Consider the following 57671-nt stretch of genomic DNA (forward strand, 5'->3'; position numbering starts at 1 on the left):
GGATGTGAGATCATACACACCCCGTCTTCCTGACGCCGGTCAGGGCCCACATACCGCATATGTTTCAATATGGACCCTGAAGCAAGTTCAGGGCGACGAAGGTGGTGCACACTTCGATATGAGGTCATACACATCCCGCCTTCCTGACGCAGGTCAGGATCCACAATACCGCACATGTTTCAATATGGACCCTGAAACCAGTTCAGGGCGACGAAGGTGGGGGAAAGGCGACGAAGGTGGGGGAAAGGCGACGAAGGTGGGGGAAAGGCGACGAAGGTAGGGTAAGGGCGACGAAGGTTTAATTTAAGATGAAGGATAGGGGCACAGAGCGTTTTTTATGGCTTAGTGTTGAAGTAACAGTAGCAACTAAAAATATCGTTGTAAGTTGGGCTTACTATGCTGACTCAGGCGTTTTAGATATCGCTTTCTCAGGTTTATCCTTGTTATTTTGAATTTGGGCTGCGTGTTGCTGTGAATACATAAAAAACCATATGTGCCTTCTTCGCTGTGTCATTTTTTTCATAGTGCAAACCCTTTGCATGACTTATTTCACTTTCCCCGAAGGGGGTTCTATTTGGTACTTCACAGTGTACCGTGCGCCTATTTAATAGCACATATGCAATAAGGTGTCACAGTTTTGCTTATGAAATATTTTCTGGTGTTATGCCTATTTATTGACTAGGTTTCCGGTTTGTTTAAAAGCGTGTTAGCGGGCAATGCGACTTCGACCAATGTACCTTGGTTTAGTTCACTGAAGCATTTTATGGTGCCGTTGAAATGTTGATGAATAATGTTGTACGCAATGCTTAAACCTAATCCAACTGCGCCATCTTGTATGGACGTGGTATAAAAAGGGTCGAAAATTTTGTCAATGAGCTCAGGGGCGATACCTTGCCCATTATCTTGACAGCGAATAATGAGACGTTGCTCAATAAGATGGTAACTCAAGCGAACTTCTTTAGAGGCTTGTTCGGTAAATGCATGCTGTAACGCGTTATGTATTAATATTAGTAACACTTGGTTAAGTGAATTTGAACTGGCGAAAATATGGAGGGAGTCTTGAGAATCTAAGTACAAACTGATGTTTTTGGTTTGGGCTTGTGTTGCGGCTACTGCGATAACTTGTTTGCATAGTGTATGTAAGTCAATTTTACCGATTTGTGTATCACTGCTATTGGCTGCAACTTGTTTAAATTGTTGAATTAATTCGGCGGTTCTGTGCAGATTTGGGGTCATTAAGTCATGGGCTTGTTGGTAGCGCTCAATAAATACTTCTAAAGTTTGGCGTTTAAGTTGGTTGTTGGTGAAATCGAGCTCTAGTTTTTTGAAGTCTTCATCTAATGTTGAAAGCGCTGTCATGGCAATGCCTAATGGGGTATTTACTTGATGAGCAACTCCCGCGACCAGATGTCCAAGACTGGCCATTTTCTCTTGCATAACCAGCTTTTCTTGGGTGGTTTTTAACTGCTCTACACTGAATTTTAGTTGATCATGTACCTCAATTAAATTTTGATGTGACTTGGCATTAGCAAGTGCAATCGCGGCATATGATGCGAGTGTTTCGAGTATGGTAATATCATTTTTAGAGTAGCTGTTTTCTCTAAAACTTTGCATACCAATTACACCAATGACTTGTTTTTGAATGCTCATTGGGACATAAATCATAGAGACCGCTTGTGCGCCGGTTTTGCCATTGCTGAGCGTGTGAATAGCTGAGTCTGGGTTTGGGTGATACAACTCAAATTGCTGGTCATAATTATTGATTAAAATACTTTGGTTATTAATGGCGCAATGCACCGCAAGCTGGCCAAGGTTATTCAAAGAGCGCTTGTATGTTTCAAACCGTATACCTTGCTCTGTTGCAAACTCAAAGACCAAATGTTCTCTGTCTTGATCAATTAAGCCAATACCAAAGGTGTCAGCACACGCTATTCCGGCCATGTGCTCATAAATATCATGAAACACTTCATCTAACGTTAAATGACTGGTGAATTGCCGACCTATTTTGTTAATTGCAGCGAGCTCTTGGGTACGCTGACCAACTAATACTTCCAAATATTTTGCCCGAGCTTTAACAATATCAATGCGCCATTTAAACAACCCACTGATAATTAAGGTAACACTCATGGCAATCAGTAACTTAAACCACTGGGTTTGCCAAAATGCCGGCATAACATTGATAGGCAGCTTTAGGGGTTTAACTTGTCCAGCAACGTTATTGTATTGTGCACGTACTTCTAATTGGTAATGTCCAGGGGTTAAATTTGTGTAACTGATCCATCGACTATTTTCATCTAAAGGCAGCCAGTGCTCGTCTAAACCAATAAGCCGATATTCGTAGGTAATGTGTTTCGCGTACACTAGATCAATAGCAGCGATTTGGGCACTGAATGTGCGCCCATTAGGGTCTAACGTCGGCACTGTATTGGTGGGTACGGCATAAGTCTTTCCTCCTTGTCGCCATTTACGTATCACAATCTCGCTGTTATGGGTTGGGGCATTGTAGCCGTCAGGTTCAACGATGAGCACGCCTCGGGTACCGCCAAACAACATTGCACTGCTGGTTTTTTGCGCATAAGATCCGAGCCAAGTTGTACCAATACTGGCCCCTTCGTCTGCGCCATATTGATGTAACTGACTTTTATCAAACTCTAAAATTGTGGCGCCGCTCCATAAGCGACCATTACTGTCTATTAATGCATTGCCACCAGGCTTATAAGAGCCTAGCCCCATCGCGTTTTGTTTATCAAAAAATTGAGGCGTATCTGCATTAGCATTGGGAATTTCATCAAACCCGGTTGATGTGACCACGTATAACCCATCTGCTTTATTGGTGATCAGCCCCAGTACGTAATTGTTACTAATATCACTGTTATGGGCGCTATATTGTTCAAATAACGTGGCATTAGGTCTTAATCTAAACAATCCTAAATGGCACGCAACCCAGAGGTTTCCAAACTTATCTTCGTATAGGTTGGTAATACTATCGAGTAAAGGTTGGTTATCAGGTTTATTAATAAAATCGCAGCGGGAGAATGCATCATTTATGATACATGCCCCTCTGTTCGTGCCAACTGCAACTCGACCATCGCTCAACCCCAATAATCGAAAAATGGAGACAGACTGTAACCCTGCTATTTTTTGTGCAACGGCCTTTTGGTTGGGAATATCAAGTCGCATAATACCCTGTGCATGTGTGCCAGCCCACACTGTGCCTGAGTCGTCTTGCGTTAAAGCGATAACGCTGGTGAGTTGTTCGCCGCTCACAGTTTTAGAAATATGGGCAATTTTACCTTTATAAGGGTTAAATATGTCGACCCCCCCATTTTTACTGCCAAACACCCAATGGCCGTTATTGAGTATGGTTACGGCGCGGATATTTCCATTGCTTAATCCGGTGTTGGTCATTAATGAGTGGCGAATGTGTGCGAAATGTCCGGTGCTGTTTAGGTCTAAGCGTTGCAGCCCCCCGCCCCAACTGCCGATCCACAATGAATTATCAGGACCTTTAATTATTTTGCCTAAATCGTTAAAGGTGAGGCTAGATATGTTTGATGGGTCGTGCACGAACTGGCGTAAGAAAGTCTGTGATTGAACGTCAAACAACCAAATACCTTCACCGTAATTTGACGCCCAAATATATCCATCATCTGATAATACGGCATTTCTAAAATAAGACTTCTGCGCCGTGCTAGGCATGTTCTTTGGCGCTGATACATGGTTTTTACCATCCCAAATCCACAGTCCTCTGTGGGTGCTAATCCAGTAGCTACCGTGTTGGTCGGCAATAATGTCTCTTACATTTAAATGTGATACGGCAGCAATAGTTTGTACTGAATCATTTTTTATTTCTACCACACCATAGGTGCCTGCGATCCAAATAACATTGGGACTGGGCTCAAAAATACGATAGGTAATGCCGGTTATATTATGAGGTAAGGCATATAATTGACTCACTTTACCTGTTTTATCTAGTTTATTAACACCTTTGTCGTGCCCTACCCATATAGACTGCTGTGAGTCAACGAATACACTGCGTAAAGAGTTACTGGCCAATTTTGCAGGAACAGTTGTGGTGTTATAGCGGGTTACTTTGGCATTTTTAGGGTTTAGACTGGCCAGTCCGTTACTGCGAGTGGCAAGCCAAATAAGGCCTGACGCTTGCTCTGCGATACTAAATATATAGGAGCCCGGTAAGCTGTTGATATCGTCTTTTTTATGCTTATATCTATTGAAGTGATAGCCATCATATTCGACTAGGCCGCTTTGAGTCGTCAACCACAATACGCCATTATTGCTGACCAACCCTGAGGTAACAACCCCATTAATGATTTGCTCTTCATCATCAATGTTTTGAAAAGCGGGCTGGCTAAATGGGAAGTTAACGAGTGGGCTGGCATTGGCGTAGCCAAATGCGCCAATGAGCAGAGTAAACTTGACCATTGCTGATAAAATACTATTTCCATAGCGGTTTTTCATCCATGCAACAGAGCAAATACGCACTGGTTTTCTTTTCATAGTTGTTACCCTGTTCGGGATGATCAAAGTATACGCTATCAGTATTAAATCCTAATTATTGCAGCATTAAAAACGATATGAGACAAATGAGGGAGAATTATGAATACCCACTTCTATTTCGTTTTTTAATGATGATGGGTGGTATTACGTGTGTACATTATACCCATTTTTCGAATTACCTTATTAAAAGTAGGTACAACCGAGCACATATCAATAACGACTAAAGTGTAAGCCCCCACCATGTTATAACAAGATCTAATAGTGTATAAGTATGGCACTTACGGCGTGACCTGCGCAGGTTTATATGCATTAAATCTATGGAAAATCAGTGTGGCGTACAACAAGTAACAATAATAAGCACAGTGCTGGTGACAAAAAGCACCAACACTGTGCTTATATTTAGAAGGTTTGGTTGCATTCATATGTCTCAATTATAAATTGAGCGTGTGGTCAATGTTTACATGAGCAATAAAAGCAGGGTCATGACTGACGAGTAATATGGCACCTTGATAGTGTCTGAGTGCGCTGGCGAGTTGGTGTTTTGCGTCAGCATCTAAGTGATTATCCGGCTCGTCGAGTAATAATATAGGTTGATTGGGTTGATGACTCACAATGAGCATAGCTAATTTCATTTTTTGCCCTCCACTTATATGCATTGTAATGCTGTAAACATGGTCTTTTTTGAAGCCAATACCTGCCAGTAAGGTACGTGCTTCACTTATACTAAGAGTTGGGCAAAGCGAAGTTAAATTGTCTAATACGCTGTGATTGAGCTTGAGCAACTGATAGTTTTGATCTAAACAAACGGTCGTTGAGTTGAGCTGCAATGTGCCCGACGTAGCTGGTATTTTTTGTTGTAACACATTCAATAAGGTTGATTTTCCTGCGCCATTGTTGGCACTAATATGCCATTTCTCACCCTCACGTACGACAAGATCAACGGTGGATTGTGTGCCATAGGGGAGTTGTAGTTGTAGCGCTCTTATTAAGATTTTTCTTTTTCGGGTTACGTGCGATTGTAATGCAAAATGGGTAGGTACAGTGTTGGTCTGTTTAGCAAGGAGTAGATTGGCTTTGTGTGTTAGTTTAGCATGTTGTTGCATAGCCGTGATTTTTTGGCGCTTTGTATTGGCTGAGGCGTGGTCTTTTTTGGCATCCAATAATACTTTTGCTTGGCTGCCTTGCTTACGTAAGGCATTACCTTGTGCTGCGCGTTGTTGGGCTTTTTCATGATTTGTTTGTGTAGCCAATTGTAACTTACGTTGTTCGCGTTTTATGTGATTAATTTGCTGATTTAAAGCCTGCTCAAGGCGCCCTTTGTGCTCTAAAAAATCGTGATAATTGCCTGAAAATGCTGTTAAACCATGAGGAGTAAGTTCATAAATTTCCGTCATTTCCTGCAGGAGTAGTGGGTCATGACTAACAATTAATATTGCGCCATTAAATGATAGCAATTGCTCAATCAGCCACCGTTTCCCTTGGAGATCTAAATGGTTGGAAGGTTCATCGAGGATGAGGGCTTGATGGTTGGCGTTAAACAACTGCCATAATTTTAATCGTGCAAGTTGACCACCACTTAGGCTACGGCAGTGCTGCCAGTAATCAGTACTAATATTAAGCGCATTAAGTTGTGTTTTGAGCTGCGCAGCCAATAACCAGTTATCACCAACAGTGGCAAAGTCTTTAGGGTCGCAACTCCCCATGGAGATAGCATCTAAGGCATGTAAACTCGCTGAAAGCCCTAAAAATTCGGCAATGGTCAATGTTGACGTGGGCGATTTTTCTTCGTGATGCTGGGTAAAATAGCCAATATTTGTATGGCAAACCACGTCACCTTGAGTTGGGGGGATCTCACCTCGAATTACTTTAATTAATAGGGATTTACCTATGCCATTACGGCCAACAAGGGCTGCACGCGATGCCGTTAAGTTCCAAGATAAATTGTGAAAAAGGGCGTCTCCACCTGAGAGCTGCAAACTGAGATTATGAATTTTAAAAATGGGCACAATGAGCCTCCTGATAAAAACAGGCGCAGTGAGGTAGCCAATATGCGAGATGTTGCGACACTGTCGCGAACTTATTTAATAGGTATAGAGCTACGCCCACTAACCCTGTAGATCCAAAAAAAGAATGAGAATTCGGATAACAGGACTTAGTTGTTCATGACGGCGTACACTCCACAATAGAAATAGGCATCCAGTGTAATGGATTTATCAATATAAATTCAAGCGCTTACTGATGTTTAATAGCTGACTCTATAGACATTTGGTCAGCTCAGCAAAGAGTCACTTGTAATAGAGCATCAAAATTACGAGCGTTCAGTTATTATAAAAAAAGGTGACGTTTTCGTTATTCATGATAGTGACAAGCAATTGCATTGGTGAGGCCGTTGGCTGTGGTAGCCAGAGTACTCTGGCTACGCTTAGCGCTAAGGTTACATTAAGCTAGCAACCGGCCATTTCTGGCGAGGTGTAATCCCAACATTTCCATGCACCAGTACATAACCGTGTATCGTCGCATTGTCGCATTGTATCGCAAAACGCTGAATTTGGGCCACCTCCAGCTATTTTTGGTGTTTGCGCATGACCTAAGCCTTTACCTTCTTGGTATAAACATTTTAAGTGAGTCTTAGTCAGTTTTAGTTTCATAAGTATTTCCTTCTATTCTGATGTTAAATTACTACCCAACATAAATTGCATACAATATATTGTCAATGTGTTTTCAATTCATTTACAGTGCACCGCTGTCGGCTTGCGTCATATTATTATGCGTTTCATTGCTGTGATGTTAAGAAGCTTGGCCAAGCTATTACGCGTTATGGAAAAGTGGCGCTCGATGATTGGCTGTTAAGGTTTTTAACTAACCTCAGGTTTGGGTAAGGGTTTTGGAATAGAAAATTTTTGCAAACAAACTTACGTACAATCCAATGATGATATTTAGTGCAATATCAAGGCGCTTTTATGCAGTAATAGCGGGTTATTACAAATGAAAGCAACGCCGAGCGTGAGAAAAATAGCTTTATTGGGCAAATTCGTTTATCCAGAACTGAGGTTAACTAACGAGTTGCATGTTTACACAACACAGTGGATAAACAATAAGCGTTGGGATTACATCGCTTCGTAATTTATTTATGACACTGAATACACGCTAGTGGTGATAGGTACAAATAGGGAGGTATCGTAGATATAACAAAATGTGATTTCTCGTGTTAAGTTATTAATACGTGAACGGCAAAGGTATTACACTGTGTGGCAACAGCAGCTTGCATTACTCTATAAATCTCAATATCGTAAAATTATTGCGGTGCTCGTCAAGCTCTTTGGTATTCATAATATTCAGCTTGCTGAAGATGTAGCTCAAGATGCTTTTAATAAGGCATTATTGAAATGGCCAAATGAAATGCCTGATAACCCCTGTGCTTGGTTGCTCACTGTAGCTAAGAATCAAGCCTATGATGTACTACGAAAACAACAAACCCACGACCAATATAGCATGCAAACCATAGCTTGGCAGGCCAGTAACACTCCCCTAGCACGTTCATTGGATGATGCCTTTACTGAATCACAAATTCAAGATGATCAACTCCGTCTCATTTTTTGTGTATGTCAGTGTGATATCAATATTGAGAATCGCATTGGGTTTGCTCTAAATGTGTTATGTGGACTATCAAGCGCAGCGATCGCAAGAGCATTGTTACTTAAAGAAGAAACAGTAAAAAAAAGACTTTACCGCACAAAAAAACGCTTAGCACAAAGTCAGTTTGAACTGCCAGAAAACCATAAACTTAATGCGTCATTAGAGGCCGTTCACACCATTTTATATCTATTGTTTAATGAAGGGTATTTAAGCTCGAGTGAACGAGAGCCATTTAATGCAATGCTCTGTGCTGATGCCATTGGCATGACTAAACTATTGTTACTTAATGATGATACCTTTAATGGCGAGACCTTAGCGCTATTGGCATTGATGCAGTTTCACTTTGCACGTTTTAACGCTAGAAAAGATAGCCAAGGAAAAGTTGTCTCACTTGATTTACAGCAACGTTCGTTGTGGTGCAAAAGTCTTATCTGTGAAGGGCAACAGTTATTAGTTTTGTCTTTAGCATATCAACCAAAAATGCTTGGGCGGTTTTTAATTGAAGCACAAATAGCGCAATTACATTGTATGACAGCTGATTTTAAACACACCCCATGGAGTATGATTATTCGTTTGTATTCTATGCTGTATCAAGTAACGGGATCTGCACATGCATTACTGAATAAAGCGATAGCACTTGGTTATGCAGGGCAATGTGGTGAAGCGATTGGGTCATTGGAAAACCTGACTAACAACAGTGAGTTTCAACAAAGCCATGCGCTTGATGCTACTTTAGCACACCTATATGCGCTAAAAGGCGATAGAAATATGGCGTTAATTCATGCTGAGTTGGCAAAAAAAAGAGGTGGGACTATATTGGAGCATCAAATTATCCGGCAACAGTTGCAACGCTTGTTGAATGATTTACATTGATTTAAATATATATGTGCAGTTTAATTAAATTTCATTAGTAAATTAGCAATAAATTGGTTGTGGTTTTTGTTTTTTAGAATTTAATGTGTTTTTTATTTTATTTACAGAATGTGAATTATGATGTTCTTGTTTTTTATTTGTACCACTAAAGTCTAGCTATTAAGTATTAATATATTTATATACTTTGTAATTGAGTCAGGAAGGCTCAGATTGATATTATTAAATTATAAGGTAATAAAATGAAAAATACACTGGTAGCAATTGCAGCGTTAATGTCTTTCAATACGCTTTCTGCGGATTTAACCTTTCAAAACACAAATGAAATGAGCTATGCAGAAATTAACGATGTAAGAAATAAACTTTCTGATTCTGAATTATTAAAATTTGATGATGCTGTCAACATGCAAATGAGAATGGCTGTAGTATATAATGATATGAACTACAGATCTCAATATCGAGTTATTGTTGAAGATACGCCAGATTTCCGAGTTATTGGTTTTAATGACAATACCACGGCAATTAAAGTTTATAATGCGATTGGTGTGACTGTTTATCAAAAAGCGAATTATGGTGGTCAATATAGAACGATCATAGGTGATTTAGCCGACTTTAGATTAATTGGTTTTAATGATGATACGAGTTCTATGAAGTTCTTTTAACGGGCATAGCCAATAATGAAGTCGACCTTGTTTGAGGCACTTCATTATTGGGTGAGGTTTGCTTATTGGTTTAAGTCACCAGAAATACGGCCTTTGATATTATCGATACTCACGCTACCAGATCCTGCATCTGAAATATGTAAACTGCCAGCATGGTTTACTTCTATGTCTCCCGAGCCGTCTTCAATCGTGACTTTACCCGCAATTTTTGCCACTGAAATACTGCCACTGTCATCTTCTATTTCAACATTCTTTTGTGCACGGTACACGTTTAAATCACCACTACCATCATTGATGGAAATATTACCTTGCGCGTTTTTGATATTGAGGCTGCCTGAGCCATCTTTAATGTATATTTCACCCACTGTGTCGTGAACTTTCATATCACCTGAGCCATCCACGATATGAATATCGCCTTGTGCGTGACTAATATCGAGGCTCCCAGAGCCATCCTTAATATCAATTGCATAGCCACCATTGATATTAATATCACCTGATCCGTCATCAATATTAATATTGTGACCGCCGTTGATACTGATTCCACCGGAATTATCTTCAATGTTGATATGGCTTGTTATTCCCTGAATATGGATGTCGCCAGAGCCATCATCAATATCCAACGCCATAGTCTCTGGTACATAGACGACTAAATCAATACGGGGGCTTTGGTTACCGACGACCCAGATATTACCACTGCGAGAACTGGTTTCCGCAATTAACTTGGCTGTGCTGCCAGAAGTGTCTAATGTAAAAGTGTACCCTGACCCGTCGTAAGTATAAATATCGGCATCAACTTTGATTTCAGACAGGTTTGGCGTGCCTATTACTTTTAAAGAGCCAGCACCAAGGTTGGCATCAAGAGATGTCAGTCCTGCAGTGCTTACTGCCAATTGTTGTATTTCATGCTTGTCTGCTTTTGCCGCGGCACCGCCAACGTGAACAATACAGCCACTTAAGACTAAAGCTGCACATATTGGAGTAAGAATCTTGATCATCATTTTGTTCCTTTGAAGGAGTTTGCTTTTATGTTGAAGAAGCAATCATAATGCCAATAGTTAACTTATTGATAATTAATGTTTTGTGGTTTTTTTATAACGTCCGATGTGGACATCGGACGTCCGTTTAACCAAAAAATCGCCTTTTTGACGAATTAATATTTAGCTGTTGTCGGTACACATGATTTGTCGAATTTCGACTTCAACACCAGGATAATCAAATATTGGGCATGATTTAGCCAATGTGGTTGCATCATTTATATTGTTTGCTCGAATAATTGAGTACCCTGAAACCAATTCTTTGAATTCAGCTGCAGCAATATCAGTTTCAACTTTATCATTTGAAAGTCGCTTACCTGAATAATCAAGTGGTGAACCGCCACTGACGAGTTGTTGAGTCGCTTCTAATTGCGCCATCCATTGCCCCCATTTTTCCATACTTTTGGCCATGTCTTGCTCTGTTGTATTTGCCATCCAATCTGGATCGCCGCCTTTATAAATCAACATAAATTCATTCATGATATATCCTCGTTTTATTAAATGAAGTGTAAGTGTTCTATAAGTAGACGTTGTGAGTGTGTTATCGAGGACAATGCACAGACATAAATTTATTTTTTTATAGGCACTCAGTATTATGTTTTGACAGTAAAGCGTCCCAGTGGTGTTTGAGCACAGTGGTAGGCCTGTTTTTACGCTTTATAGTTTGTGTTTCGGTTTTTTATTGAGTTGAACTATCACAACCTTCATATACTCGTTGATTGCCTTTATGCTATTTGACCAATTTTTTATCAGCCTTAATAAGAGCCTGGCTAATTTTCCGGCTCTGTAAATGGGGGCGACTGATGGACGGTAAGTCTTGTTTTAAATGAGGATTGAGGTGAATTGTTATCAAGGTACTTTTTCTCTTGAGTTTCATAGTGCTGGCGCTTCATACTTGATTCATATTGTTTTGATATATTTATAACTAAGCTACATATAAGGGGGTTTCGTGATTAAGTCGATATTTTTAAGCGCTATTTTTGGTGTTTGCATGATCAGTGGGCCACTTGCAGCTAATGAGTTGTATGATGTAAAAAAAGCCATTCCCTCAGTGCATTTTGATATTCGGTACTTCGGCAGTAATAACTTTGTTGGTACTCAGATTGATGGATATTCCGCCCCTAATTGTTTGTTATCTATTCCTGCTATCGCAGCGTTAAAAGTAGCGCAAACATCGGCTAAACAATTTGGCTTGAGCTTAAAAGTGTTTGATTGTTACCGACCCCAGCGTGCAGTAGATCATTTCGTAAAGTGGGCAAAAGATTTAACCGATAATAAAAATAAAGCGATTTTTTATCCTCAGGTAGAGAAAGCGCAACTTTTTGAGTTGGGGTATATTGCGGCAAAGTCGGGTCACTCTCGTGGCAGCACATTAGATATCACGCTGGTTGATAGCCGCTCAGGCGCTGAACTTGACATGGGAACCGGTTGGGATTTTTTTTCTACGTTATCATGGCCTTCTTCTATGGAAGTCACCACACAGCAAAGAGCAAACCGCATGTTGCTAGCGAACATTATGGCTAATTCAGGTTTTAAGGGCTTAAAAGAAGAGTGGTGGCACTTTACATTGAAAAATGAGCCTTTTAAAAATCGTTATTTTGATGATGAAATAGCCGATAACTAAGCGATAATGTATCGTATTATTGCGTGATTGTTATTGGCGGTAATTTGACGCTAAGACAGAAAATATCGATTATTTGAGTTTTTTGATGTGCATTTGATGAAAAGTAGCGCGTGTAGGCAATTAAATTGCAATGCCAAACTTAAAGTGACATCTGGTGATTTTCGATATTTTAGCGTGCATCTAGATGTGTTTTCATTGAAGTGGATGGTCTCTTTTTGTTGTTAAATTTGCATTTATTTTATGATTTATGTAAAGAAATTACATCTAACCCTTTCAATATCTAATACTAAATCATGTTTTAAAACAAAGTGGTATAAACAGTGAGTCATCACTTCTTTGAAAGTTAATCTATATACTTTAATTTCATAACCTTAAATAATAGGGCCGTTTTTATGAGGCTTTTATTGTACGCTGTAATCCTATGTAATTGATATACTATACCGCCTATATATAATCTTCCCAGCACAATCATTACTATTTCTTGAATTATTGTCAGTATTCCTTTGTTATGTAATTTTAGCGTTAATGCTTGGTATGTAAAATGCTAAATAAATATTTTCACATAATTTTTTATTCTACGTCATTCCTCCGATATTTAATTATAAATTGGAGAAGTGATGTTGGTTTCAAAGGATTATTCTTCCGCGGATATTCGCGCGTTTCGAGGACACAGTGATTTCTGGGTTTTATGGAGTGAACACGAAGAACGACTTGTACGGTGTTGTTATAAATGGTTGCACAATGATATAGATAAAATAGAAGATGCGGTGGCGCAAGCGTGTGAAAAAGCATATAAAGCTTATACAGCACGTGAGGACGATATTGAGAACGCTTTTGCGTGGTTGTGTCGTATTGTGCACAACACGTGCATGGACGTACACAGAGCGAATACCAAACAACAAGAGCTCGTAAATCAAGTTTCAGAGCTTCCACAGGAGTTTTTTTTTGCTGATAGCTATTCTAAAACATTAGAATCAGAACTTATTCAATCCAATATTTACCATCGACTTATGCAACAAATCTCCTATTTACCTGCTGAATTACGTCAGGTTGTCGAGTATAAATTTATGCATGATTTAGAGTATCCAGAAATTGCAAGTAAAATGAAGTTAAGTCAGGAGAATGTACGTAAACGGGTGCAGCTGGCACGGAAGAAACTGTCAGGTCTTAGGGAGGAGTATCGCGCTGGATAATATTAACTAACCTCAGCTCTGGATAAGCGAATTTGCCCAATAAAGCTATTTTTCTCACTCTCGGCGTTGCTTTCATTTGTAATAGCCCGCTATTACTGCATAAAAGCGCCTTGATATTAAACAAAATATCATCATTGGAATGTACGTAAGTTTGTTTTAAAAATATTTTCTATTCCAAAACCCTTATCCAAACCTGAGGTTAACTATTCGTTTTTCGCAAGATGTTACCGGTATTTTGCGCGAAGGTTTATTATCGAATAATTTTATTTTTAACCACATCGAAAAATTAATTTCCTGATTTTTAAGTTTATAAAAAATATACTTACTCTCCTAATAATCAATATTTATTTCACAACACTGCAGGTTCTCCGTTAGTTTCATAACAGAAGTTGATTCTGGTAAAAAACTCAGCAAATAGCGTGTATTTGTTGTACTAACAAAATTGTTTCATATTACTTCATAACGGGAGTGATGTGGCGGAGCTTACCTGGACCTTTGATATGACGACAGAAAGACAATGGTATGTGGTGTATACCAAACCAAATACAGAGAAAAAATTTGCAGAGCAGGTTGAGCGCTTACAAAGTGACTGCGAAGTATTTCTGCCTTTAATAACCCAAACGCGTAAATGGAGTGACCGAAATAAAACTATCAGCACAGTATTATTTAAATCATATGTATTCGTGTATTTAGATGGTAACGAATTTCAGCATATTAAGAGAATGGCGGGCTTTGTAAATTATGTCAGATTTAATAATCGGCCAGCAACAATTGCTTATGAACAAATTACCTTAATTAAACGTTCACTAAATACTGGATACGATATTTCAGTATTAGCGAACCGCTTAATTAAAGGCGCACGAGTAGAGATCATTGCAGGAAGCCTGCAAGGCTATGAAGGAACATTGATGGAGCTAAATAGCAAGCATGTTGTGGCGGTTGAAGTACATGGTCTTGAGCAAAGCATGCTCGTGAGTGTGCCCATCGAACTAATAAAAATTGTAGGAGAAGCGCACTATGGCTGAACTATCTCAACATGGGCTCTATGCATTAAAAGCACAGCTGATCTGTCACGAAGGCTTAGTGTGTAAACCTTACAAATGTACTGCTGGTAAGCTTACCATCGGTGTCGGGCGTAATTTGCAAGAGCGGGGAATTACTGAGCAAGAAGCGGAATACTTACTCGATAACGATATTACTATGGTACTTGGACAAGTAAGTAAGCAGCTTCCAGTGTTTAATCAACTGTCAGAAGTACGCAAGTTAGTGCTGTTAAATATGGCATTTAATTTAGGTATACAAGGCTTAAAGCGGTTTAAAAAAATGCTCGCAGCGTTATGTGTCGAAGAGTTTAATCTGGCAGCTCAAGAAATGTTGGATTCTAAGTGGGCTGAGCAGGTTGGGTATCGTGCCAAAGAGCTGGCCGATATGATGGCAAAAGGATAATGTGCTATGGCATCAATACAGGAAGAGCACAACGCTATCGTTGCCGCTGAGCGACACTTGGCGCAATGTTTTTATGCATTTGGACTCGCTTTAAAAGAGGCGAATGAAGATCTAGACCCAGCTGCAACACAACTTCATAATGCCACGACTACGCTTGCCAAAACTACGCGTTTTTTAGGAGTAAAAGCGTGGTTTGATTTAACTGACTCTGAAGTTACGTTACTCGCTTTGGTGTATATTCAAACTCTGGATCCCGACTGTGTAGCGCCATTTATAGGTCTGAGTTGGTTTGAGCAAGGGCCAACTTTAAGCCTCGACAAGTTGTTAACACTAAATGATAAGCGACTGAGTAAACGTACATTATTGGCAGAAAATATTGGTTCATCTCGCTTATTTACATTAGGCTTATTGAATCAATCGAGTCACTATATGAGTTTATCTTGTGCAGTTCAGATATCGCCATTGTTACAGCAATATTTACAAAGCGGCTGTGTATCGAGCTCGGATGGCGCATTATTTAGTGCAATAAAAAAGTATGACATTGACCCTGTTTTTAGCTGCAGTTTTGCCAAAGAACAACATAAAATAATCGCAAAGTATACGCTTTTGAACCATGACAATGCCGAACAAGCACTCTGGTATGGTATGCAATTAGCCGCTCATTCAACACTTTCAGTGAGTCAGTTCATTGGCGAAGCAGAAGAAGGAAAGCAGTACGATAGTCAAATACTGCAGGTGGAATTGGCTGAGTTACTGCTTAAGAATAAAGGCCAATCGGTTGTAATATATTGGCCTAATTGGGTGAACTATTTACACATAGCCTATCAAAATTTGCGAGCCATTATACAGCACTTGCCGCAGGTATATATTGTCACTATGGCTGAACCGCAACAGAGAAAACATGACATTGAGCATGTTGATGAGCGTGTAATTGTGATGCCAACTCAAGAAAAAGTCGCAAGCAGCTGGTTGGCATTGGCTCCAGCATCTCAGGCTAGGCTCGAAGCACGTGCTTGGCAATTGGCAACGCATTATCCCATCGCGCTTGAACGTATGAACACACTATCACAACATGCTATTCAATTAATGCATACGCCAGAAGATTATTGGAGCACATTACAAGCACAATGTTTACAAACACAGAGTGTAGGGTGTGATGAATTAGCAAAGCTCAGTCAGTCGCGTTTTACTTTGCAAGATATGGTACTTGCCAATAGCGTGGCACAACCATTAAAAGAGCTCGTGGCACGGGTGCGTTATCAAGCTGAATTAAAAGCGCGATTGCCTCGACTAAATAGTGGCTGTAAAGCGCTTTTTTGGGGCAAGCCCGGTACTGGAAAGTCGATGGCGGCAGAAGCAATAGCGGGAGAGTTACAGCTGCCTTTATATCTGGTTAACCTCGCAAATATTGCCAGTAAATGGATTGGTGAAACAGAAAAGCACTTAGCCAAGCTATTCGATTCAGCAGAGCGCCATAATGCGGTGTTGATGTTTGATGAGGCTGATGCCATTTTCGCCAAACGCAGTGAGGTAGAGTCAAGCCATGATAAAAATGCCAATATGGGAGTGAGTTATTTACTCCAGCGTATGGAGCATTACAGTGGTTTACTGTTACTGAGTACCAACTTTAAAGCAAATTTGGATGAGGCGTTTTTACGCCGATTTCATAATGTGGTTGAGTTTACTTTTCCCACCGAAACAGAGCGAATGACCTTGTGGCTGCATAGTTTAGGCGGTAATGCGGACGACGATTTACTCGGCGTGATAACGCCTCTAGCCCATCAGTTTGAGCTCAGCGCTGCACAGATAATAAATATTACCGAAACAGCACTATTACAAAGTTTAATGGCGGGTAGAGCATTGATAGTTCGCTCAGATATTGCCTGTGCGTTAAAGCGAGAACTGGCAAAACATCACGCCGGGTTTATGGCCCAAAAAGACATTTTAAAGTGGTTACAAGGAGGGCATCATGGACCCGACGCTATTGTATAAATTACAGCAAGCATTGCACGCGTTTATTACCGAACGAATATTGGCGATAGATCCGACTCAACAAGCGCTTTCGCAATCAGAACAAGGGGTTCAACTGAGCTTTAAAGCCCCTGATAAAGCATTTTTTGATAAAGTAGTCAGTGATATTCCTATGGTGAATTGTTATTTGATTGGCGTAAGTGAAGATGTTGCTCGTCGGCAAAGTGAAATTCCGAGAATGGAAGTGAATGATACGCAGTCAGGCAGTGTTTATTATAAAGAACCTAAATTTGTGACACTTACCTATATGCTGACCATCTGGAGTAAAGATGAAGAAAAAAGTGCTGAAATAGAGCACTTAATTTTAAGTTATTTACTCTGTGGTTTAGGACGTTACGACTTTTTACCTGCAGAAATATTAAACGCGCATGATATTCAACTAAACCCCTATGGCATACGCGCCCAGTTATTTGGTAATGAGCAAAGTGACAAGGTCAGTGGTCAGGTTTGGCAGGCATTGGGTTCATCACCGAAACCAACATTACTATTTTCACTGTCATTACCTATTCCGGTATTTGAACCTGTTGAGTTACCAATTGTACGTGAAATAAATAATGTATTAGATAAAAAATAACAGTTACGCGCATTTCACAGTTAACTTCTCGAACAAGACCAAACTTTTTACTTATCCGTATTAGGCAATCTAACTAATGCCCAGCAGCTCGTGTCTGAGCGAAAAAACCAAAGGGACCAACATGAAACATTCAGCACTGAATACTGAACTCAGAGACTACTTTTCACGCGGAGATATACCGACACAGGAACAGTTTTATCAGCTCATTGATGCAGCAACAGATAATCAAGCGACGTTTAGCTTATTAGCACATTTATTTGGTATGACCGTTGATTGTGTGGTGACTGAGCAGCTAACGACGTTGGACGGCAATTTATATGAAGAACCAAAGCTAAAAAATTATAATTTGGCAACGGGTGAAACTGTGTTGATTTACTTGCAAGATGACCCAGCTGTAAACGGGGTTTACACGGTATTGATTGCTGACGATGTGGCAACGCTAACATTGCAACAGCAAAGTGCTGATTTTACGCATGGATTATTATTAAAAGCAAATCGTTCACAAGGAAGCAGTGCGAGTTTTTATGAATATAGATTCAATATAGTTGATGCTATCGATGAGTGGGTATTGTTAAAAAGCTTAGATATACCTGAATATATGACTACACACTTGTTGAATGCTCGTTTACCCGCTCACGTTGATTTAACCCAAAACGGCGCAAACTCAAAAGTCACAGCTACGTTATTCGAAGGTAAATTTGACGGTGATGGGAGTGCCATTAGTGCGCTAAATGCAACCGAGATCACATCAGGAAAGGTAAAGCCGGAACGGTTCAATTTTGCAAGCATAGAGGATATTCATAAGGGAATAGATGCCAAAGTACTGAGCTCTGAGAGCGGTCGTTGGCTTAATCATAAGTTAGAAGCATTGGCCTGCCCACAGTTGCTGAATATTCAGGTACGTTGTGCAGAAACCACTGAGTCTATTGATGTGTTGCAACCGCCCACAGACATCGACCAGATCATATTAAATCATAGTGATTATGTCTTGCTTACGGCGCAAAATACGCCGAGCCAAAATGGCGTATGGCAACTCGATACACAAATGAGTCCGGCGCAACTCATTCGGGTAAATACCGCAGAGCTATCCTCTCTTTCGACGGGGAGCGCGATTGCTGTAAAGCAAGGAAGTCAGCATCAAGGTCAGGTATTTGTAGTGGCAGCACAATACAGTTACGGTCAAGCCGCTGAGTATTATTGGCAGCCCTCTTCGGCAATCGCAATGGCAGGTATAGGTTTAAAAAATCAAAATAACCAAATTAGCGTAGACTTTGCATCAGTACAAGATGTACAAAGTGCGACGGCTGAAAAAGTGGTAGATGCAAGTGTATTAGCGACGCAGCTTGCCGCGACCTCAACGGGGCTTACTAATGACTATACAGAACAAGTCAACACGCAAAAGTTCAGAATCGACAGTATTTTGTTAGCCAGTGATGCTGAAAAAGACTCTTTTGCCGAAATTGTTACTTTAATTAATTCGGTAGACACAGAGTCAGATACAGCATTTGCTAATTACGCGCAAACGAATGATGCACGCAGTACGTCGCTGGAAAATAATTTAGCAACAGAGTCGCAATCACGAATTACACAAAACAGCGTATTAGAGACGACAATTCAGAATGAATCTCAAGTCCGCCAAGAGCAAAATACAGTGCTCACTGAGGCGCTACAAAATGAAGTGGCAACACGAATATCTCAAGGGAGCGAACGTTATACCAAAGTAGAGTCGGATACTCGATATATTCAAAAAACCGGCGATACACTCAGTGGTCACTTTAATATAGAGACTGCCAATTTAGTCGGAAATCTAAATGTTGATGGGGCCATTGTTGCAACTCACGATGTGACTGCTTTTTCAGACCAAAGATTGAAAAGTAACGTTATGCATATTGAAAATGCACTTGAACGCATTACACAGTTGCAAGGTGTGACCTTTACTCGCACGGATTTATCTGAAGAACGTCGATTTTCAGGACTGATAGCGCAACAAGTAGCCAATGTCTTACCGGAAGTTGTGCATCAAGAAGGTGAGTACCTCAGTGTAGCCTATGGAAATATGGTGGGGTTATTGGTTGAGGGGATCAAAGCGCTCAATAAAAAAGTCGCTCATTTAGAAACCCAGTTTGAAAAAAATGATTGTTAATATGTGCTGCTACAGTGAGGAAAGAGTATGTCATTGCAAAATATAGGGGCTATTTCATTAGCAGATATCGGGCAAGAATATAGCACGCAGCCGCCATATACGCTAAGCGTGTACAGCGAACATATTAATAAAATACCAGGGCAAAGTATTGCTGTTAGTGAGTTTTATGGCGCATCTGCAAATACCATTTTTTTGCTTGATAAAGTATTTGATGTGTATAGCAATCGAGCGGCCACGATACCTATTGCCAATATTCTAGCAGGTAGTTTTGATGAGTATAGTGATGGTCAAGAGGCCATAAGGCTCGTGAATGTGTTAAATGCCCAATATGGCAGTGTGCGCATAGATGGTGTGAATGTGGTATTCACTTCAAGCAGTGGTGTTAACAGTGCAGCTCGGTTTGACTTTGTGGTAGAGAACAGCATAGGAGTTAGGAAGACCCATTTTGTAAGTATGCGTGTGTTGGCTATTCCACCGCTCATATGCAACCCTGATACCTTTAGCTTGCAGCAAGGGGGAACGTTATATGTGAGCGCGTCTCAACTGATTGTAAACGATGAAGACAGCTCTAATTCAGGCATTACTTTGGTGTCGGTTAGCGGCCCTATTGGTGGGAGTGTTAACCTCGTGGGGGATAATATCACCTTTATTTCCACAGGCTTGGCAGAGCAGCCAGCACAATTTACTTATCATATAAAAAATGGCTTAGATGAGACGCAAATAGGGACTGTGTTTATAAACGTTACCCCCTTACCAGAGCTAGAAGCGTTTGTTTATCGCACTCAAGCTGAAGTATCTACTGCAATTGCCAGTTATAGCCCACCAACAATGGAAGATGTATTCAATAGTTGGGCACGATTTGCTGGAGCAACCTACTTTTCAGATGCAAGTACAGCAACTGGGGAGGCCGCCGATTGGCAATTTTTACGAAGTCCAGATAGGGTGTCTATGCCGACCAATACTAGCAGTGGTTGTGGTTTTATATCACCGGATAAATTGGATAATTTCTCTTTTGAAGCAACGCTTACTTCACCAGCGGCAGACGATGATACTATCGGACTGATTGTTGCCTTTGTGCGTGAAGGCAGTGTGAATAAGTTTTTGGCGTTAGTCAGAACAAAAGGTGGTATGGGGCCTAAACAGGGCTATGGACTGATTTATAGTGAAAATGGACCTTTTCAGCCTACATGGGTAATAAATGATATAAATATTGATGGCGTAGCAGGTAATTTTGATGGTGCGAAAACCCGAGTAAAAATACAGCGCCAAGGTGATGTCATTACATGCTATACCACCAACTGGAATGACGTTGATAATTACCAGGCAGGTTCAAAAATAACCCTTGATTTAAATAGTGACAATCGCCTCAATATTTTTAAAGGGCCGCAGCAATATGGTTACTATACCCATTCACAAGCAGGCTCTACTTATCTAGACATTGATTTTAATGGTGGCTTAGATGCCAGTAAAATATACGATGCGCAAAACAATCAGTGCTGGGAATACACGGGTGGCAGTTGGCAATTGGTACAAGGTACAATACAAAGCCATTTGGGGTATATTCGCAAGGTATTTAACCCTGAAACATCAGAACGCTTTTTGATATCGAGTACTGTCATTACTCATTTGGGCTACTTAGTGGACGAAGCACAATGGATGAAAGAAAAGCTCATTGATCAGCGGCAGTACGTGCTTACTAGGCAAAGTACTGGGCAAAATGGTGCTGTAAGTGGCGTACGCGTACTGGCTATATATGCGCTGGATCAAGAACAAAGTAATCTATTGCTCACTAAACCAGAGCTGCTAACAATATCAGAGCATGTGCATCATGATAGCGCTTCAGGGTTCAATAATGTTGCTGTCAAAAACTGGTTTGAATCGCAGAGTATAGACTTAGTTGGTACTCAATTTATTGGTGGAACGGTGGTGCTCGAAGGCGGAATAGTTGGGCGTATCACGGACATTGGTAACGATAATGGCACCAGCGCTTATATATCTTATGACACTGTTACCTATCAATTATTTGATTTAACAAGCTCGTAATAACGTTTTAATTATTCTTGTGTTTATACCCATGGTATTTAAATAATAGTCAGTCATGCGACAAGCACAGGGTGAAGTGATGGCGGAAAAAACTTCACGATATCGTACTTCCTTACGTCATATTTTATCCAGTTAAAGCGTCAACGCGTATTTTTGAATACTCAATACTTTTATGAAATCGGTTTTACACACTGTCACTTATCTGCATAGCAGTACATCTTTATGTTTATGAGCCAAGCCAACATGGCATGCCATGAACATAATCAACAGTGCATTATCATTTATACAGACGATGCACTCCCCATATTAGGAGGCCATTTATGGCGAATACATTATCACTATCAGCACGATTAGCATCTTTACAGGGCAATGTTCCTGGACGAGAAGATAAAATTATAGATAATACCGAACGCGCAAATTCACTTTATCGGTATTTGGGAATTATTCAGCAGGTTGAGACTGTTGAAGAAGTTGAGACGCCACTGTTAGCCTATGCAAACCCACTGGTTGAGGTTGGTCAATATGTATTACTAGTAGGTCAATCAGTGGGATTAAACAATGGCATTTATAAACTTGAAGTAAGCGGTGATTTAGCCAAAGTTGAGCGTCCTTATGATGTAGGCAACATGGTTGATGACTTAAATCATAATAACGACGAGCAAACGGTATTATGGCGATTAACCAGTAAGGATGATGTATTAGGACAAGTTTGGAGCAAAGAAATTTACCACGATACACCCCCTGTGGCTGTGTAGCGCATATAGAGCAGCTCAATATAATTATGAGCTATTGATGAGTGTGCAGAGGCGTAATAATTCGTCTCTGTACATACTTTTATATACCTTCTATGTGCCATCAGTGATGGAGTAGGGTAATAAGAAGTGTGCATACACTGGAGCGATTATGCCTTTAGACTATTTCAATCTTAACGATATGTTTGCAAGCGTCATCAGAAAAGCGCAGCACTTAGAGCGATATATAGGTGTTAAACAGGAAGTGGATGTTATTCATAACGAGAACATTGATATTAGCCAAATCGCTTCGCCAAAACATTGGCAAACTGTGCATTTATTAACTCGGCAAACTGATGCGGCCCAAAATGGCGTGTATCTCATTCGTGAGACAGGGCAATGGCAGGCGCTATGTGGCGATTTAGAAGTTGGCAATTTGGTGACCAGTAAACACCCTGATGAATTTGGGCAATACACTTATTATGAGCTGGTGGCAAAACAAGGCGAAGTATACACCTGGCAGCCGTTTACATTGACCGACCTTAAATCGAGCTGATGATGTGAATTACCCTATATTATGCAATTTTTGCCTTTGCAGTCCAGCTTATTTCGACGGAGCAATGCCTCGTCATGTTACATATTTAGTTAGAGTAATACAGTATGATCGATACCGTGAGAACCAAACTTAAACGCTTCTTTTCAGCGGGTGCCAAACCGACCGGGGCGCAATTTGCTGAGCTGATTGATCATTGTATGATTGGAGAAGATGATGGTATTCGAATCGATGAACAGGGCAATGCTGAACTAACCGACAACCTAACAGTGCGAGGAGACTTAAGAGTCGATGGTACGGTTTGGCTTGCCAATAGCGCAAATAATACCGCACAGAGCGCAGCAAGTCACAGCAATAGCAATGCACATAGCCTGCCTGTAGGGGCCATTATATTATGGTTTGGTGAAGGCCTTCCTGATGGGTATGCGCTTTGCGATGGCTTGCAAGGTCGGCCCACAATGTTATACGAAAATTCAGTTATAAATAATGTGCTTATGGATAATATACGTATGAATCGTGTACAGGTGGACAAGCGGAGCAGCGCTATGGAAAAATCAGCCAAAACAACGGCACTCACTGATGTGAAGTATATTATCAAAATTCGTTAAAGCAGTATTTTTCATTACTTACGCTTATTGTGTAAGTGATTTTCTCATTTCTATCAAGGAACCTTTATGTATCAATCACGTAATCATGAACAGCACGAGCAGGACGTATTTCCCATACAGCGCCAAAGCATGAGCCGAGAAGCGCGTTTAAAAGACAACGTAGGTAGCATGATGGGCGTTGATTTAAGTCATGTTGCAGTGCACACCAATTCATCAAAGCCAGCGCAACTTAACGCTCACGCGTATGCACAAGGCAGCGAAGTACACATACATGATCTAGGAATGCAGCAAGCGGGTATGTGATAAGCACACCAAACAACGGGTTTAACGCAAACAGAGAGGAAACACTATGTACGCACCACAGCAAGAAAAGGTTGAAGAGAAAGAAGAGATGGTTCAGATGAAGACTGCATTCAACAATGAGGTTGCCAGCCCAATTCAGCGTCAAGCAATGAACGAAAGCGTCAATGGTATCTCTAATCGTTGGTCTGCCGCTTGTGAGCAAGCCACGGGGTACAACCCCCAAAGCCTTGGTTACAGCATGAATATTACATCCCCGAATGACTCTTACCTCACCAGTATTGGGGCTCGTTCTGCAATTCAAGGCAGCAGCATTACAATTGGTCACACCGCGGATATTCCTCATGAACTGGGGCACATCCCAGACCGAGTAGAGGGCAAAGTCAAAGCCGATACGGTGATCGCAGGGCAAGCGGTGTGCACAGACCAAACATTGGAAGCCCGCGCCGATTCCTACGGAGACGCCATTAAATCCGCCTATGATCGATTAGGGTAATGGATGGTTAGCTAGATGACTGGCGGATATTCAAACGCGTCTCTTCAACCCTTTCGTCACTCGTTCGCAATACCCCCTTGGCTTCTTGGGCATCCCAGTTCGAAAACAATAGAGATAATCATATCTGTGACGACGAAAGGCTTCGGCAATATTCGTTCACCCCTAGATGAGATCGATGATTGGTAAAGGAACATGGGTGGTGGCTCATTAACAGTCAATAGAGCGGTTAATGAGCCGCTCATGATAATGAGATAGTAGGAATAAACACCACTGTTTGGGAAGGCGATTGTTATAGGCAACTGATGAAAGCCTATAACAACCACTAAAACAAATTTAAAAGGTATGAGATATGTATGCACAAAAAGAGAAGCCGAAGGAGAATAAAAGTCGGTCGGTTGCTAATTTTGCTGTTCAGAAGAGAGATTATGGGGATCAAGGAGTTGGGTTTGTTGATAATCGGTCAAAGACTATTGTCCAAAGAGTAAGCGAAAATATCAGAAGCCCAGCAGGATTAATACCGATACAACTGACTCCAAAAGAAGATTTGAAGGGTTATTTACAGTCAAAGGGGGTTGAGGAGACAAAAGCAGATGAATTAACTAATAATTCAGATAGTGTTGATGATCTATTGTGGATAAAAGATTGGGGAAATAATCATGCTGTTGAAAGACATATGTCATCTCTAACAGCTAATGATTTAGACAACCGAAGGGAGGTAGATAAAGGTGGAACTGGAAAAGATGTATCTAATAATGCCGCCCCTTTAAATCACGAAGGAGTCTCATCAAAATTTGTGAGTGATAAATTATTTAGGGAGACTTTGGAGAAATCTATTAGTGATTTGAATACAGCTGCCGCTTCGCAATACGATTTAATTCTGACACAAGTATCTACAGCTAGAGGAGATACAACAAATATAAACATGGCATTACCAGCGGACAGAGATAAAATTGATGCTTCATATAATGCTTTAAAAGACTTGGATCTATTGGGTACCCGTCCAGAAAAAAATAGACTCTGGAAAAAAGGTAATGTGCATAAAGGAAATAAAACTATAGCTATACATCCATATGAGTCTTATAAAATAAATCAAACTTACGCTGATGCTATAGGAAAAGGTCGCAAGACTAATGAGGACCCTATAATTGACGTAGACTTAAAAGGTACTGAATCGTGGATTAATGAATCAGTAGGGTTGCGAAAGATTGTCCTTGACTGGGGAAATGGCAACAATACAGAAAAGTTAAAAGAGAAGGATGTTGGGAAATATACGAAAATGGAAAAGAATAACTTGGTTTTGAAGTCACATTACCCTACGACCACCGAAACAGCCTCAGTTGAACATAAAATGGGATGAAATTGTTTAAGCTGAAAATTATCACTGTTAACGATTACTTCCGTTTTTAGGCTTTCAAAAATTAAACCCATAACAAAACCTAAAAGCCATTAAAACATCTTTTAGCCCAATCATTATAGAGAATGAAGAAACCCTATAACAATTGGCAAAGTCAAAATATAAAGGTTTGAGATATGTATGAACAACTAGATAAGCCAAAAGAAAATAAAAGTAGGGCGGTTGCCAATTCTGTTGCTCAGAAAAAAGTAATGTGAAGCATGGATTTGGTTTTGTAAACAAAATGTGTCCTTCTACATTTTTATGCGAGGCTACGTTTTACGAGAAGAAAGGTAGTAATTGGGAAGTGGCTCCAAAGCAGCATGAGACGATTCCTTTAAACTTAACTACTTAAAGAATAAAAAGCAGACCTGACCCTCAGGTTCTCCAAAATATAGAAGATTTTCTACTATGTATTTACAGCTAGATAAATTAAAAGACAGTGAGCGCATTACCGATGCTTCTTCAACTATAAATGCGCGACGAAAGTTGCTTGGTTCGTCAGGCGCATCGTCCTCAGCTTCTTCGACAGTACAGAGGAAAATATTTATTAGTAACTCAGGTGCCACTGTGCAAAATCTGTTTTCACTGGCACGCTCAAGACCGGATGCAGAAGTAGTTACACAAACGATACAAAGCGCTATGGATGACAGTGAAGAGTTTATTTTTCAATCTGAATTAGATGCGATACATGCAGCAGAAAGATCGCCCAATCATAAAAATTGGAAAAATGGCCCTGCAAAAACTTTGCTCGAAGACGCTAACCCTAATAGAGATAAATTTGAACTTAGGCTTCCAGAAAAGGTCAAGAACCCCAGTGACAGCACAATTAAAATATACCGTGTTCAAGATGAAGATAGCAAAAGAGTGACATACGAACATAATAATATCACGCTAGGTGATGCCCCGCTTAATATTAGCTTTGGAGAACCTGACCATGCTTTAGAGTACGGCAAAATTGATCAATCCGTGATCACGTTTGATGTAAAAGCCGAAGAGTTTTACGCACTACAAGCTCTAATGAAGTCTCAAAATACAAGTGGCGCTAAAATTACATTTAATGATGTATCGAAACCAGGAAGTAAAATGGAAATTAAATCTGCTGAGTACATTGCCCGACTTCAAAATGCAGTTATTCGTGACAGCGCAAGGATATATAGCAAAGCTGTTTTCAGTGATATGGTTAAAGATAAGGTGGTTGACCAGCGGCGGGTCTTAGCGCTTAAGGAGCAATTTATTAGCGCAGCCTATGATAAAAAAATACTCAACCCACAACTGGATAAATTATTAGACAACCTAGAGCAACAAGAGATTACAACGGAGGTTGTAAAGCAAATGTGGGAGTTTAGAAATAAAGACCTAGACAAGAAGTTAAGGGGCGTAGCGATAAAGAAGTAACCAATATGTTCAAAACTATGCGTAGCGTGGTCACTGAAACTAAATTTGTACAACTGCCTATCAACAATTACCCTAAGATTGGGTTAAGGATAGGCAGATGACAAATGAAAAAAAGAGCTTGAAGCTTTCGCAAAAGAAGCAGTCAAAGGAATTAAAACGCCTGAAGATCTAAACGAGTTCAGCCAAATGTTGAAAAAGGTCACCGTTGAAACAGCGCTTAACGCTGAAATGGATGAGCACCTCGGCTACGCCAAACACCACCCATCTAAATCTACGAATAGCCTTAATGGCATGATCTATTCGAGACACCCATTGGTGTTGCGACCTAAAACAAAGGCTGTGTAAATAAACAGTGCCAACTCTGTTTAGGAAAAGGATTTCCAAATGCCACGCCTAAGGAGTCAACAAGTCAGCTTAGCTGACAAACCTTACTACCACTGCTTATTTGAATTAAAGAGTCTAGTTGTGTTCGTCGCGCTTTTTTGTGCGGTGAAGATACTGTTACAGGAAAAAACTTTGAACATCGTCGAGGATGGATTGAAAACCGCCTTTTGTTTCTTGCTCAAGCGTTCGCTCTTGATGTGTGCGCTTATGCTGTGATGAGTAATCACATTCATGTGGTGTTGCATGTTAACGAGCAAGCGGCGAAAAACTGGACTACAAGGGAGGTGATTGAGCGTTGGCATAAGCTTCACAAAGGGACTGTGCTTACCCAGAGGTACATGCGGGGTGAAGACATGCCTAAAACAGTGTTAGATGTCGTTGAATTAATTGCTGAAACGTATCGTCATAGGCTTTCAGATATCAGTTGGTTTATGCGGGAATTGAATGAACCCATAGCCCGACAAGCGAACTTTGAAGATGGCTGTACTGGCAGATTCTGGGAAGGACGTTTCAAATCCCAAGCTCTTCTTGATGAGGCCGCTTTGATCGCTTGTATGGCCTATGTCGATTTAAACCCGTTACGAGCAAAAATTGCAGCAACGCCTGAATCCTCTGAGTTTACCAGCGTTAAAAAGCGCATAGAATCTGCCAAACAATCAGATCAACCAAAAGAACTCATACCATTTATTGGCAATGAACGCGAAAACCAACCGGTCGGTGTTGCGTTTAAGCTTAAAGGCTACTTAGGCCTTGTAGACCTAACAGGTCGGGTAGTCAGGGAAGATAAGAGAGGGTCGATTGATCTTTCGTTGTCACCGATTCTACAACGCGTCGGTATTTCTCATGAAAATTGGATTGCAATCTCAACTCAATTTGAAAAGAACTCTCATGCAGTCGTTGGTGCAGAGCAAAGCTTGAGGGGGTACATGGAGTCGAGCCCTAAAGCCAAGCCAAATAGACGATGTACTAAACTTCTCGCGTAGCTAAACTAGAACATAATAAACATTTACTCGTACGGCGTTTACTCTATGAGTTTTTCTCATGCCTAAAAGCCAAACAACGCCTTTCTATAGCTGTGTAAATACATCAAAACGATTCGTTTTCCAATAATCGCGATTAAACCAACTACTGATCTCAAGACAGCCGCCTATGAACTATAGGTTTAGATTTAATGGATGTCCTGATTCACCATAACAATGAGAAAGTCAGAAAAGAGCAAGATAAAAAATACTTTGAAAACTTCCAATAGGTAATGGGAATCGGGCAAAACGAAGGTGTCGTTTTTAAAACCCTCCCTCGAAAAGGAGCAAAAAAATAGCTTTGAAAAAAGTAAATAAAAAGCAATCCTAAATGATCAACGGATGGAACTGCCGTCCAATAAGCCCATAAGGATTGCTCCTGCATTACCTAATAAGTTACCTCCATGTAGCGATAGGCAATGAAGAAAGCCTACAACATTCACTAATGAAAAATAAAAGGATTGAGATATGTATGCACAAGTAGAGAAAACGCCAGAGAATAAAAGCAGGATTGTTGCTAATTCGGTTATTCAGAAGAGGAGTTATGTGAAGCAAGAATTCGGTTTTGTTGATTATCGACCAAAAACACCTGCTCAAAGAATGATTATAGGAGAAGGGAAGAACTATAATGCTAATACAAGTACTATTCAACGAGTGCATATTGGAAGAGAGCCGACCAACCCCAATGATTACAGAAATGTGACCCGTAGAACCGGTTCAACTACTGCCCATTATGGCGGAGGCCCTTTTAATATTCATGGCGGTGTTTATGCTAGCAACTTGGCCAATAATCCGAATGTAGTACCGACAGCGCTACCTGCCGGAGTTGCCGGTGGAATATCGGACCATTCGAACCAACAATTATTAGACAGGAATAATGCGAGTAATTATGTTCCAGAAATTGACCATATCGTTCCAAGAGCACAGTGGGGTTCGAACTCGTATAGCAATGCACGTGTTATAAGTCAAAGTGAAAATAACAGTCCCGCTGTTGATGGTAACAGGCCAAATGCCAATCAAATTAGCGTTATTGCTCATGAAAGAATCACCATAGAAAATGGAAACCCTATGGAAACCAGAGAAATTGGACAACGTGGTACCCTTGACCAAGTTGACATGGGTATGATTGGTACTTTTGGCGGACTTGGGGCAGCGATTAATGCAAATAGCGGCGCTACACAAAATGGTATAACCATTACCGAAGGATAAATTATTACCTATTCGCAATCTATTCGAGATACCCATTGGTGTTGCGACCTAAAACAAAGGGCTGTATAAGTAAACAGTGTTAACTCTGCTTAGGAAAAGGATTTCCAGATGCCACGCCCAAGGAGTCAACAAGTCAGCTTAGCTGACACACCTTACTATCACTGCATTTCTCGTTGTGTTCGTCGCGCTTTTTTGAACATCTTTGGGGTCAAACATCTTTGGGGTCACATCTTGCTTTTTGCCTTTTTAGTCCTTTCTCATCACATCAACTATACTCAATACTCCAACCATCTATGTTCATGGAAGAACAATGGCAAGACCACTACGATTGGAGTTTGCAGGGGCGTTATATCACGTAACGTCGCGCGGTAATGAGAGAAAGCCGATTTATCTTGAACCGGCGGATTTTGACTTATTTCTAGCGCAGCTAGAGCGAGTATGTGAACGGTTTAATTGGTACATTCACGCTTATTGTTTAATGACCAACCACTATCATTTACTTGTTGAAACACTGGAAGCCAACATAAGTGCAGGTATGCGGCAGCTCAATGGAGTTTATACCCAGTCTTTTAATCGCGCTCATTGCCGAGTAGGGCATTTATTCCAAGGTAGATTTAAGTCTATATTGGTGGATAAAGATGAATACCTACTCGAATTAAATCGTTACATTGTACTTAATCCTATCAGAGCGAATATGGTTGAAACACTGGAGCAATGGCCTTGGAGTAGCTGGCATTGCGTGATGGGTTTAAGTGATGCGCCCAACTGGCTCGATGTTGATAGCCTTTTAAGACATTTTTCGACCAACCGCCAGTTGGCTCGTTCACGCTTTGCTGAGTTTGTTGTAAATGGAACAGGGATAAATCTGTGGCAAAACATTACTAACCAAGTGTTTTTAGGTAGTGATGCTTTTGTTCAGCGTTTTTTATCAAACGAAGAGATGCTGAAGGCTGATTTATCAGAAGTTCCTAAAAAGCAAGTTCGGGCGAAAGCATTAACCTTACGACAATATGAGCAAACCAGCCGAAATCGCAATGAAGCAATACAACAAGCCTACTCATCAGGGCACTATAGCCAAAAAGAGTTAGGAGAGTTCTTTAACCTTCATTATTCTCGGATCAGTCGAATAATAGCAAAAGGCAAGACCTGACCCCAAAGTTTCTGACCCCAAAGTTTCCACGATGTAGGTTAGCAATGGCTAATTTACACCTTCCCTTGTTTATTACCTGCTATTTGTGAATTACGCGTAAATCTATCCAAAACTTTTTGAAGTAAACCTACACCCCCGACCTTTCAAATCCTTAAAAATGAGGTGACTTATGTATAAGCACAAACCAATATTGAAACCAGAGCCAATGGCTGAAATACCGACAAAGCGAGAGTCATATATAAACACAGCGCCAGTACAGCGAGCTCTTATGAAAGGCAAAGAGTCGGTAAGTTATGGTGAATTTATCGCAAATTTAAATATAGTGCGCAGAGCTGGTGGTATTAACCCGCACAACTTAGCGATTGATAATATGTTTGCTCAATATGTATATCAATTTTTTAATGTTATAAAAGGGCGAGAAAACATCGCTATAGGCACTGCGTTGCGAGGGTACTGGCGGGCAATGACAGAGGGGCATGACTATCTGCAAAGTAGTGCCGTGTCACAAGCCGCACTTGAGTTGGCTTACACTGGCAGTGAAAACCAACAGCGTTTGAGTGAAATATTGTCGGGGTCAAGTGGCGCCCTCACACTCATTTTTCGTGGGACTAACTCGAATCAAGCGAAGAAAATACTCGCTAATCAAACATTAGGGGGGGAGGTCAGTGCTGGCCAAGATTTGCCAAGTCCGGGTGAAGCCGCCGCAAAAGCACAAACCGGACTTAATATAAAAGAAACGGAGGAAGGCCGTATTGAGGAGTGGTCCACTAAGTTTGGTGGTTTAACTGGGTTTGCGACAGATGGTGTCATGCTTGTAGCCCTAGTAAATCGTGACTCAATTGCGACAAGTGAGTTATCAATAGGTGAGCAAGGCGCAACTGGTTACGCCAAGCAACCATTAGTCAGTGTTGCGATATATGAGATTGGGCGAAAATCAAAAACACCCGATAATGTGAAGTTTTTTGATACAGTGAAAAAATCTTTCAATTTAGCGCATGGTGGACAAGATAAGACTCAAGCTAAACCTAAACCACATGTAGCTAAACCAGTAGCTAATTTTGATCCGTCGGATAAATTTTTTGATTAATGCGAGTAACGCTATCAGTAAGAGGGCGTACAGCGGCAATGTATTTTGTTTCGGAGAAAGACACACTGTATTTTAGAGCTCTTTTGCTTTGGGTTCAGTGAGTTGCATTACTTTGTAAGTTGGGCAAAAACACAGAAAGAACACGTGATTTCCAAACAAATTACATGCTGTTTTTTAGGGGGCGGCGAAACAAGCGGTTTGTTCCTACTGACCTTTGGGCGAATAGGATAAATCCAAAGTAAGAAAAGGGTTGAGATATGCATATGCAAAGAGAAAAGCCACAAGAGAATCAATGTAGTGAGGCTACGGATTCTATTGTGCAGAAAAAGTGTCATGTGAAGCAAGCACGTAGATTTGTTAATCGTTGGTCTAACTCAATTACACAAAGGAGGCTGCACGAAGCAAAGGAAAATAACCGCCCGATGCAGATGATGGGTAATAATGATTCCAACACGATTGTACAGAGAATGGGGTACGAGCAAAAAGACGGATCAACGATATACTCAGAATTAAAAGAGGACGATAGCGTGATTAGTTTTGAAGGGGCAATTCGCGATAGTGAACAACAAGAAACAGCGATTAGTGCCCGTTTGGCTTTTAATGAAATGACAATACCCTTGGCGAATGTTCAAGCGGGACTGGGGTTTTTGGATAGAAAATTCAAAAGTACAACCGCATTGAATATACAAACATTGGATGCAACGCCAAGAGGCAGAAAAATTGGTCAGATATTAACATTTCACTTGGCTGAGCGAGCAAAAAATAAGGGTGTTCCGTATGTAATTGCAGGTGGCGTTAGTGACGCAAGAACACCTTTTTATACCCCGCTTGGATTTAAAGATATGCTTAACGCACCGCCATGGGTCGATTTGGTACAGGAAAAGGCTGAATTGGAAAATGAATTACGAAAGGAATTGTCAAAAAAGCAAAGTGAACCCCTATTAAAGCGGCATCAAGAAATATCTAAATTGATGGAGTCTAATAGAATCTACATCGCTGCAAATGATTTATCATCGAACTCAAAATCAAAAATGGATGTTGTTTGGAATACATCATTGTTTTGATTAGTAATATGGCTAAACTTTAAAGAAAGGGATTCAAGATATACGTCAATAAGCGTTAAACGAGTCTGTATATTCGATAATTCACAGTTAGGTGAGATCTTAACGGATTGAGTACGAGTACACTTTTTATCATATGATGAGTTGTAGACGTAGGCGGAAAAGGTCCGTTCATAAGCTGTCGGCTAGCCAGCTTTTTTAATCACGCTGCGTGAAACACACTCTCGGTTTGATTACGTTGTTCCAGCCTATAGTGTGATGTCTTGTTACCATTTTTTGTTGATTGAAGCGCCGAAGGCGAGTTTAGGTATGGTTTATACAGCCGCACATATCCTTGTGTGCCAATAAGTGGGTTGAAGTATGCAATTTGGCGCAGCGCATAAACGTCAAAGCATTTCGTTATTTAAGGAAAAATCAAGGGGCTAAAAGTAGCCCCTTCAGTTTGAATTAAAGTGAATAAATGTGTATTTCTCGGTTTTGTTGCTGCTCGGTAATTTCCCACACCTCGACTGCGCGAGTGGTACCGCCAGTGCTTTTACAAGTAAGTTCATTTACGAGCACGTTGACAACGGCGTCGTACTTGGCCTCACCGTTGACTGTGATCACATCACTGTAAAAACCGGTGTTATGGCGCTCTGTAAGCAATGTTGGGATTATACCTCTAAAAGATTTGGTGTGGCAGAAGCCATCGGGTTCGCCATTATCAATATTAAGCTGGGCTTGATAGACAACGCTGTCATAATAACCAGGACGAAAGCCATCTGAATCAATCCAGTCTGCAACCGTCAGTTGGCTTGTGAAGCTAATTTTTGGTGCCGGTGCTAATTTGTGTCTGAGCGTTTGGCTATTACCTTGTTCGTCCGTGCAATTGGCTTGTACATATTTTACTTGGTCTTCATGTCCTCGAGGGATTTTTCCCGATAGGGTTTTGTTGGTTACTGACAACGTTACGATCAATGTGTCGGTATTTTGGTCATACACGGCTGCGCTTTGACAAGGCGTGGGGTTGGTATAATGTGGCGTGTATACACTTAAATCATACGTAGAGCTTGATTGCGTTACCATTGCCGAAATGGGGGCGTTGTTATAATAAGTGACGCGGCCCGCGCTACCGTCAGTATCATAAATGAGTTGCGATGCAGCAGCATGATCGTTTGTAATTGTCAGTGCAACGCCTGTTGCAATGATGAGCATTAATTTTTTCATAAGTATTCCTTTTTATAAATGAAGCGTGAATTAAATGTAAGTTAAGTGTTCACTTATACAATACGGGGTAATTTAATTTATGAATAATGAATTTTTTGCGAATTGTCTTTTTATAACATAATGATTTTATCTATATTATGATGTTTATCACAGCGCTGTTTTTGTAAAAATAAACTGTGATGGTGTTAAAGAATATTTATCTAATTAATATTTAAATTTCACAACGCAGTATAGTTCACGTCCTTGTTATTGAGTCAATAATGACTTTTAAATAATAATTAAGGAATTAACTATGTCAGATAATAATTGTGGTTGTGCACCAACAGAATCATCAACTATTTTTAACCCTGAATTTTCAAATCTTAAAATGAAAGTTGTTGAATATACTGCTGCAGCGGGTGATACCTGCTTCGATAGTTCATCGGTAGTTACGTTAGCGGCCGGTACCTGTATTAATGCAGATGATGTGCAACTGACAAAAGCGAAGTTAAGTGAGGTGGTTGCACCTGAGTATTTAGATGTGGTTAATGCACTATTAGCTGGCGTTGATTTTGCGGCGACGCCAAATACCTATACCGTTGACATTGCAGGGTCGATGAGCCAAGTCGACCTTAAGCTTTTGATTAAGGTTAACGCTTTGACTAACCTACAAGTTGTGACACCATAACCTATAAATATGTTTGGTAAATTGACGCGGTTAGAGGTTACCTAACCGCTTTTTATATTGCTCTAAACAGCTGCGGATCACCTTAAACAATCGATTAAATTTATCGGGAAGATGGATTTATGGTTCGGTACTTTGAATTTTCTCAATACGTTCATCAAAACTAGGATGTGTGCTTAACCAACTAGACTCATCTTGGTTTTCTGTTGCGAGTTTTTGAAACACGGCGCTCATAGCATGATGATCACCATATTGGGCTATTAAATGCTCAGATGCATATTTATCTGCTTCCAATTCAGCCTGTTTGGAGTAACTTTGCGTTATACCAATAATGGTACCTTGCAGTAACAAATCTGAAAGTGCGGTAACATCTCCCAATATGACACCTAAGGCAACAAATACGAGGGAAGAACTGACAATAGATTCCATCACATGATTGTGTTCAATATGACCAATTTCGTGTAATAAAATCGCACTTAACTCTTGTTGATCAGCTGCCAACGTGACCATTGCATCGGTAATAATAATGGTGCCGTTTGCCAGCGCCATTGCATTGGCTTGATCTTCCCAATTGCGAAACTCAAGTGTATACACATGTTGGGCCTCGCGTTTATTGTCGATTAATTGTGAAAAGAGTGTGCTGATCTCTTGCTGTTTAAGCTCACTCAATTGGGTTTTTGAAAGTTCAGTATCATCGAGGGTAGTCAGGGTATGCTTATCGACGGCTTGATAAACGGGCTGAGGAATGGCGACCGCAATCTTTTGGGCCAAATAGGGAATCGCTTGGGTATAAAGCTGATAACTTGCAAACAAAACAACAAGCAGGGCGCTCATTGCGATCCATAGCCACTGCTTTTGTTTTTCTTTTCGTATCCTATGTTCTAGGTTGGAGTTCATTGATAACGTTTTCCATCACTTTAATATTGTGCTTTCTGATAATTGTTTGGCTACGAAAAAGCTGAGGTAATTCGATGATGATGACAAATAAAATAATAAAAAAGCCAATGCTCGATAGGGTCGCCAAGCCGATGAGCATAAGGGCCAAATTCATTATCCCTTTTAATGTTTTACCTAGATAGAAATGATGTAGCCCAGCCGCGAAAAAATAATTTAAGACGGCATAAGTATCGGGGTCTTTGACGAGCGTTTGTTCTAATTGATAGTAGCGTTTTCGGGCCTCTTGCGGTAACAATGAAACGGCTTGACGCAATGCTTCCTCTTGGTCTCTTAAACTCGAATCATCCATTTTACTCTCCTAAGGTAGAGGGTCAGATTTAACATCAACACAGTCTGGATCGTTACAACGTCGAACGCGATTTATTCCAAGCCGGAGGCCTTTTCGTAAGCCATATTTCTCAATTGCTTGATAAGTATAGGCAGAACATGACGGTGTGAAGTTACAAGATAAATTAAAGTGTGCTTTGGCGCCGCCATTGGCCTGATAAGCGGCAATGGCACGCAGCACAAAGCGTTTAAGCACGTTTTCGGCCCAGCGTCAGAATAACAGCTTCACGGCTCCAAAATAGCAAAAAGCGTTTATTTTCTATGACTTGAAATACAAGCTGCCAGCCGTCTTGTGCTTCGCGATTAAGCGTGGCTTCTAGCTTCTTTAATGGTAAACCACTTGAGCCTAATAATAACGTACCACAGCCACCTTCAACGACATGGATCACTTTATATTCATCATATTGAGTCATAATACTTCCTTGATTTTATTAATTATACAGACGTATTTTATCGTTACAGAAATAAGGAAACAACCATTTTGTTTTTTCGCGATGGGAACTATTACCTCGTCGCTCTGAACGTGCTTTAGGGTCTATGCTGAGCGTGGTGTTCGAAAGCGAACTTTGGGGTAAAGTCTACATGGATCCTGACCTGCGTCAGGAAGACTGGGTAGTCGCTAATACCATATCTGCGTCATTAATATCTGATCGGCATGATTAATATCTCGTCGCCCAGAACGTGTTTCAGGGTCCATGCTTGGTTAATGTGCACGGTTAAGCGCTTTGGAAATAAAGCAGATGTGGATCCTGACCTGCGTCAGGAAGACTGGGGAGTTGCAAGTATCTTATCAGTGTCATCAAAATGTTGTGTCATTACTTCCTTGTCACCATGAGCGTGTTTCAGGGTCCATGTTTGGCCAACGTAGAGGTAGAGACAAAGCCCTTATGTATCCAAAGCTGCGTTAGGAAGACAGGGAGTCGTTAATACCTCATGCCCGTAATCAATATCTTGTGAGAGTCACTAATATCTGACCGGCATGATTAACACCTCGTTGCCCTGAACGTGTTTCAGGGTCCATGCCTATTCAGCGTGCATGGTTAAGCGCTTTAAGAGCGAAAAAGTAATCACATGTGAACGTTGATTTATCACAATGCGTAAATAGGCGCGTCTTAGTCATATTGAGTAATTCAGTGTGAGTAAATATCTATGCCTCTTGTATGTGTTGATGGAGCGGCTATAAAAATCACGGTTAATGGTGCACAACAATTAGTGAAAACCACGGATAACATCCCATCGGCGACAAAAAATAAACTATCGCAAGGAAAAAAGCCGGTATTAACAGAAGACGACGTCAAGCAGTGGCTGCAAAAGTTTCAATCAAATTATGATAATGCGGCATTTAAAGGCGGTATTGCGATGGGAAAAGTGATCTCAGGAAAACCAAATTTAACCGTTAAGGGAAAGTCAAAAACTGCATTGGTGACTAAAGATACCAAAATAATGGCGATGTTACAGGTATCTAAGCCTGCACAAGACCCACAGGGTGTGCCAGATCCGGTACCCGTGATCAATATCTCTATTGAGTTTACTGATGCCGCACAAACCAAGCTGACAATTGCATAGTCAAGTTTTCGCTAACGTATTTGTTACTTGACTTAAGCAGAGTCGCCTTGAGCATGCTTCAGAGTCTATGCTTAGCGTGGTATTCGAAAACAAACTTAGGGGCAAAGTCTACATGGATCCTGACCTGCGTCAGGAAGACAAGGGAGTCGTTAATGTTTTGTGGGAGTCGCTAATACCATATCGGCGTCATCAATACCTTGTCTGTGTAATGAATATTTGATCGGCATGATTAATACCTCGTCGCCCTGAACGTGTTTCAGGGTCCATGCTTGGTTAATGTGCACGGTTAAGCGCTTTGGAGATAAAGCAGGTGTGGATCCTGACCTGCGTCAGGAAGACAGGAGAGTCGCTAATGTTTTGTGGGAGTCGCTAATGTTTTGTGGGAGTCGCTAATACCATATCTGCGTCATTAATATCCTGTGAGTGTCATCAATATCTTATCGGCGTCATCAATATCTTGTCTGTGCAATGAATGTTTGATCGGCATGATTAATACCTCGTCGCCTTGAACGTGTTTCAGGGTCGATGCTTGGTCAATGTGCATGGTTAAGCGCTTTCGAGGTAAAGCAGATGTGGAACCTGACCTGCGTCAGGAAGACAGGGGAGTCGCTAATGTTTTGTGGGAGTCGCTAATACCATATCTGCGTCATTAATATCTTGTCTGTGTCATGAATAGTTGATCGGCATGATTAATACCTCGTCGCCCTGAACGTGTTTCAGGGTCCATGCTTGGTTAATGTGAACGGTTAAGCGCTTTCGAGGTACAGCTGATGTGGATCCTGACCTGCGTCAGGACGACAGGAGAGTCGCTAATATCTTATCGGCATCATCAATATCTTATTGGCGTCATCAATATCTTGTCTGTGCAATGAATATTTGATCGGCATGATTAATACCTCGTCGCCCTGAACGTGTTTCAGGGTCCATGCTTGGTCAATGTGCACGGTTAAGCGCTTTCGAGGTAAAGCAGATGTGGATCCTGACCTGCGTCAGGAAGACAGGGGAGTCGTTAATGTTTTGTGGGAGTCGCTAATATCATATCTGCGTCATCAATATCCTGTGAGTGTCATTAATATCTTCTCGGCGTCATCAATACTTTTTCTATGTAAGGCGCTCCTTGTGAGCGACCTAACAGACTTCAACAATTTTAACAGCTGATTTTATCGTAAAGAGGAAGCAATATGGGATTTTTATCAACTCTATTCTCTACCAATACACAAGCCCCCATGGTTGCTATTGGCACATTATTAGATGAGCTTTTTACCAGTGATGAGGAAGCACTTAATTTGGCAATACTAAAGCAACGGGTCGCTCAGCAGCCTAATTTAGTACAAAGCACTGTTAATCAGGTGCAAGCCTCTCACCGCAGTTTGTTTGTTGCAGGGGCGCGGCCATTTTTAATGTGGGTGTGTGGCCTCGGGTTTTTATTTGCATTTGTGATAAACCCCATTTTGCAATGGATTTGGCCCGGTATAGGCACTCCGAATTTGCCTCTAGATGCCATGCTAGAGCTCACGCTCGCCATGCTAGGTTTAGCGGGGCTGCGTACTGTAGAGAAGTTAAAAGGCGTGGCGAAATAAGTGTGAAATGTTGCCAATTGCCGTGTCACGTTTGTAGTCGCAATTAATTTAAAATTTAAATTCACAGCCATCGGTTGATGGCGTCTTCATTGTACAAAAAGATAAATACGTACACATCAGTTGGGACTGATGTGGCGGAGCCGTGGCAAAGGCTCACTGTCTTTTGGGGAACAAGTTTGGCCCACAGGTTAAGTTCCCAACCACGGCGCTTGTGGGTATGCCTTTAAAATAATCGAACTTGTTCCCCATCCCTTAAATTCTTGCCGACTCGGCGCTTAAGAATATGTTTATTCAACGAAAGGAAACATTATGTCTCAATACAAAACCCCTGACGTCTACGTTAGAGAAAAGTCGATTTTGCCTCCTTCAGTGGCGGAAGTCGCTACGGCAATCCCCGCGTTTATTGGCTATTCAACAAAGATAGAAGATATCAATGGTGAATCAATTGTACAAAAGCCAATTCGCATTAAAAGTATGATTGAATTTGAAGCTAATTTTGGGGGTGCATACCAAGAAAGCTTCATGTTGAAATCAAAAAATGACACAAATACGGCATTTAAGGTGATTTCATTGGATGCGGGTGGCGCTGAAGTCAATGGTGCCCCAGCGGCTCAGTATTTCTTGTATCAAGCTGTTAGCCACTTCTTTGCTAATGGTGGCGGTGCATGTTATGTCGTTGCAGTTGGTGAAGCAGGTAACGGGCTAAGTAAAGCAGACTTTGAAACTGCGGTCGCTGGTTTAAACAAAGTGGATGAGGTCACGCTAATTTCGACACCTGAATCAATTGGTTTGGGCGCTGTTGACCACTATTCTGTACAGAATAAGTCACTTGCTCATGCAGAATCGCGTATGGATCGATTTGCCCTCGTTGATGTGCAAATGCAGATGGTAAAAACAGCCACGGGTGATTTCGATATTGCCACAGATTCAACAATGCTTCGTTCATCAATAACAGCTGGTTTACAATATGGGGCATCGTATTACCCATATCTGCAAACAACGGTTGCTCGCAGTTATAACGAGTCAAACGTAAATGTTTATATTGATGACGGTACCGGTACCGACACGTTTAATATAGTGAGCATGGCAGATTTAGGCGATGATGCAGCCGTTGACTATAATGCACAAACGTATAATTTAGTAAAAGCTGAATTAGGTAAAAATTACCTTGTATTACCCCCATCTCCAGCGGTTGCAGGGGCTATTGCGAAGACCGATAAAGACCGTGGTGTCTGGAAAGCACCGGCAAACGTTGCGCTTTCGCAAGTGCTTGCACCTAAAGTCGCCATTGACAACGACGACCAAAAAAATCTGAACGTTGATGCTACTTCCGGCAAATCAATTAACGCTATTCGCAGCTTTGTGGGTAAAGGCACTTTGGTTTGGGGCGCTCGTACGCTTGCAGGTAATGACAATGAATGGCGTTATGTATCTGTCCGTCGTTTGTTTAATACTGTCGAAGAGTCGATTCAAAAAGCCACGCACTTTGCGGTATTTGAGCCAAATACACCGTTTACCTGGCTAAAGCTTAAAACCATGATTGAAAGCTACCTCGAAAATCTGTGGCGAGCAGGCGCATTTTTTGGTGAAACTCCAGAGCAAGCATTCTTTGTCAATGTGGGTCTGGGCCAAACGATGACTGAAGATGATATTAACAATGGCATTATGAATATTGAAATCGGTCTAGCTGCGGTGCGACCAGCAGAGTTTATCGTCTTGACTTTCTCACATAAAAGCATAGAAGGCTAAGCCCTCTAACTCAATGATTGGGTGAGGTTATGCATTCAATCAATACACCCACTCAATCAATCTCATTTCTTATGGGCAGATGCTGCTCACACAATACAAATTTTGGAGTTTATATATGGCTACAGCAAGAACGGATATTGAAGCGGAGTATCCTATTCCAGTTTACCGCTTTGTGGTAAGTTTTGGCGAAGAGAGTATCCCGTTTTCAGAAGTTTCTGGGCTAGATATTGGTGTTGAAACAATTACTTATAAAGATGGTCATGGTAAAAAACACATGCCTGGCCAACCGACAGATGTGAATATCACCCTTAAGCGCGGCTTAGTACGTCAAAAAAGTCAATTTTACGATTGGATTTCGTCGATTAGCCTAAATTTGGTGGATAAAAAAGACATTACCATTTCATTGACGAATGAAGATCGCTCCCAACCGTTAGTAACGTGGAAAGTGATTAATGCCTTCCCTAAAAAGCTTACAGCGCCAAGCATTAATGGCGGCTCAAATGAAGCCAGTGTTGAGTCACTAGAAATGATGGCTGACGATATTAAAATCGAATTCCATTAATCATTACATTCTCCTTGTGTCAGGCACTTCGGTGCCTTTTTAGGACATATTATGATCCAAGATCTAGGCATTCCTTTAGTAGGGTATCGATTTGCAGCAGTGATCATGACTGCCGGCATTCCTAACCCTATAGATATATTCTTTAAAGAAATTAGTGGACTAAAGTCAGCTCGAGGCGTGGAGCGTAGCGGAAATCGCGTATCTATCGCCAATACAAAGCAAGCACGGACTTTGGTCCTTAAGCGTGGGGTATTGAAAGTACCAAGCACGGTACAAGAAGGTAATTTAGTGAATTTGAATTACTGGGATATGTACATGATGCGTAACGATATTCTAATTACATTATTGAACGACAATAATTTGCCGCTCAAAGCATGGTTTGTACAACGGGCGTTTTTAGAAAGTTGGGAGTGGGACAGTCTGGACGCAACTCGGAATGATGTTCTGATTGAGTCTATGAGTTTTAGTTATAGCGACTTAAAGTCAGTATCGATCCCAATTCCCTAATGATGTGTGAATGCAAAGGAGAGAGCGTGGACATTAAATGTGATCAAATTCAAGTTAAAGCAAAGTTAAAGACACAAGAACCGACTTCGAGTTCAGCTTCTGCCGATGTGGATAATGGCGAAATTAATGAGGCATTAACACCGGATGAAAATTGTGAATGTGCCCCTGAGAATGAAACACTCAATGAAGATGATTTAGCCAGATGGTCAAGCAGTGTTGCTGTGGACCTTAAACGCTATGTTGATCTTAAATTTGCAGAATTTGTAAGACAAAAGAGGCCATAGATAATATGAAAAATAATGGCATAACCGCGGATGGTTTACCGCTTTGTAAAATTACCTTCTATACAAAAGTTGAACGCGGAGCAGGTAATAAAATTGCTGAATTGACGCTCCCTTACGATTCTAATTCTTTGCAAAGTTCGTACAAAAATAATGTAACCAGTTCAAGCGTTGTGGGGGCCGAAAGTGGTGCCAGTCAATATCAAAAGTCGGCACCATCTACTTTGAAAATGACTTTTTTATTGGATGACTCCGTTGTTGAAACACCCAATCAATTGCTTCAGCGTGTAATGGGTGACAATACGACTGAAACACATATAAAAACGTTATTGAAATATGGCACTGCGGTACAAGGGAAAACCCATGTGCCTGCGTTTGTGACAATTACCCCACTCAATATGGCACTTAATGCGGGCGCTGATGGCAGCTTTAGCGGTATGTTTTCCGAGGTAGAAGTCAAAAATGAGCTCGTTGATAGCAAAGGCCGCCGGGTGAAGGCCCAAGTGAGTTGTTGTTTGACGGAATGTTTATCAGAGAAAGAAATAAAATTAAAGTCAGGGAAAAGCTCACCAGATTTAACGCATATTTTTCAGCTTAAAGCAGGTGATAAGGTGTTGGTACAGGCGGCGCAGATCTACGGCTCTGCGCAATTTGTTCACCACGTTGCATCAGCAAATAATCTGGCATCAGTGCGACGGGCAGAGATCGGTCAGCAGATAACTTATCCCCCGTTGGAGCGATAGCATGGATATACGGTATACCATTACAGTGGCAGGTAATGCGGTATCTGAAAAAGTCGCCGTGCGAGAGATAAAAACGTGCATGGGAGTGAATCAAATTTCGCAACTGACGCTACTCATTGAAGATGGTGATATGGCGGCCGAGTCGTTTTTTACGACGGATGCTGATTTATTCAAAATGGGCAAGGAAATTGTTGTCAAAGCGGGGATTGCAGAGGCTCCGCAGCAGATAATTTATATTGGCGTTATCACCGAACAATCGATTGGTTATGACCGTGCAACTTACCTTCAGGTGATTGCGCGTGGCGACGTTAATAAGCTTTGCCAAGCAAAGCTAAGTAAATTGTATGACCCAAAAACATCAGATACTGACATCATAACGGATTTGCTATCTGGAGCTGGGGCGACAGCAGGTAAGATTGCTAAAAGTGAGATTAAACACCACCAATTTCTAATGATTGAGCAATCCCCGTGGGATATGTTGATGCATCGGGCTTTGGTGAATGGCTTTGTATTATGCGATGAAGGCAAAGCTGATGTTGTTGACCTTAAAAAACACCAACCAGGCACCCATACGTTTAATTTGGCAATGGATGGATGTATTGACTTTGAGCTGTCTGTAGACACAAGCAGCCATTTAAAGAAAACACAATACACCGGTTGGGATATAAAAGAGCAAGCCTTGCTTGCGAATGCAGATCCTCTTGCGAGTAGTTACAAATATCCAAAACATGCAGATGCCGATGCCGCGTTTAGTTTGCCTGCTCAGTTATGCCATGCGCAAGCCCCCGTTGATAAAACTGAGCTTGCCGCGAGTGCAACAGCGGAGGTCCATTTTCGTTTATTGGATATGTACCAAGGTCGCGTTCGCATTGATATGTCGAGTAAAAAAGCATTAAAAGGGGTGAAATTACTCGATGCGTTAACTGTATCTGGCGTTGGCAAGCTCAGTGCTGGAGAGTATTTAGTGGGGGAAATTCACCACCATATCAGTGACCGAGGCTGGTACTGTGAATATGTATTGGGTGTGCCATTAACACGAACACTTTGGTCACCATGGCAGACGTTACCTCCAGCAGCCCCTGTTATGGCAAAAGTGGCCACTTTTCAAAAAGATGACGAAGCGTTACAACGCATTCCGGTGTTATTACCAACGGCAACCAACAAGAAGGTCGTTTGGGCGCGATTGTTAACACCGTTTGCAGGCAAAGAGGAAGGCGTTTTCTTACCGCCAGACCTTGATACTGAAGTATTGGTGGACTTTATTGGAGGCGATGCGCGTTATCCTGTGATTATTGGTGCATGTCATAACCCAAAAGTCATGCCGCCTTTTGCATATGATGATAAAAATGAACAGCGGGGCATCTTTTTTAAAGAGCCAGCGTTGGCTGTTCAATTTACATTAAAAGAACCGCACTTACTGCTTAAAGGTAGCAAAGATCAAACAATTACCTTTGGGCAAAAGCAAGGCTATGCCCTTGCGCAAAAAGATATGGCCACGATAACAGCAAAAGACACGCTTAATTTGATGAGTAAAGATAAAGCGATGGTTGATTTAAGTAAAGATATTCACCTCAAAGCGGATGGCAATGCCACCATAGAAGCCAAAGCGACAGACGTTAAATAGTACATAAAGGAAAAATTCATGTCACAAAGTGCATTTTTAGGACAAGGCTGGGCGTTCCCTCCACGCTTTGCAACCTCCGAGTCAGGACCCGCTATAGCGTCAGGTGAAGTTCTATTGCAACAAGCCATTTATTTGGCGTTGCACACGCTCATTGGCGAACGTCCACTGTGGCCCGAAATGGGTTCTGGGTTGTCTAGTTTTACTTTTGCAGAAGCCGCAGAGCAAAGTTTAGCAGACCTAAAACAAGAGATAGCGACTGTATTACTTAATTATGAGCCAAGGATCACATTACAAGACATTGTATTTGATAGCTCAGCGTTATATGACGGCATACTCACTATTGAATTGCAGTATTTGATTCGCCAAACGAATAGTCGCAGTAATATGGTTTTTCCTTTTTACCTACTTGAGCAATCTGTATAGCTTCATTGATTGTTACTTGGGCTAAAAGAGTTCACGTTTTACACCTCTCGTTCAATGCGCAACGCTTTTGAACTGCATATTCAACATCGCTTCGTACGCTAAATATGACGTTAACCTAATCGTACCGAATTTTTCGAGTTTATGCGCTGTATTCATTTCGTGGTTATTGCAAAACCAGCACCTTAGCTTGGATTTGTAGGCATTGCTTTAATTTTAGAATGATAACTTAAGGTTTTATCATGACTGAAAAGTCTAATTATCCTGTACATATATTATCCCCTTTACACCAAGGGTTAAGCCAATCTCAGCGTCGTACAGAGCCACTGTCGAGTGCTTTTTTTCAAATTGAAGCACGCACGATTGAGCAGTGGTTGGTGTACCTGCAACAGCTAGCAAAACAAGTACGTTTTATTGATGAAGCAAGTGTGCCGAATTTACAGACTTGGGAACAGGTTTTACCTGATGCCAATCAGTTAGCATCATTAGCCAACATGCTAAAAAACCAAGTTGTTAGTACTGATACTCAGGCATTGGCGAGTCGACCTGATCTGGCGTTATTGCTGACGTTCATTGATTTGTTACAACATACAAGTGCACAATTTAATGCGTTTGTGAGTCGGCATTTGGATCATTATTTTCATGATGTATTGCGTTTTACTAAGCAAGTTGCGCAACCGGATAGTGCGCATGTTGTTATTACACTTGGTGATATCGCCTCAATGACGCTTACTGAAGGGGTTGAGTTTGATGGTGGCAAAGACAGTGAAGGTAATGCGCTAATCTACCATACAACGACACCAGCAGCGATTAATCATGCCCAAGTTGATTTTGCAGCCACCTTAAATCGGGTGATCACATCAGAGTCGGGTCAACATGCATCATTGCAGGTGGCACGCAATGTCATCTTTGATGCTCAAACAGGGCAAATACTTGAACAGAGTGTGCCAAGCTTAGGGACGTTATCAACCGAAGAAGGTCAACCTGAGGTTGAGCTAGGGTTTAAAGTCGCCTCTCAAGATCTGTTTTTGCTAGGCGGCGAGCGCGTAGTCACATTGCAGTTTGCGACGGATAGGCTGGGAAGTACGCCCGTAAATGTATCCGATTGGCAGAGCGTATTTGATATTTATGCCAGTACTGTAGATGGACCAAGGTTATTGGCTGCTGATACGTGGGCATTTGAAAGTCATGCGCAAAGTGTTGACCAAACTCGACTTCAGATCACCTTATCGCCTTTATTCCCTGCGTTATCTCCAGCTGATGATGAATATATTGGTGGCCATTTGCATTTACCCTATTTATCGTTTGTATTGAAAAGCGATGCATATTTGTCGGTTTATGGTGAACAAGCATCGAATCAAGGGTTACTGAGCCAAATTGGCATAGAGCATATTAAACTTAATGTGAAAGTGACTGGCGCATCAGGGGTTATTGCGAGTAATAGCGAAGGCGCACTGGATACACAAAAGCCGTTTGATCCTTTTGGTCTAGACCCTAGGCTTGCGGCTAAATTTCATTTTACCCATCCAGAGTTATTGTGCAAAGACATTACTTACGCCAGCTTATCGTTTACTTGGTTAGATAGACCCAGTGACTTTAATACGTATTACAAGCCATATAGCTTCTACCTCTTTACTCAAGCGGATCAATCACAGAACTCTGAGTTCTTTAATGAAAGTGGCCGTTGTACTGTGGAAGCGTCTGATTCGACTCGCGCGGAAGAAAAGGTATGCAGTGCTGTGACGTCGTTTGACTTAAACACATTATTAGATAGTACGTGTGATTGTTTAACTTGGCCCGATAGCGAAGTGAAGATCTATCAATCGGACAAAGCGCTGGGAAGTGAGCTAGCATCAGAAGCACTTTCTGGGAAAGGACACAGCACGAAACTGTTTTATGATGATTATGATCAGGATACATTGCCAATCGTTGTCAACAATAAAGCCGCAAATACCATAGAGTTTACGACAGCCGATAATAATGTAGCGGCAGACTATGGCACGTTGCCAATGGCTGAATTAGATGCGAAAGAGTGGCCAAAATGGTACAGCCTCGAATTAACCAGCCAAGCTTTTGGTCACAAAGACTACACACGTGTTGTGGAGTACTTTGCTTATCAAAATGGCATAGCGTTGGGCAAATCACCAGATAACTTCATACCCATTCAGGTTTCTCCCCCTTATACACCGCATTTGGAATTAGTTCAGTTGAATTATGAATGTGAAAGCGTCACTAGCGCTCATAGCGCGGTAGTTGGGAATACCATTTGGCTTGAGCATATAGCGCCGATTGGTCGCCAAACACTAGCATTGAATCGTATGGCACAGGCTAAATTATTGCCAGAAATTGATAAATTAGGGTATCTCTATATTGCTTTAAAAGACGTTGTGTCTCCTGGGCAAGTGAGCATGTATTTTCAAATAGATCCTATCGATGGTTATAACATGGGGCACTCGCCTAAATTCTTGTGGGAATATTTTGATAATGGTCATTGGCAGCGATTAAAGCGAGAAGATTCACAAGGCGAGGCAGGCGAAGGGCGTATTTTGCAAGATAGCACTTATGATTTACTTGACTCGGGTATCATTATTTTTTATTTACCAAAAGTTGGCTTGGAGAATAGCTTTAATCATGATGGCCGGCTGTGGCTTAGAGCAAGTATTGAGTATGACTCCGTTGAATACCCGACCAATGAGTCTTCAATATATCCCATTTATTCACGCATACGTGGCATGTTCACACAGGGTGTAGAAGTCACATTAAAAAGTATTGAACACCCACAAGCACATTACGAGAAGCCCTTATCGGCCGAGCAAATTGTAAAGTTAGCGCAACCAGATCCAATGGTTAAGCAAATTAGCCAGCCTTATCCAAGTTATGATGCCAAAGTCACAGAAACGACAGCAGCATTTAATCAAAGAGTAAGTGAGCGTTTACATCATAGGGGAAGGCTGTTAACAGCGTGGGATTTTGAACATTGTGTATTACAAACTTTCCCACAATTACATTCAACACGAGCGGTACATACTTCCCAAGGGGTAACCTTGATTGTGATCCCATTAAATTATGATCCAGATGTGTTGCAACCAAAGGCACCTCGATATTTAAAACGAGAGGTACTTAATCTGATTGAAGCGCTCACAGTACCTGGGTTAGCTGTGAAGGTTGAAGATCCAAATTATGTAGAGGTGCAAGTAGAGCTGATTGTAAAAATTAATCCGCTTTATGATATCCAAAGCTCTGTTATCGAGCTCAATCAACTGGTCATAGATACATTAACACCGTGGAATAAGTCAGAGTCCGAATTGTCAAAAACGATTTATTTAACAACGTTAGCTCAAGTGTTAGAACAACATGTTGCGGTAGATATGATCCAAGTGATCAGAGCGAAACGCGCGGGTGACAATCAGAACGAATATAGTGCATTAGCACCAAAGGATGCGCAAGAGATCCTAGTACCGGCTCGCAACCATAAGATTTCATTAGCCAGTGTCTCGGGCGATGTGTTTGAAGGCATTGGTAAATGGGAAATTGAGCATGACTTTAAAGTGCAGTAATACAGCAACCCCTTGCTAATCGAATACATAACATTGCGACGCAAAGCTTAAAAGAAAGTTTTCACAGCTTTTCGGTCAGCGCGTCTTGCGTATATCACCTCTATTTTATTAGGTAAATTATGGTTTCTAATCCATTGAAAATCTCTAATGATCTTGTTTTGCATCGTGGACAAGATCTTGAGGGATTGAGAGTACAAGCACTTGAGCGGCTGCAACAATTTGCACCAAATACGTGGACTGATCACAACCGTTTTGATCCCGGTATTACGTTACTGGAGGTATTAGTCTATGTTCTGTCAGATTTAAGCTATAAATTCAGTTTTCCTGTAGAAGACCTGTTGTCTCGTGCACAAAGTGATGCGAATCGCGGGCAGCAGTTCCTCGCACCAGAAACGGTTCTATTCAGTCATTGTGTGACAGCTGATGATTATCGGCGCTTATTTTTAGATATTACAGAAGTAAAAAATGTGCATGTCAAAGACATAAATACAGGAACGGGGAGCGCTAGCGATACCTTTGATTTGATGATTCAGCTGTATCAAAGTAGTGATGAAATACGTGCACAAGTCATCAGTAAAATCCATCAAGCATTTATCAGTAACCGAACGGTTAATCATCAACTCGGCCAAATTGGCTTTTATGGGGTGGAACATATATTACTGACTGTCAGCTTAGATTTAAACAACGTCGATGATGTAGTTGAAACGCTGGTGGACATTTTTCGACTGATAGACAATGAAATATCACCGAGTGTTCCTCAATATACCGCGGCGCAACTACAGCAAAAAAACATCAGCTTAGAGCAAATTTATAATGGACCAAAGCTAAATAATGGGTTTGTATTAGATTCAGATTTAGCGAACACAGCCCAAAAACGGCATCTTTATAGTTCAAATATTCTCAGTGTGCTTGATGGCCATCCACACATCGCCAATATTAGTGAATTTAAGTTTATAACCGCATCATCTCAGCAAGGGTATGAATATTGGCAAACAAAAATCCCGCCAAATGCAAATGGTGATGTGTGCCTGCCTGCGTTATTTTTCCAAAGCCCACTGTTTTTTGATGCAATCAATATCACCATTGAACAGCAAGCTTACACGTTAACAACAGATGAAAAAGTTCGAATTCGTGCTGCGTTAGATACATTCAAATCGGCACCGTTGAATGAAAGAAATATATTATTAGCGCCGCATAAACAAGGTGAGCATCGTCCATTGAGTCACTACGATTCATTGCAACACGAACTACCAAAGGTGTTTGCGGTTACCGAAAAAAGCTTAGATCAACTTATTGACTCAGGGCAAAAAGCACAGCTGTTGCAGTTTAAAGGTTATTTACATTTATTCGATCAGATACTAGCGGACCAACACAAGCAACTTGATGTGCTCCCCCATATTCTGGCATTGCCAAGTCCAGACAGCTATCAGGTTATTGCATCTTTATTAGATGACATGCTGGCCAGTGAGTCAATTAATCAAACGCAATGTGTGGCATTTTGGACCTGTGTAAATGCACTACCTCACTCTCAATTGAGTCAGGCACTGCAAGGAATTAGTGGTTTAGCGCATCTAATTACTATACCAATTGAAACGTATCAGAATGAAGGTATGCAGCGTACCTTAGAAGCGCATTTTAGCTTAGCCCAACTGACGCGCCTCAATCGTAGTACAGCACACTTATTGGCCCGTTTTTGTATTACAGTACCAGACCCTAATTCATTGAAGTACCAGAATGTTTTTGCCTTGTATAGGACTGAACTTGCAAACAATGAATTAGATCAAAGTGGTGAAGAATGTTTGGTGGCTCGCTTAGTTTTACTTCGACAGTATATTGATAAATGTCGATTACTCAATGAAATAGGGGAGCTTGGGTGCCAGCGAGGAATGGGGTTTAATTATTTGTCACGTTTACCACACTGTGATCAGTTAGCTGGGCTCAGTAAATATATAATGCGACATATTGGGCTCTCCCACCCAGGACAAATGCCGCTTGCGACCAATAACAAGGAAAGCTTCTATTTGCTTGAATCAAGCTTGCTTAATACCGATTTAAAAACCGGTAGCATATCTGAACAGCCCTTAGTGACTCAGCTACATTTTATTTTGCCAGATTGGCCGACGCGGTTCCAAAACCTTGAATTTAGAGCCTTGGTGTCTTCTCAAATTAGGATGTATACACCACTGCATCAAAGTGCCCAGAGTATGTGGTTGGACAAAGAAACTATGAGTCTTTTTGAGCGCTTGTATTATGGATGGCTGAATTTTTATGGTGAAGCTCAGCGGAGCCGGTTCATGCAATTCAATGAGTCTGTTATTGCGGTTGCAATGAGACTGAATACGCTATTAAAGCAGTTTCTTAGGCAACCAATAGATGCGGCATCGGACAGTGCCGAGCATCGTTGGATGCTGGCTTCATTGATTATAAATGAAACGAATGAGGAGGCTGATTTCGAGACCATTAAGCAAGTCATGTATGACATATTACAGACGTACTCAGCACAGACATTATCAGATGAGCTCGAGATCGACGGCGTCGTTTTACCCGAAATTCATCGTTCAGTTACCGCTATTATTGCAAACGAAAACTTTGAATTTCCAATCGGTTTTAGCGCCGATACAGTATTTTATCTGACCGCCCAGCACTGTATTGACGAAATATGCAAACCCAGCCTGTTAGACAGCGCTAATAATCATCGCCGTTTTACTGTGGGTTATACCCCATTGCCATATTTAACGCCTATTTCACCGGTTTCACTTTCAAAAATAAACCCTACAAGCCCAGAGGCTTCTAAATTTACTGTCGCCAAAAGTACGGCAAATCGAATCTAATCAAGGAACTACTTATGACTACCTCAACTGAGCAAGATATTGAGTCGAGCACCGAATCATCGACGCCAGCACCTGAAAGCCGTGCGTCATTAATTGGCAAATTTGATGATTTACAAACCCCGACAGGTGATGATTTTGAATCATTAATTCGCTCTAGCTTTAACCAAGTGGATGATCCCTTAAAAGTGTCAGGCGCCGGTGACGATGAAACGTTGGAAGTGACTGCGCCTCTGCATATAAAGCGCAAAGACTTGGCGCCAGGTTCAACGGCACCTAGCGCGAACATTACCATAACACCAGAGCAACTGATAGTTGCAGGAGCCGATGCTGAAGCAACCATGGTGAAAGTTACAGCAGACGCTGTGTCAGTAGGCGAAAGTGGTAATTTCACGGCCAGTGCAAACACGTTAAATGCATACAACGTATTAGAAGTGAACGCAGATACCTCAATGGTCAAAGTGGCTGGTGATATTAAAACGCAGTCACTGACAAGTGAATCGGCTCACATGACAACGGTGCAAGCTGATCAAGTAAACACTGAAAAGTTAATTGTTACCACAAATACAACCTTAGGTCCGAACACCACCGCAGCGCAGTTAAACGTTAGTGGTGCAACTACGCTGAAGGACAGCTTAGCTGTTACTGGGGCAACCAATCTTGAGGGTAACCTCACTGCGAATAATGCCATTTTTAATCAACATTTGGAGGCACATAAGGCGCTGGGTGTTGGTATCAATAAAGACAGCACTAAGGCAATACTGCATATTAATAAATCAAGCAGTGACATGGATGCATTGCTACGTGTTGATGATGAGAATAATGATGACACGCCGTTCATTATCGACTCTGAAGGTAAAGTGGGCATTAATACATCTATGCCTGATAGTCATTTGCATGTGGATGGATCGTTTTTAGTTGGCGCCAGTAAAGACAGCGCTACAGTACATCTTAAAAATGATGGGCCGAGTCAGTTTAATAACGAGGTGCAAATAGCACAAGGGCTTGCAGTACAAGGTGGTGTATCAGTAGGAACGTCGCTGGGAGCTGTTGCACAAGGTAATGCAGCCATATCGGGAAAAGTCGGCCTTGGCACGCATCAACCAGAGGCATTGCTGGATATTCATGCGGCGCAACCAGGTAGCATGCTCAACATGCAAAACGGTGATGATAAGTATATTAAAGTCACGAGTGCACCTGTGACCGATGAAACAGAAATAACGCTATATAAGCCAACTAAAATAGCACAAGATTTATATGTGTCGGGCCGGGCGACCAGTCAAACATCTGTTGTCGAGGGCAGCTTAACCGCACAGAATACTGAGGTAGAGGCGCTTCATGTTTCAGACTCTGCAACGGTATCAGGGCTCACTCAAAGTAAAACATTACTAGTGGGAGAACAATCAGGCACCACGGAGCCTGAACGCGCAGCAGGTGCTTTGATTAATGCCCCATTGACTGTTAAGCACAGCGCTCAATTTCAAGATATTACTGCAGCAACAACTTTGCAGGCGACTGACGCAGTGATACGTGAACGGTTAAATGTAGGTCATGCACAAGGTCAAAGTAACGCGCGGGTTAGTATTAATGCGCAAGGTGCAGAAGAAACCACGTTACTCATCAAAGATGATGAAGATAAAGCACTCTTACGTGTTAAGAAACAAAAAGTCACACTGGGCAGTGAAGGGGGGAGTTTACCTCTTTGTGTTGAAGGCAGCATGGATGCGACAGGCAAAGTCAGCGCACCATCACTCGATATTTCAGGACATGTCAATGCCAATACTTCGCTGGTTAATGAACAAATTAAAGTTGCCGCGTTATCGTATGCTCAAGGGTTTACGACGTCAGCCAAATTTGCTGTACTGGCGGATGAGACGACGACATCAGGCATCGATGTCAGTTATAAAAACGGCAATGCAACCACCTCAGTGTTGGTAAATAAAGCGGAGTATGTGGGGGTTCATAAGGCAGATCCGCAAGTTCATTTTCATGTCGGCTCAGAAAGTATGTTTGAGGGACATGTTACGCTTCGAAACACGCTAGACATTACACAGAGCGAAAATAGCCTACCGGCTTTTCGTGCCAGCTTAACACAGACACAAGTTGGTTCCGATGCGACGGATGCTCAGTTTATGGTGTATGGCAACACCGAGTTACGCGGTGCGTTCAGTGTCTTCAGCGATGATGGCGATTTTATTCGTACTAACGACTCTCAGTTGCAGTTAACGCAACTTGGTGTTGAACCGGTGTTTAAAATCAGTGATGAGACAAACGCTCAGGTGATTTATGCTCAACCAGGAAAGTTGGCAATTAATCAAACCATCGATGTGAATAGTGCCGACTTTTCTCTCACGGGTGAGGCGAAAATAACCGGAACACTCGCAATTGAAAATCCTGAGCTAGCATTGCAGGTGAAAGGTCGAACAGATATAGAAGACAAATTACAGGTCATTGGTGAAACGGAGTTACGAAATGGCCTTGATGTCAGTGTTACAAACAACACCGCTGAGGCGGCAAAAGACGCATTGTCGGTATCAGGTTCCAGTGTGTTGAATGGCACATTAACGGTAAGTGAGGCGACAGACATAGCAGATACCCTCACAGTGGGTAAATTGGCGCAATTAAATGACGCGTTAACTGTGACTGCGCATACACAACTCAATGATACAGTGACCGTAGAGGGCGTACTTGTTGCACAAAGTAACGTCGTTATTAAAGGGGAAGTGGGTGATAATGCCTTAACGGTTGATAATAAAGCCGTATTTAGAGATGACGTGAGCATCGGCGGTGATCTGAGCTTAACACCTTACGAAGCATCAGCACGGGTTCATATCTGTGAACAGCAAGCGCAAGCGTTACGCATAGATCACCATAATGGTGAGGTGGGGTTAGTATTCTCACAAGGAAACTTGGGCTTAGGGCTAGAGCGACCAGAGTACATGCTGGATGTGGCTGAGGACAGCCGTTTCCATAAAGATTTAACTGTGTCAGGGCGTGTGGAAATTGATGACAGTTTGCATGTAAATGAATACGCCAGCTTTCGTAGTAACTTGAATGTTTATGGTAATACGGAGCTATTGGGCGAGGCCCGTGTAGGTTTAGCATTTCATCATCAGCAAGATGATTCATCGTCAGCGAGGTTGGGTAATGCGCAATTAAGTATTGAACAAAACCATTTTGATAAAGCGTTGGCTGTTTATCACCAAGGCAGTGACCCTGTGGTTGTCAAAGAGGGCCGATTGGGTATTGGGACAGAAGACCCCCGAGCACACTTAGATGTGACTGGCAATGTTACTGTAACAGGTGATATTGAGTTAGACGGTGTGTTAAAAGGGGCGGGTCGTTTAGAGTGTTTAGACGGCGCAAAGATTTTTGGGGATGTTGAATTACGTTCTGATTTAACCGTAAGTGATGACGTTCTACTCAAAGATAGCTTAACAGTCGAAGGCCATGCTGTATTCACACGTAAAGTTCGCGTGGAAGGAGACAGTGATTTTGTCAAAAATGTCGCTGTTGCTGAATCCCTCACTGTAGAGAAACGTACTAGCTTGAAGGATGATTTACATGTTGGCAAGCATGCGACTATTCAAGGTGGCGTTAATATTGAAGGTTTAGAAGCCGACAGTAAAGTATTGATAAAACCAGACACAGCACTGATGGGTTGTTTGCAGGTGAATGGTCCAGCTGAGTTTAACACGACCTTGAGTACAAGGTCGTTGAGTGCGCAAGATACATTAAATATAGGAGATACGCGAGCGTCGGCAAAATTGGCAATAAATAGCGAAGAAGGGTTAGCTGGGTTAGATATTGCGATAAGTGGTGACACGCAGCTACACCTCAATTGTGAAGGTCAATTAGGCTTAGGCACAGCACAAGCAAGTCATAAACTGGATGTAAATGGTGATGCGCGAATTAGTGAAGCCCTTTCGGTTGAGGGACGTTTGGAGGTAGGCAACGGTGCGCAAATAGCGGGGGATTGTCAGATTCAAGGCGCGTTATCGGCTGATGATTTATCTATTGCAGCGGTCAATTTACCAAATAGTCCGACGATTAATATGGTTTCTCAAGACCCGCTACTCGGTGGTGAACAAACGTCAAATAACACATTGGCCACGCAATCAGCGGTAAAAGCGTATATTGATGAGCATACTTGGCAGCTGAGCCATGGTAAGAAGGTCATCGCGATTCATGATCAGCAAGAGTTTGATGCCGTGTTTGAACGTGGCACGCTGAATAATGTGACTATTTTACTCTATCCACACAACAGTCACCCTCAAGTAACCCGTGCGTACAAGCTTAATCAAGCTGTAGAAATAGGCTCAAATGTGAGTATTGTCGGCTTTAACGAGCAAGAAACACGTATTGTTAAAGCACACCCAGGGTGTCGCTTTGTTCTGCGGGGAGAGCGAGACGCGAAGGTGAAAAATGTACAGATGAAAGGCTTCACTTTTGACGGTACGATTGCCGGTGAACCATCTCGCTTTGAAGGCAGTGGTGGCGCGTTCAGTTTACGTTATGTCGAAAATATTCAACTTAACTGTGTGATAGAACATCATTGTGTTAGCCATGATGGTGGTGCGATATATGGAGATGTCGAAGCGACTGAGGTACAAGCGTTGAACATCAGACAATGTAAAGCGGGTCGCCAAGGAGGAGCAGCCTATGGCTTGAAATACTCAACAATTGATGCTCAATTTTGCCAAGCTGAACGTGGAGGTGCTGTGGCACATTGCGATAACAGTGAAGTCTTGGCAAAACATAACAGCGCGTCGCTTTATGGTGGGGGGGCGTATAAATGTGAGAACTTAATGTGTACAGGCCACTGGCGTAACAACCGCGCAAACGGGGGAGAGGGTCAACACATATACAGTGCTGGGTGTGAGCATGGTGAACTACATGAACAGCCGCATCAAGAGGGTTATTTATGGCATGCCGTGTATCTTGACCACGCGCTTACTTGCGCGCATGGTTATTGGCGAAATGATCATATTTAACCTCAGGTTTGGATAAGGGTTTTGGAATAGAAAATGTTTTGTAAACACACTTACGTACAACCCAATGATGGTATTTTTTTCAATATCAAGGCGCTTTTATGCAGTCATAGCGGGCTATTACAAATGAAAGCAACGCCGAGAGTGAGAAAAATAGCTTTATTGGGCAAATTCGCTTATCCAGAGCTGAGGTTATTTAATGATGCAATTACACGTTAATAAAATAGGGGTCGAACTTGAGACCCCATACAGTGTGTTAGTGCACTCAGGTAAGTCTTTAACTGATTTAGAGGCGACATTTAATCAGTGGTTATCCAAAGGGTTATCATTGTTGCAACTAGAGTTGCCTGAACTATCAGGCACAACAGAGCAGATTCAGCATTTATCAGATATAGAAATAGTATTACCCGAATTGGATTGGCAGGCCATTGAGCAGAATTCACAACCGTATTTTAATGCGGTTGTGAAACCCATAATCATGGCAAGTTTACAATCAGAATTTGATTCAGGTGTGCATGATGTAATGCTAACTCAGGGGGATTATTCGCTACAGAGCAATGGCACTTTAGGGGGATCACAAGGGCCATACAGTCCGCTTTGGAGCCATTTTATTAAGACTTATTGTGCGCATCCGGCATGCGACGTTGTTAATACACAGAGAAATAACCTGCAGGGGGTAATTGCTAGTCACTTTAAGTTAGACAAAGTCATGTTAGAAAAATTGATTCAAGATGCTGATTGGCCCGCTACGCGAGGTCGTTTGATCAATTTATTTAATGATAGTCGTACAATTTTGGCGAGTATTATGTTCCCTTTATTGCATGTTATAGAGCGGAATATGCATGGGGGAAACAAAAATGAGGTGTCGTATTTCACGGATATATTGATGAAGCTGTCGGTTCATGATGTTGAGCGATTTTGGATGTATTTAGAGCAAACTTATATT

The 57671-nt window shown here is 41.5% G+C and carries 48 protein-coding genes and 2 pseudogenes (1 of these 50 running past the window's edge); 39 read left to right on the forward strand and 11 right to left on the reverse strand.

Annotated elements, in window-relative coordinates; genetic code table 11:
• Positions 1 to 308 precede the first annotated feature (308 nt).
• Positions 309 to 452 carry a hypothetical protein gene (locus J8L98_RS17335; RefSeq protein WP_210997461.1) on the forward strand — a complete coding sequence of 48 codons (144 nt, stop codon included), beginning with the start codon at positions 309 to 311 and terminating at the stop codon, positions 450 to 452.
• Positions 453 to 678: 226 nt separating this feature from the next.
• Here the strand turns inward: J8L98_RS17335 and J8L98_RS17340 are convergent, their stop codons facing one another.
• From J8L98_RS17340 to J8L98_RS17350, 3 genes are all read right to left on the reverse strand, one after another.
• Positions 679 to 4518: an ATP-binding protein gene (locus tag J8L98_RS17340; protein ID WP_210997462.1), complete on the reverse strand. Its 3840-nt coding sequence runs from the start codon at positions 4516 to 4518 to the stop codon at positions 679 to 681.
• 431 nt (positions 4519 to 4949) lie between these two features.
• Positions 4950 to 6524, reverse strand: a complete 1575-nt coding sequence (locus J8L98_RS17345) for an ATP-binding cassette domain-containing protein (RefSeq protein WP_210997463.1) — start codon at positions 6522 to 6524, stop codon at positions 4950 to 4952.
• Between the two features lie 438 nt (positions 6525 to 6962).
• A complete protein-coding gene (locus J8L98_RS17350; protein ID WP_210997464.1) occupies positions 6963 to 7166 on the reverse strand; it encodes a hypothetical protein in 204 nt (67 codons plus the stop codon).
• Positions 7167 to 7764: 598 nt separating this feature from the next.
• On the opposite strand from J8L98_RS17350, the gene J8L98_RS17355 reads away from it, so the two are divergent.
• Entirely contained in the window at positions 7765 to 9027 is a 1263-nt protein-coding gene (locus J8L98_RS17355; protein WP_210997465.1) for a DUF6596 domain-containing protein, read from the forward strand.
• Between the two features lie 239 nt (positions 9028 to 9266).
• Positions 9267 to 9686, forward strand: coding sequence for a hypothetical protein (locus tag J8L98_RS17360; protein WP_210997466.1), 420 nt, complete (start codon positions 9267 to 9269; stop codon positions 9684 to 9686).
• 62 nt (positions 9687 to 9748) lie between these two features.
• On the opposite strand, the gene J8L98_RS17365 is transcribed toward J8L98_RS17360, so the two are convergent.
• Both J8L98_RS17365 and J8L98_RS17370 read right to left on the reverse strand, forming a co-directional pair.
• Positions 9749 to 10684 (reverse strand): hypothetical protein, encoded by a 936-nt coding sequence (locus J8L98_RS17365; protein ID WP_210997467.1) that lies wholly within the window; start codon positions 10682 to 10684, stop codon positions 9749 to 9751.
• A 159-nt stretch (positions 10685 to 10843) separates the two neighbouring features.
• Positions 10844 to 11200 (reverse strand): YciI family protein, encoded by a 357-nt coding sequence (locus tag J8L98_RS17370; RefSeq protein ID WP_210997468.1) that lies wholly within the window; start codon positions 11198 to 11200, stop codon positions 10844 to 10846.
• Positions 11201 to 11669: 469 nt separating this feature from the next.
• Here J8L98_RS17370 and J8L98_RS17375 point away from each other — a divergent pair, with 469 nt between their 5' ends.
• From J8L98_RS17375 to J8L98_RS17480, 22 genes and pseudogenes are all read left to right on the forward strand, one after another.
• Complete coding sequence (locus J8L98_RS17375; protein WP_348771913.1) at positions 11670 to 12344, forward strand: M15 family metallopeptidase; 675 nt, start codon at positions 11670 to 11672, stop codon at positions 12342 to 12344.
• A gap of 617 nt (positions 12345 to 12961) precedes the next feature.
• On the forward strand, positions 12962 to 13537 hold the full coding sequence (locus J8L98_RS17380; protein WP_192509432.1) for a sigma-70 family RNA polymerase sigma factor: 576 nt from the start codon (positions 12962 to 12964) through the stop codon (positions 13535 to 13537).
• Between the two features lie 473 nt (positions 13538 to 14010).
• Positions 14011 to 14562, forward strand: a complete 552-nt coding sequence (locus J8L98_RS17385) for a UpxY family transcription antiterminator (protein WP_318782641.1) — start codon at positions 14011 to 14013, stop codon at positions 14560 to 14562.
• Positions 14555 to 14983, forward strand: a complete 429-nt coding sequence (locus J8L98_RS17390) for a glycoside hydrolase family protein (protein WP_192509433.1) — start codon at positions 14555 to 14557, stop codon at positions 14981 to 14983. Before J8L98_RS17385 ends, J8L98_RS17390 begins: the two co-directional genes overlap by 8 nt.
• 6 nt (positions 14984 to 14989) lie before the next feature.
• Entirely contained in the window at positions 14990 to 16975 is a 1986-nt protein-coding gene (locus tag J8L98_RS17395; RefSeq protein WP_210997469.1) for an ATP-binding protein, read from the forward strand.
• Complete coding sequence (locus tag J8L98_RS17400; RefSeq protein ID WP_210997470.1) at positions 16953 to 17588, forward strand: Pvc16 family protein; 636 nt, start codon at positions 16953 to 16955, stop codon at positions 17586 to 17588. Before J8L98_RS17395 ends, J8L98_RS17400 begins: the two co-directional genes overlap by 23 nt.
• Positions 17589 to 17709: 121 nt before the next feature.
• A complete protein-coding gene (locus J8L98_RS17405; RefSeq protein ID WP_210997471.1) occupies positions 17710 to 19731 on the forward strand; it encodes a tail fiber domain-containing protein in 2022 nt (673 codons plus the stop codon).
• Between the two features lie 27 nt (positions 19732 to 19758).
• Positions 19759 to 21774 (forward strand): hypothetical protein, encoded by a 2016-nt coding sequence (locus J8L98_RS17410; RefSeq protein ID WP_210997472.1) that lies wholly within the window; start codon positions 19759 to 19761, stop codon positions 21772 to 21774.
• A gap of 320 nt (positions 21775 to 22094) precedes the next feature.
• Entirely contained in the window at positions 22095 to 22529 is a 435-nt protein-coding gene (locus tag J8L98_RS17415) for a hypothetical protein (protein WP_192509438.1), read from the forward strand.
• A gap of 148 nt (positions 22530 to 22677) precedes the next feature.
• A complete protein-coding gene (locus J8L98_RS17420; RefSeq protein ID WP_210997473.1) occupies positions 22678 to 23061 on the forward strand; it encodes a hypothetical protein in 384 nt (127 codons plus the stop codon).
• A 104-nt stretch (positions 23062 to 23165) separates the two neighbouring features.
• Positions 23166 to 23666 (forward strand): hypothetical protein, encoded by a 501-nt coding sequence (locus J8L98_RS17425; protein WP_210997474.1) that lies wholly within the window; start codon positions 23166 to 23168, stop codon positions 23664 to 23666.
• Positions 23667 to 23732: 66 nt separating this feature from the next.
• A complete protein-coding gene (locus tag J8L98_RS17430; RefSeq protein ID WP_210997475.1) occupies positions 23733 to 23969 on the forward strand; it encodes a DUF4157 domain-containing protein in 237 nt (78 codons plus the stop codon).
• A 97-nt stretch (positions 23970 to 24066) separates the two neighbouring features.
• Positions 24067 to 24462, forward strand: a complete 396-nt coding sequence (locus J8L98_RS17435; protein ID WP_210997476.1) for a hypothetical protein — start codon at positions 24067 to 24069, stop codon at positions 24460 to 24462.
• A 349-nt stretch (positions 24463 to 24811) separates the two neighbouring features.
• The gene (locus J8L98_RS17440) at positions 24812 to 25819 is read left to right on the forward strand and encodes a hypothetical protein (RefSeq protein WP_210997477.1); all 1008 of its coding nucleotides are present in this window, start codon (positions 24812 to 24814) and stop codon (positions 25817 to 25819) included.
• Positions 25820 to 26266: 447 nt separating this feature from the next.
• Positions 26267 to 27253, forward strand: a complete 987-nt coding sequence (locus J8L98_RS17445; RefSeq protein ID WP_210997478.1) for a hypothetical protein — start codon at positions 26267 to 26269, stop codon at positions 27251 to 27253.
• A 186-nt stretch (positions 27254 to 27439) separates the two neighbouring features.
• Entirely contained in the window at positions 27440 to 27598 is a 159-nt protein-coding gene (locus tag J8L98_RS17450; RefSeq protein WP_247682599.1) for a hypothetical protein, read from the forward strand.
• A gap of 39 nt (positions 27599 to 27637) precedes the next feature.
• Positions 27638 to 28521 (forward strand): annotated as a pseudogene (locus tag J8L98_RS17455) (transposase); the annotation flags it as partial.
• Between the two features lie 681 nt (positions 28522 to 29202).
• Positions 29203 to 29865 (forward strand): HNH endonuclease, encoded by a 663-nt coding sequence (locus tag J8L98_RS17460; RefSeq protein ID WP_210997480.1) that lies wholly within the window; start codon positions 29203 to 29205, stop codon positions 29863 to 29865.
• A 108-nt stretch (positions 29866 to 29973) separates the two neighbouring features.
• Positions 29974 to 30060: pseudogene (locus tag J8L98_RS17465) on the forward strand (Type I secretion system protein TolC); the annotation flags it as partial.
• A gap of 115 nt (positions 30061 to 30175) precedes the next feature.
• On the forward strand, positions 30176 to 31015 hold the full coding sequence (locus J8L98_RS17470) for a transposase (protein WP_247682600.1): 840 nt from the start codon (positions 30176 to 30178) through the stop codon (positions 31013 to 31015).
• A 169-nt stretch (positions 31016 to 31184) separates the two neighbouring features.
• Entirely contained in the window at positions 31185 to 32102 is a 918-nt protein-coding gene (locus tag J8L98_RS17475) for a hypothetical protein (RefSeq protein WP_210997481.1), read from the forward strand.
• A gap of 257 nt (positions 32103 to 32359) precedes the next feature.
• Positions 32360 to 33166 carry a hypothetical protein gene (locus J8L98_RS17480; RefSeq protein WP_210997482.1) on the forward strand — a complete coding sequence of 269 codons (807 nt, stop codon included), beginning with the start codon at positions 32360 to 32362 and terminating at the stop codon, positions 33164 to 33166.
• 444 nt (positions 33167 to 33610) lie between these two features.
• Here J8L98_RS17480 and J8L98_RS17485 read toward each other — a convergent pair whose 3' ends face one another.
• On the reverse strand, positions 33611 to 34369 hold the full coding sequence (locus J8L98_RS17485; protein ID WP_210997483.1) for a hypothetical protein: 759 nt from the start codon (positions 34367 to 34369) through the stop codon (positions 33611 to 33613).
• A gap of 292 nt (positions 34370 to 34661) precedes the next feature.
• Here J8L98_RS17485 and J8L98_RS17490 point away from each other — a divergent pair, with 292 nt between their 5' ends.
• A complete protein-coding gene (locus J8L98_RS17490; RefSeq protein WP_210997484.1) occupies positions 34662 to 35036 on the forward strand; it encodes a hypothetical protein in 375 nt (124 codons plus the stop codon).
• A 117-nt stretch (positions 35037 to 35153) separates the two neighbouring features.
• On the opposite strand, the gene J8L98_RS17495 is transcribed toward J8L98_RS17490, so the two are convergent.
• From J8L98_RS17495 to J8L98_RS17510, 4 genes are read right to left on the reverse strand one after another with little or no spacing between them, the layout of a single operon-like run.
• The gene (locus tag J8L98_RS17495; protein ID WP_210997485.1) at positions 35154 to 35930 is read right to left on the reverse strand and encodes a M48 family metallopeptidase; all 777 of its coding nucleotides are present in this window, start codon (positions 35928 to 35930) and stop codon (positions 35154 to 35156) included.
• Entirely contained in the window at positions 35908 to 36279 is a 372-nt protein-coding gene (locus J8L98_RS17500) for a TM2 domain-containing protein (RefSeq protein ID WP_210997486.1), read from the reverse strand. The genes J8L98_RS17495 and J8L98_RS17500 overlap by 23 nt, the downstream gene beginning before the upstream one ends.
• Before the next feature lie 9 nt (positions 36280 to 36288).
• A complete protein-coding gene (gene yidD / locus J8L98_RS17505) occupies positions 36289 to 36513 on the reverse strand; it encodes a membrane protein insertion efficiency factor YidD (RefSeq protein ID WP_210997487.1) in 225 nt (74 codons plus the stop codon).
• On the reverse strand, positions 36506 to 36730 hold the full coding sequence (locus J8L98_RS17510; protein ID WP_119860791.1) for a DUF4177 domain-containing protein: 225 nt from the start codon (positions 36728 to 36730) through the stop codon (positions 36506 to 36508). The genes yidD and J8L98_RS17510 overlap by 8 nt, the downstream gene beginning before the upstream one ends.
• 736 nt (positions 36731 to 37466) lie before the next feature.
• Between J8L98_RS17510 and J8L98_RS17515 the strand changes: the two genes are divergently transcribed.
• Entirely contained in the window at positions 37467 to 37883 is a 417-nt protein-coding gene (locus tag J8L98_RS17515; RefSeq protein ID WP_210997488.1) for a hypothetical protein, read from the forward strand.
• Positions 37884 to 38292: 409 nt separating this feature from the next.
• On the opposite strand, the gene J8L98_RS25095 is transcribed toward J8L98_RS17515, so the two are convergent.
• Positions 38293 to 38427, reverse strand: coding sequence for a hypothetical protein (locus J8L98_RS25095; RefSeq protein WP_282098779.1), 135 nt, complete (start codon positions 38425 to 38427; stop codon positions 38293 to 38295).
• Between the two features lie 637 nt (positions 38428 to 39064).
• On the opposite strand from J8L98_RS25095, the gene J8L98_RS17520 reads away from it, so the two are divergent.
• The 12 genes from J8L98_RS17520 to J8L98_RS17575 form a co-directional block, all read left to right on the forward strand.
• Complete coding sequence (locus tag J8L98_RS17520; RefSeq protein ID WP_210997489.1) at positions 39065 to 39463, forward strand: 3TM-type holin; 399 nt, start codon at positions 39065 to 39067, stop codon at positions 39461 to 39463.
• Between the two features lie 309 nt (positions 39464 to 39772).
• Positions 39773 to 41212: a phage tail sheath C-terminal domain-containing protein gene (locus tag J8L98_RS17525; RefSeq protein ID WP_210997490.1), complete on the forward strand. Its 1440-nt coding sequence runs from the start codon at positions 39773 to 39775 to the stop codon at positions 41210 to 41212.
• A 115-nt stretch (positions 41213 to 41327) separates the two neighbouring features.
• Positions 41328 to 41774: a phage tail protein gene (locus tag J8L98_RS17530; RefSeq protein WP_192509452.1), complete on the forward strand. Its 447-nt coding sequence runs from the start codon at positions 41328 to 41330 to the stop codon at positions 41772 to 41774.
• 51 nt (positions 41775 to 41825) lie between these two features.
• Positions 41826 to 42281: a phage tail protein gene (locus tag J8L98_RS17535; protein WP_192509453.1), complete on the forward strand. Its 456-nt coding sequence runs from the start codon at positions 41826 to 41828 to the stop codon at positions 42279 to 42281.
• 26 nt (positions 42282 to 42307) lie between these two features.
• Positions 42308 to 42565, forward strand: coding sequence for a hypothetical protein (locus J8L98_RS17540; protein ID WP_210997491.1), 258 nt, complete (start codon positions 42308 to 42310; stop codon positions 42563 to 42565).
• A 5-nt stretch (positions 42566 to 42570) separates the two neighbouring features.
• Entirely contained in the window at positions 42571 to 43305 is a 735-nt protein-coding gene (locus J8L98_RS17545) for a hypothetical protein (RefSeq protein WP_210997492.1), read from the forward strand.
• Position 43306: 1 nt separating this feature from the next.
• Positions 43307 to 44929 (forward strand): phage baseplate assembly protein V, encoded by a 1623-nt coding sequence (locus J8L98_RS17550; protein ID WP_210997493.1) that lies wholly within the window; start codon positions 43307 to 43309, stop codon positions 44927 to 44929.
• Between the two features lie 18 nt (positions 44930 to 44947).
• Entirely contained in the window at positions 44948 to 45352 is a 405-nt protein-coding gene (locus J8L98_RS17555; RefSeq protein ID WP_192509457.1) for a GPW/gp25 family protein, read from the forward strand.
• Positions 45353 to 45591: 239 nt separating this feature from the next.
• A complete protein-coding gene (locus J8L98_RS17560; RefSeq protein ID WP_210997494.1) occupies positions 45592 to 48906 on the forward strand; it encodes a hypothetical protein in 3315 nt (1104 codons plus the stop codon).
• Positions 48907 to 49025: 119 nt separating this feature from the next.
• Positions 49026 to 51737, forward strand: coding sequence for a hypothetical protein (locus J8L98_RS17565; protein WP_210997495.1), 2712 nt, complete (start codon positions 49026 to 49028; stop codon positions 51735 to 51737).
• A gap of 14 nt (positions 51738 to 51751) precedes the next feature.
• On the forward strand, positions 51752 to 56728 hold the full coding sequence (locus tag J8L98_RS17570; protein WP_210997496.1) for a polymer-forming cytoskeletal protein: 4977 nt from the start codon (positions 51752 to 51754) through the stop codon (positions 56726 to 56728).
• A gap of 196 nt (positions 56729 to 56924) precedes the next feature.
• A protein-coding gene (locus J8L98_RS17575; protein WP_210997497.1) for a contractile injection system tape measure protein crosses the window boundary here: on the forward strand, positions 56925 to 57671 show its start. Its footprint extends 2826 nt past the window's final position; 747 of the gene's 3573 nt are visible here — the first part of the coding sequence; it begins with the start codon at positions 56925 to 56927; its stop codon lies off the right edge, out of view.

The sequence above is a fragment of the Pseudoalteromonas sp. MMG013 genome (assembly GCF_018100885.1).
GTDB classification, from domain to species: Bacteria; Pseudomonadota; Gammaproteobacteria; order Enterobacterales; family Alteromonadaceae; genus Pseudoalteromonas; species Pseudoalteromonas aurantia.

What these genes read in the sequence shown, in the direction of transcription:
- J8L98_RS17435 (WP_210997476.1), top strand. Translation starts at nt 24,067, where the DNA reads ATGAAGACTGCATTCAACAATGAGGTTGCCAGCCCAATTCAGCGTCAA.
- J8L98_RS17425 (WP_210997474.1), top strand. Translation starts at nt 23,166, where the DNA reads ATGATCGATACCGTGAGAACCAAACTTAAACGCTTCTTTTCAGCGGGT.
- J8L98_RS17400 (WP_210997470.1), top strand. Translation starts at nt 16,953, where the DNA reads ATGGACCCGACGCTATTGTATAAATTACAGCAAGCATTGCACGCGTTT.
- J8L98_RS17380 (WP_192509432.1), top strand. Translation starts at nt 12,962, where the DNA reads ATGTTGGTTTCAAAGGATTATTCTTCCGCGGATATTCGCGCGTTTCGA.
- J8L98_RS17445 (WP_210997478.1), top strand. Translation starts at nt 26,267, where the DNA reads ATGTATTTACAGCTAGATAAATTAAAAGACAGTGAGCGCATTACCGAT.
- J8L98_RS17335 (WP_210997461.1), top strand. Translation starts at nt 309, where the DNA reads ATGAAGGATAGGGGCACAGAGCGTTTTTTATGGCTTAGTGTTGAAGTA.
- J8L98_RS17405 (WP_210997471.1), top strand. Translation starts at nt 17,710, where the DNA reads ATGAAACATTCAGCACTGAATACTGAACTCAGAGACTACTTTTCACGC.
- J8L98_RS17570 (WP_210997496.1), top strand. Translation starts at nt 51,752, where the DNA reads ATGACTACCTCAACTGAGCAAGATATTGAGTCGAGCACCGAATCATCG.
- J8L98_RS17510 (WP_119860791.1), bottom strand. Translation starts at nt 36,730, where the DNA reads ATGACTCAATATGATGAATATAAAGTGATCCATGTCGTTGAAGGTGGC.
- J8L98_RS17530 (WP_192509452.1), top strand. Translation starts at nt 41,328, where the DNA reads ATGGCTACAGCAAGAACGGATATTGAAGCGGAGTATCCTATTCCAGTT.
- J8L98_RS17430 (WP_210997475.1), top strand. Translation starts at nt 23,733, where the DNA reads ATGTATCAATCACGTAATCATGAACAGCACGAGCAGGACGTATTTCCC.
- J8L98_RS17545 (WP_210997492.1), top strand. Translation starts at nt 42,571, where the DNA reads ATGAAAAATAATGGCATAACCGCGGATGGTTTACCGCTTTGTAAAATT.
- J8L98_RS17350 (WP_210997464.1), bottom strand. Translation starts at nt 7,166, where the DNA reads ATGAAACTAAAACTGACTAAGACTCACTTAAAATGTTTATACCAAGAA.
- J8L98_RS17525 (WP_210997490.1), top strand. Translation starts at nt 39,773, where the DNA reads ATGTCTCAATACAAAACCCCTGACGTCTACGTTAGAGAAAAGTCGATT.
- J8L98_RS17500 (WP_210997486.1), bottom strand. Translation starts at nt 36,279, where the DNA reads ATGGATGATTCGAGTTTAAGAGACCAAGAGGAAGCATTGCGTCAAGCC.
- J8L98_RS25095 (WP_282098779.1), bottom strand. Translation starts at nt 38,427, where the DNA reads ATGCACATTGACCAAGCATCGACCCTGAAACACGTTCAAGGCGACGAG.
- J8L98_RS17485 (WP_210997483.1), bottom strand. Translation starts at nt 34,369, where the DNA reads ATGAAAAAATTAATGCTCATCATTGCAACAGGCGTTGCACTGACAATT.
- J8L98_RS17415 (WP_192509438.1), top strand. Translation starts at nt 22,095, where the DNA reads ATGGCGAATACATTATCACTATCAGCACGATTAGCATCTTTACAGGGC.
- J8L98_RS17550 (WP_210997493.1), top strand. Translation starts at nt 43,307, where the DNA reads ATGGATATACGGTATACCATTACAGTGGCAGGTAATGCGGTATCTGAA.
- J8L98_RS17480 (WP_210997482.1), top strand. Translation starts at nt 32,360, where the DNA reads ATGCATATGCAAAGAGAAAAGCCACAAGAGAATCAATGTAGTGAGGCT.
- J8L98_RS17470 (WP_247682600.1), top strand. Translation starts at nt 30,176, where the DNA reads ATGGCAAGACCACTACGATTGGAGTTTGCAGGGGCGTTATATCACGTA.
- J8L98_RS17565 (WP_210997495.1), top strand. Translation starts at nt 49,026, where the DNA reads ATGGTTTCTAATCCATTGAAAATCTCTAATGATCTTGTTTTGCATCGT.
- J8L98_RS17475 (WP_210997481.1), top strand. Translation starts at nt 31,185, where the DNA reads ATGTATAAGCACAAACCAATATTGAAACCAGAGCCAATGGCTGAAATA.
- J8L98_RS17365 (WP_210997467.1), bottom strand. Translation starts at nt 10,684, where the DNA reads ATGATGATCAAGATTCTTACTCCAATATGTGCAGCTTTAGTCTTAAGT.
- J8L98_RS17515 (WP_210997488.1), top strand. Translation starts at nt 37,467, where the DNA reads ATGCCTCTTGTATGTGTTGATGGAGCGGCTATAAAAATCACGGTTAAT.
- J8L98_RS17390 (WP_192509433.1), top strand. Translation starts at nt 14,555, where the DNA reads ATGGCTGAACTATCTCAACATGGGCTCTATGCATTAAAAGCACAGCTG.
- J8L98_RS17560 (WP_210997494.1), top strand. Translation starts at nt 45,592, where the DNA reads ATGACTGAAAAGTCTAATTATCCTGTACATATATTATCCCCTTTACAC.
- J8L98_RS17395 (WP_210997469.1), top strand. Translation starts at nt 14,990, where the DNA reads ATGGCATCAATACAGGAAGAGCACAACGCTATCGTTGCCGCTGAGCGA.
- J8L98_RS17420 (WP_210997473.1), top strand. Translation starts at nt 22,678, where the DNA reads ATGCCTTTAGACTATTTCAATCTTAACGATATGTTTGCAAGCGTCATC.
- J8L98_RS17450 (WP_247682599.1), top strand. Translation starts at nt 27,440, where the DNA reads ATGTTGAAAAAGGTCACCGTTGAAACAGCGCTTAACGCTGAAATGGAT.
- J8L98_RS17535 (WP_192509453.1), top strand. Translation starts at nt 41,826, where the DNA reads ATGATCCAAGATCTAGGCATTCCTTTAGTAGGGTATCGATTTGCAGCA.
- J8L98_RS17555 (WP_192509457.1), top strand. Translation starts at nt 44,948, where the DNA reads ATGTCACAAAGTGCATTTTTAGGACAAGGCTGGGCGTTCCCTCCACGC.
- J8L98_RS17520 (WP_210997489.1), top strand. Translation starts at nt 39,065, where the DNA reads ATGGGATTTTTATCAACTCTATTCTCTACCAATACACAAGCCCCCATG.
- J8L98_RS17370 (WP_210997468.1), bottom strand. Translation starts at nt 11,200, where the DNA reads ATGAATGAATTTATGTTGATTTATAAAGGCGGCGATCCAGATTGGATG.
- J8L98_RS17490 (WP_210997484.1), top strand. Translation starts at nt 34,662, where the DNA reads ATGTCAGATAATAATTGTGGTTGTGCACCAACAGAATCATCAACTATT.
- J8L98_RS17360 (WP_210997466.1), top strand. Translation starts at nt 9,267, where the DNA reads ATGAAAAATACACTGGTAGCAATTGCAGCGTTAATGTCTTTCAATACG.
- J8L98_RS17440 (WP_210997477.1), top strand. Translation starts at nt 24,812, where the DNA reads ATGTATGCACAAAAAGAGAAGCCGAAGGAGAATAAAAGTCGGTCGGTT.
- J8L98_RS17495 (WP_210997485.1), bottom strand. Translation starts at nt 35,930, where the DNA reads ATGAACTCCAACCTAGAACATAGGATACGAAAAGAAAAACAAAAGCAG.
- J8L98_RS17340 (WP_210997462.1), bottom strand. Translation starts at nt 4,518, where the DNA reads ATGAAAAGAAAACCAGTGCGTATTTGCTCTGTTGCATGGATGAAAAAC.
- J8L98_RS17410 (WP_210997472.1), top strand. Translation starts at nt 19,759, where the DNA reads ATGTCATTGCAAAATATAGGGGCTATTTCATTAGCAGATATCGGGCAA.